Source organism: Acetobacter tropicalis (assembly GCF_001580915.1).
Lineage (GTDB): Bacteria > Pseudomonadota > Alphaproteobacteria > Acetobacterales > Acetobacteraceae > Acetobacter > Acetobacter tropicalis.
The window spans coordinates 1-56,561 of record NZ_LHZQ01000207.1 but is presented as its reverse complement, the minus strand read 5'-3'; the positions used below and the strand labels follow the sequence as shown (position 1 = coordinate 56,561).

Annotated in this window: 49 protein-coding genes, 1 tRNA gene and 1 other RNA gene; 14 read left to right on the top strand and 37 right to left on the bottom strand. The window is 56.4% G+C overall.

All coding sequences use genetic code 11. The features are described 5' to 3' along the window. Positions 1-3: 3 nt before the first annotated feature. The 7 genes from AD944_RS17580 to ffs form a co-directional block, all read right to left on the bottom strand. Entirely contained in the window at positions 4-357 is a 354-nt protein-coding gene (locus AD944_RS17580; protein WP_045541831.1) for an IS630 transposase-related protein, read from the bottom strand. Positions 358-611: 254 nt separating this feature from the next. Further along, a complete protein-coding gene (gene folB, locus AD944_RS09245; protein ID WP_045541830.1) occupies positions 612-1,016 on the bottom strand; it encodes a dihydroneopterin aldolase in 405 nt (134 codons plus the stop codon). Between the two features lie 7 nt (positions 1,017-1,023). Beyond that, positions 1,024-1,824, bottom strand: a complete 801-nt coding sequence (locus AD944_RS09240) for an SDR family oxidoreductase (RefSeq protein ID WP_045541829.1) — start codon at positions 1,822-1,824, stop codon at positions 1,024-1,026. Positions 1,825-1,860: 36 nt separating this feature from the next. After that, positions 1,861-2,457 carry a recombination mediator RecR gene (recR, locus tag AD944_RS09235; protein WP_006557591.1) on the bottom strand — a complete coding sequence of 199 codons (597 nt, stop codon included), beginning with the start codon at positions 2,455-2,457 and terminating at the stop codon, positions 1,861-1,863. A gap of 76 nt (positions 2,458-2,533) precedes the next feature. Next, positions 2,534-2,857, bottom strand: coding sequence for a YbaB/EbfC family nucleoid-associated protein (locus tag AD944_RS09230; RefSeq protein WP_006557590.1), 324 nt, complete (start codon positions 2,855-2,857; stop codon positions 2,534-2,536). A 95-nt stretch (positions 2,858-2,952) separates the two neighbouring features. Continuing rightward, positions 2,953-5,118 carry a DNA polymerase III subunit gamma/tau gene (locus tag AD944_RS09225; protein ID WP_045541828.1) on the bottom strand — a complete coding sequence of 722 codons (2,166 nt, stop codon included), beginning with the start codon at positions 5,116-5,118 and terminating at the stop codon, positions 2,953-2,955. Between the two features lie 55 nt (positions 5,119-5,173). Then, positions 5,174-5,271: signal recognition particle sRNA small type (gene ffs, locus AD944_RS09220), an RNA gene on the bottom strand. A gap of 112 nt (positions 5,272-5,383) precedes the next feature. Between ffs and AD944_RS09215 the strand changes: the two genes are divergently transcribed. The 5 genes from AD944_RS09215 (at position 5,384) to AD944_RS09195 (ending at position 11,046) form a co-directional block, all read left to right on the top strand. Then, positions 5,384-5,869 (top strand): hypothetical protein, encoded by a 486-nt coding sequence (locus AD944_RS09215; RefSeq protein ID WP_035378889.1) that lies wholly within the window; start codon positions 5,384-5,386, stop codon positions 5,867-5,869. A 399-nt stretch (positions 5,870-6,268) separates the two neighbouring features. Further along, positions 6,269-7,309 (top strand): N-acetylglucosamine kinase, encoded by a 1,041-nt coding sequence (locus AD944_RS09210; RefSeq protein WP_045541827.1) that lies wholly within the window; start codon positions 6,269-6,271, stop codon positions 7,307-7,309. Continuing rightward, positions 7,309-8,613, top strand: a complete 1,305-nt coding sequence (gene gluP / locus AD944_RS09205; protein ID WP_052427120.1) for a glucose/galactose MFS transporter — start codon at positions 7,309-7,311, stop codon at positions 8,611-8,613. The genes AD944_RS09210 and gluP overlap by 1 nt, the downstream gene beginning before the upstream one ends. 37 nt (positions 8,614-8,650) lie before the next feature. Then, positions 8,651-9,754 (top strand): N-acetylglucosamine-6-phosphate deacetylase, encoded by a 1,104-nt coding sequence (gene nagA, locus AD944_RS09200; protein WP_045541826.1) that lies wholly within the window; start codon positions 8,651-8,653, stop codon positions 9,752-9,754. Positions 9,755-10,092: 338 nt separating this feature from the next. Continuing rightward, entirely contained in the window at positions 10,093-11,046 is a 954-nt protein-coding gene (locus AD944_RS09195; protein ID WP_045541856.1) for an aldo/keto reductase, read from the top strand. 88 nt (positions 11,047-11,134) lie between these two features. On the opposite strand, the gene ypfJ is transcribed toward AD944_RS09195, so the two are convergent. From ypfJ to AD944_RS09175, 4 genes are all read right to left on the bottom strand, one after another. Beyond that, on the bottom strand, positions 11,135-12,004 hold the full coding sequence (gene ypfJ, locus AD944_RS09190; RefSeq protein ID WP_045541825.1) for a KPN_02809 family neutral zinc metallopeptidase: 870 nt from the start codon (positions 12,002-12,004) through the stop codon (positions 11,135-11,137). Positions 12,005-12,224: 220 nt separating this feature from the next. Next, positions 12,225-14,390, bottom strand: a complete 2,166-nt coding sequence (gene mdoH, locus AD944_RS09185) for a glucans biosynthesis glucosyltransferase MdoH (protein WP_045541824.1) — start codon at positions 14,388-14,390, stop codon at positions 12,225-12,227. Next, positions 14,366-15,910, bottom strand: a complete 1,545-nt coding sequence (locus AD944_RS09180) for a glucan biosynthesis protein (protein WP_035378981.1) — start codon at positions 15,908-15,910, stop codon at positions 14,366-14,368. The genes mdoH and AD944_RS09180 overlap by 25 nt, the downstream gene beginning before the upstream one ends. Positions 15,911-15,988: 78 nt before the next feature. After that, positions 15,989-16,348: a winged helix-turn-helix domain-containing protein gene (locus AD944_RS09175; protein ID WP_035378897.1), complete on the bottom strand. Its 360-nt coding sequence runs from the start codon at positions 16,346-16,348 to the stop codon at positions 15,989-15,991. Positions 16,349-16,440: 92 nt separating this feature from the next. Between AD944_RS09175 and AD944_RS09170 the strand changes: the two genes are divergently transcribed. Next, positions 16,441-16,959: a GNAT family N-acetyltransferase gene (locus AD944_RS09170; RefSeq protein WP_045541823.1), complete on the top strand. Its 519-nt coding sequence runs from the start codon at positions 16,441-16,443 to the stop codon at positions 16,957-16,959. A 64-nt stretch (positions 16,960-17,023) separates the two neighbouring features. On the opposite strand, the gene recA is transcribed toward AD944_RS09170, so the two are convergent. Both recA and AD944_RS09160 read right to left on the bottom strand, forming a co-directional pair. Continuing rightward, positions 17,024-18,046: a recombinase RecA gene (recA, locus tag AD944_RS09165; protein WP_035378901.1), complete on the bottom strand. Its 1,023-nt coding sequence runs from the start codon at positions 18,044-18,046 to the stop codon at positions 17,024-17,026. Positions 18,047-18,315: 269 nt separating this feature from the next. Then, entirely contained in the window at positions 18,316-19,695 is a 1,380-nt protein-coding gene (locus AD944_RS09160; RefSeq protein ID WP_373317137.1) for a gamma-glutamyltransferase, read from the bottom strand. A 234-nt stretch (positions 19,696-19,929) separates the two neighbouring features. On the opposite strand from AD944_RS09160, the gene AD944_RS09155 reads away from it, so the two are divergent. Continuing rightward, positions 19,930-20,706 carry a DsbA family protein gene (locus AD944_RS09155; RefSeq protein ID WP_045541822.1) on the top strand — a complete coding sequence of 259 codons (777 nt, stop codon included), beginning with the start codon at positions 19,930-19,932 and terminating at the stop codon, positions 20,704-20,706. A 135-nt stretch (positions 20,707-20,841) separates the two neighbouring features. On the opposite strand, the gene hemA is transcribed toward AD944_RS09155, so the two are convergent. Beyond that, the gene (gene hemA, locus AD944_RS09150; protein ID WP_045541821.1) at positions 20,842-22,119 is read right to left on the bottom strand and encodes a 5-aminolevulinate synthase; all 1,278 of its coding nucleotides are present in this window, start codon (positions 22,117-22,119) and stop codon (positions 20,842-20,844) included. Between the two features lie 108 nt (positions 22,120-22,227). Continuing rightward, on the bottom strand, positions 22,228-22,704 hold the full coding sequence (locus AD944_RS09145; RefSeq protein WP_045541853.1) for a hypothetical protein: 477 nt from the start codon (positions 22,702-22,704) through the stop codon (positions 22,228-22,230). 272 nt (positions 22,705-22,976) lie between these two features. On the opposite strand from AD944_RS09145, the gene AD944_RS09140 reads away from it, so the two are divergent. From AD944_RS09140 to AD944_RS09130, 3 genes are read left to right on the top strand one after another with little or no spacing between them, the layout of a single operon-like run. Next, positions 22,977-24,947, top strand: a complete 1,971-nt coding sequence (locus AD944_RS09140) for a transketolase-like TK C-terminal-containing protein (RefSeq protein WP_045541820.1) — start codon at positions 22,977-22,979, stop codon at positions 24,945-24,947. Between the two features lie 24 nt (positions 24,948-24,971). Next, positions 24,972-25,994 (top strand): type I glyceraldehyde-3-phosphate dehydrogenase, encoded by a 1,023-nt coding sequence (gene gap, locus AD944_RS09135; protein WP_045541819.1) that lies wholly within the window; start codon positions 24,972-24,974, stop codon positions 25,992-25,994. After that, positions 25,994-27,217 (top strand): phosphoglycerate kinase, encoded by a 1,224-nt coding sequence (locus AD944_RS09130; RefSeq protein ID WP_006557567.1) that lies wholly within the window; start codon positions 25,994-25,996, stop codon positions 27,215-27,217. Before gap ends, AD944_RS09130 begins: the two co-directional genes overlap by 1 nt. A 117-nt stretch (positions 27,218-27,334) precedes the next feature. Here AD944_RS09130 and AD944_RS09125 read toward each other — a convergent pair whose 3' ends face one another. The 9 genes from AD944_RS09125 to AD944_RS09085 form a co-directional block, all read right to left on the bottom strand. Further along, on the bottom strand, positions 27,335-28,249 hold the full coding sequence (locus AD944_RS09125; protein WP_179946470.1) for a DMT family transporter: 915 nt from the start codon (positions 28,247-28,249) through the stop codon (positions 27,335-27,337). A gap of 30 nt (positions 28,250-28,279) precedes the next feature. After that, complete coding sequence (locus AD944_RS09120; RefSeq protein ID WP_045541818.1) at positions 28,280-28,942, bottom strand: tyrosine-protein phosphatase; 663 nt, start codon at positions 28,940-28,942, stop codon at positions 28,280-28,282. Positions 28,943-29,031: 89 nt separating this feature from the next. Next, complete coding sequence (locus AD944_RS09115) at positions 29,032-29,541, bottom strand: GNAT family N-acetyltransferase (RefSeq protein WP_045541817.1); 510 nt, start codon at positions 29,539-29,541, stop codon at positions 29,032-29,034. A 93-nt stretch (positions 29,542-29,634) separates the two neighbouring features. Then, positions 29,635-31,158 carry a hypothetical protein gene (locus AD944_RS09110; protein ID WP_052427119.1) on the bottom strand — a complete coding sequence of 508 codons (1,524 nt, stop codon included), beginning with the start codon at positions 31,156-31,158 and terminating at the stop codon, positions 29,635-29,637. A gap of 236 nt (positions 31,159-31,394) precedes the next feature. Beyond that, entirely contained in the window at positions 31,395-32,177 is a 783-nt protein-coding gene (locus tag AD944_RS09105) for a succinate dehydrogenase iron-sulfur subunit (protein ID WP_006557561.1), read from the bottom strand. Between the two features lie 36 nt (positions 32,178-32,213). Continuing rightward, a complete protein-coding gene (gene sdhA, locus AD944_RS09100) occupies positions 32,214-34,025 on the bottom strand; it encodes a succinate dehydrogenase flavoprotein subunit (protein WP_045541816.1) in 1,812 nt (603 codons plus the stop codon). A gap of 96 nt (positions 34,026-34,121) precedes the next feature. Then, a complete protein-coding gene (gene sdhD, locus AD944_RS09095; protein WP_006557559.1) occupies positions 34,122-34,538 on the bottom strand; it encodes a succinate dehydrogenase, hydrophobic membrane anchor protein in 417 nt (138 codons plus the stop codon). 1 nt (position 34,539) lies between these two features. Further along, positions 34,540-35,013 carry a succinate dehydrogenase, cytochrome b556 subunit gene (gene sdhC / locus AD944_RS09090; RefSeq protein WP_045541815.1) on the bottom strand — a complete coding sequence of 158 codons (474 nt, stop codon included), beginning with the start codon at positions 35,011-35,013 and terminating at the stop codon, positions 34,540-34,542. A gap of 138 nt (positions 35,014-35,151) precedes the next feature. Next, the gene (locus AD944_RS09085) at positions 35,152-36,174 is read right to left on the bottom strand and encodes an aspartate-semialdehyde dehydrogenase (RefSeq protein WP_006557557.1); all 1,023 of its coding nucleotides are present in this window, start codon (positions 36,172-36,174) and stop codon (positions 35,152-35,154) included. 162 nt (positions 36,175-36,336) lie between these two features. Between AD944_RS09085 and zwf the strand changes: the two genes are divergently transcribed. Continuing rightward, entirely contained in the window at positions 36,337-37,884 is a 1,548-nt protein-coding gene (gene zwf / locus AD944_RS09080; protein WP_045541814.1) for a glucose-6-phosphate dehydrogenase, read from the top strand. A gap of 15 nt (positions 37,885-37,899) precedes the next feature. Here the strand turns inward: zwf and AD944_RS09075 are convergent, their stop codons facing one another. Continuing rightward, positions 37,900-39,372, bottom strand: a complete 1,473-nt coding sequence (locus tag AD944_RS09075) for a mannitol dehydrogenase family protein (protein ID WP_045541813.1) — start codon at positions 39,370-39,372, stop codon at positions 37,900-37,902. 607 nt (positions 39,373-39,979) lie between these two features. On the opposite strand from AD944_RS09075, the gene adhP reads away from it, so the two are divergent. Together adhP and AD944_RS09060 are read left to right on the top strand one after the other, a co-directional pair. Further along, on the top strand, positions 39,980-41,008 hold the full coding sequence (gene adhP / locus AD944_RS09065) for an alcohol dehydrogenase AdhP (RefSeq protein WP_006557552.1): 1,029 nt from the start codon (positions 39,980-39,982) through the stop codon (positions 41,006-41,008). Between the two features lie 32 nt (positions 41,009-41,040). Further along, the gene (locus AD944_RS09060) at positions 41,041-42,432 is read left to right on the top strand and encodes an NAD-dependent succinate-semialdehyde dehydrogenase (RefSeq protein WP_045541811.1); all 1,392 of its coding nucleotides are present in this window, start codon (positions 41,041-41,043) and stop codon (positions 42,430-42,432) included. Between the two features lie 96 nt (positions 42,433-42,528). Here AD944_RS09060 and AD944_RS09055 read toward each other — a convergent pair whose 3' ends face one another. The 6 genes from AD944_RS09055 to xseA form a co-directional block, all read right to left on the bottom strand. Next, positions 42,529-43,335, bottom strand: a complete 807-nt coding sequence (locus AD944_RS09055; RefSeq protein ID WP_045541810.1) for a creatininase family protein — start codon at positions 43,333-43,335, stop codon at positions 42,529-42,531. Positions 43,336-43,454: 119 nt separating this feature from the next. After that, positions 43,455-45,335 (bottom strand): CocE/NonD family hydrolase, encoded by a 1,881-nt coding sequence (locus AD944_RS09050; RefSeq protein WP_236709164.1) that lies wholly within the window; start codon positions 45,333-45,335, stop codon positions 43,455-43,457. 367 nt (positions 45,336-45,702) lie between these two features. Next, the gene (locus AD944_RS09045; RefSeq protein WP_045541809.1) at positions 45,703-46,878 is read right to left on the bottom strand and encodes a phosphoserine transaminase; all 1,176 of its coding nucleotides are present in this window, start codon (positions 46,876-46,878) and stop codon (positions 45,703-45,705) included. A gap of 34 nt (positions 46,879-46,912) precedes the next feature. Continuing rightward, a tRNA-Leu gene (locus AD944_RS09040) sits at positions 46,913-46,996 on the bottom strand. A gap of 94 nt (positions 46,997-47,090) precedes the next feature. Beyond that, positions 47,091-47,438 (bottom strand): hypothetical protein, encoded by a 348-nt coding sequence (locus AD944_RS09035; RefSeq protein WP_035378931.1) that lies wholly within the window; start codon positions 47,436-47,438, stop codon positions 47,091-47,093. A 99-nt stretch (positions 47,439-47,537) separates the two neighbouring features. Continuing rightward, complete coding sequence (xseA, locus tag AD944_RS09030) at positions 47,538-48,995, bottom strand: exodeoxyribonuclease VII large subunit (protein WP_035378933.1); 1,458 nt, start codon at positions 48,993-48,995, stop codon at positions 47,538-47,540. Positions 48,996-49,043: 48 nt separating this feature from the next. On the opposite strand from xseA, the gene purD reads away from it, so the two are divergent. Next, on the top strand, positions 49,044-50,327 hold the full coding sequence (gene purD / locus AD944_RS09025; protein WP_179946469.1) for a phosphoribosylamine--glycine ligase: 1,284 nt from the start codon (positions 49,044-49,046) through the stop codon (positions 50,325-50,327). A gap of 372 nt (positions 50,328-50,699) precedes the next feature. Here purD and AD944_RS09020 read toward each other — a convergent pair whose 3' ends face one another. From AD944_RS09020 to AD944_RS08995, 6 genes are all read right to left on the bottom strand, one after another. Then, on the bottom strand, positions 50,700-51,182 hold the full coding sequence (locus AD944_RS09020; protein WP_045541808.1) for a GNAT family N-acetyltransferase: 483 nt from the start codon (positions 51,180-51,182) through the stop codon (positions 50,700-50,702). Then, positions 51,182-51,877 carry a tRNA (adenosine(37)-N6)-threonylcarbamoyltransferase complex dimerization subunit type 1 TsaB gene (gene tsaB / locus AD944_RS09015; RefSeq protein ID WP_045541807.1) on the bottom strand — a complete coding sequence of 232 codons (696 nt, stop codon included), beginning with the start codon at positions 51,875-51,877 and terminating at the stop codon, positions 51,182-51,184. The genes AD944_RS09020 and tsaB overlap by 1 nt, the downstream gene beginning before the upstream one ends. A 2-nt stretch (positions 51,878-51,879) precedes the next feature. Continuing rightward, positions 51,880-52,461: a malonic semialdehyde reductase gene (locus tag AD944_RS09010; RefSeq protein ID WP_006557835.1), complete on the bottom strand. Its 582-nt coding sequence runs from the start codon at positions 52,459-52,461 to the stop codon at positions 51,880-51,882. 95 nt (positions 52,462-52,556) lie between these two features. After that, positions 52,557-53,120 (bottom strand): NifU family protein, encoded by a 564-nt coding sequence (locus AD944_RS09005; protein ID WP_006557834.1) that lies wholly within the window; start codon positions 53,118-53,120, stop codon positions 52,557-52,559. A gap of 199 nt (positions 53,121-53,319) precedes the next feature. Next, positions 53,320-54,588 (bottom strand): DUF2075 domain-containing protein, encoded by a 1,269-nt coding sequence (locus tag AD944_RS09000; RefSeq protein ID WP_045541848.1) that lies wholly within the window; start codon positions 54,586-54,588, stop codon positions 53,320-53,322. A gap of 64 nt (positions 54,589-54,652) precedes the next feature. Further along, on the bottom strand, positions 54,653-56,539 hold the full coding sequence (locus tag AD944_RS08995) for a M61 family metallopeptidase (protein WP_082784191.1): 1,887 nt from the start codon (positions 56,537-56,539) through the stop codon (positions 54,653-54,655). Positions 56,540-56,561 lie beyond the last annotated feature (22 nt).

The following is a 56,561-nucleotide window of genomic DNA, read 5'->3' as shown; positions in this document are numbered from 1 at the left end:
AGGTTATAACCACACCGCACAAAATTCAGGATAGTCCCAAAAGCGTGAGAGCATGCCCGTGTCGGCCTGAACGCCACGCTCCTCGCGCAGTCGGATCGACAGCGCTGCGAGGGTGATATCAGGCTCGGCATCAATGATGGCCAGCAGCCAAACCCGTTCTGGTCTGGTTTTCGAGGGACGATGCCCGCCCGTGCCGGGGCAGCACCGATCCCCGACGCGTCTTGCGCGTTGCACCCATTTGATCGCTGAAGCATCACTCACGCCGAAGCGCCGCGCCGCTGCCCGGCAACTCATACCGTCTTTCTCCACCGCATCAATTACACGGTCTCGTAAATCCTGCGAGTAGGCTTTCGGCACGAAGGCTGGCCTCCTTCACCAGTCTTCATCTTGAAGCACATCAGACGCCCTTTGGAAATCCTATGATTCAAGCTAGTCGCAGTGCGCTCTAAGACTTAAAAAGCGCCACTTCTCACGGAAGATACACTGTCATTTCAATATGAATTTTGGGCAGAAATAGAACATGTGCATCTATTTTATTGAAAACCATCTTTATTTTCAACAAGAAAAGAATAAAAAATAGAATTTGTAGACAGAAAAATTCGGATTCCCCCTCAGCCCCGGGTGGTGGCTCTACGTTCTATTTCTACGCCTACGGATTCAATTTCTTCAAAAACATCCAGTTTTTCAATTTTTATGCGCACAACGCGCACGCGGGCATCTGCCAGAACACCGGCGGCAATGCGTTCCGCCAATGTTTCCACCAGCCTTACATGCCCTTCACTTACAATACGGCGCACCAGAAGCACCACATGCTCGTAAGAGACCGTGCGGCTCAGATCATCTGCGCCCACTTCCAGATCATCCCGATCCAGCACACCAAACGCCACGGAAACGCGGATACGCTGGGTGACACCCTGCTCATGCGGGAAAACGCCAATATGCGCATCCAGCACCATGTTGTTGAGGAACAGGCAGCGCAAAGGCGGTTCATCCGCCCACGGAGCAAAAACTGTCATACGAGGGTTATTCTTCCAAAACAGAACCGGCTGCCGCAGCCGGAGACCACTGCAAATGTTGCCCGCCATCCAGCGCCAGCATCTGCCCCGTAACTGAGGGTAACGCCAGAAGAGCCAGGGCAGCCCGCGCCACTTCTTCTGGCGATGTGCCATGACCCAGGGGTACGGAAGCGCATTGCCGGGCAAATTGTTCCTCACTCTGCCGCACACTGGCCAGAGCAGGGCCGGGGCCTATGGCGTTCACCCGAATGCCATGAGGTGCAAACGCAAGCGCCATGGTCTGTGTCAGGGTCCACAAAGCACTTTTGGACACCGTGTAACTGATAAAATGAGGGGTAAGGGACCACACGCGCTGATCCAGCATGTTCAGCACCATCCCCTCCGCATCCTTGGGGAGCGCCTTGGCAAAAGCCTGCATCAGAACAAATGGCGCACGCAGGTTGGGCTTCATATGCCCGACCCAACTTTCCTTTGTCGCGTCATCCCATTCATCACGCTCAAAGGTTGAGGCATTGTTGACCAGCACCCCAAGCGGACCGCCCAACGCTGCACTTGCCTGTTCCACCAATGGCGAAACAAATTCTTCCCGTGCAAGATCCGCCTTGAGCAGACACGCCTTACGGCCCAGCGCCACAACTTCTTTCCGCGTTTCTTCCGCTGCTTCCGTGTCTCCACGGTAATGAATGGCCACATCAAACCCGGCTTCAGCCAACGCCAGAACAATAGCCTTGCCCAGCCGCGCCTTGCCCCCCGTTACCAATGCCCGACGCGGGATGCGTGAAGAAATTGGAAAAGCATTTATCGCCACGTTATTCTCCGTCTCCGGGTTAGTATACGCTGCTCTTCAGGCAGGCCGTCGGGCGCCCAGAGCCGCCGCCAGTGTACCATCATCCAGCACATCCAGTGCGCCGCCCACAGGCACGCCCTGCGCAACCCGGCTGACGGCTACGCCCTCATAAATCGCCAACCTGTCCATCAGCCAGTGCATGGTGGTGGCCCCTTCAACAGTGGCCCCCAGTGCCAGAATGACTTCACGCACACTGCCACATTCCAGTCTGTCCAGCAGGGGGGCTATATTCAGGTCTTCCGGCCCTATCCCCGCCAGCGGAGAAAGCGTTCCGCCCAGCACCAGATAGACCCCTCTATGCACGCCAGCACGCTCCAGCGCCCACAGATCACCCACCGTTTCCACCACACACACCACGCTGCGGTCCCTTACCGGGTCCGTGCAGATGTGGCAGGGGTCAACCGTGTCCAGATTGCCGCAGGTGGAACAGGTTTTGACAGCATTACCGGCATGTTCCAGCGCGCGGGCCAGCGGCACCAGGCGCGCCTGAGGATCACGCAGCAGAAACAGGGCAATGCGCCGGGCCGAACGCGGGCCAAAGCCCGGCAACCGCCCCAGAAGCTTGATAAGCTGCTCTATTTCCTGCCCGCGCATCCTGCACTCCGCCTGTCTTCTCCATCCGCTCTGCATCGCGCCCGCCATGTCATGCGGGCACGCATTGCGCGATGGATCAGAACGGCAGCTTCATACCTGCGGGCAGGTTCAGCCCACCGGTGACTTTCTGCATTTCTTCCGCTGCCTTGGCATCCAGCTTGGTGCGGGCATCAGCACAGGCCGCCACGATCAGGTCCTGCAACATTTCCATTTCTGCAGGGTCTGCCAGTTTGGGGTCGATGGTGATGGAGCGCATATCACCCTTGCCGCTCAGCACGACCTTGACCATGCCAGCACCAGCAGCGCCTTCAATGTTCATCGCTTCCAGCGTGGCCTGCATGGCTTCCATCTTTGCCTGCATCTGGGTCGCCTGCTTCATCAGTCCGGCAAGATTTTTCATGGTTTACTCTCCCTGTCTGACCGCAGTGCAGCGGTCTGGTCTGGGGTGGTTTTCCACCCTGTCGTTAAAGCCGGAGGTTCCGGCCGATATCCGGCTCAATCCATGGATGAACCGGGATCGAATGGTCGTTCATCCTCGTCCAGCAGTTCGGCGTCAAGCGGTGCAAATACAAGGTCTGGCACCTCCTCAGGGGGCAGGCCGTAATCATCCAGCCCGTGGTCACGCACTTCACCTAGTTCCGCATCCGGGAAAGTGGCCAGAATGGCTTTAACCAGCGGATGTGCCTTGGCAGTGCGGCGTTGGAACTGGATGATTTCCGCACCCTGTTCGTCCAAAGTGGGCTCCCCGGCCTCATCCGAGGTCTTGACCCGCCATTGCTGATGAGTGGCGTGCTCAAGCACACGCTGAAGCTGCCGCCCCAGATCAGACGGAACGCCAACCTCCGGCCGCACCACAATGTCACCCGGCGCGAAGGAAACCAGATGCACTGCATTCCGCAAATGCCCATGCAGCAGGGCTTCCCTCCGGTCCTTGACCAAGGCCACGGCCTCACGCCACGTGCGGGGCATGGGAGCAATGCTTGGTTGTGCAGGTTCGGAAGGTTCTACCGCTGGCTCAGCCGCAACCTGAGGCGCCTGCTCTTCACCCTGAGCAGGCTCTCGGGCAATATCGGGCTGCACAGCCATGACAGAGGTGCCTCCGACCATTCTCAAAGCAGGCGGAGGTTCTTCCGGTTGATGAGCGGATGTGTCCGGCCGCGCTGAAGACGCTGATGAGGCGGAAGGACTGCCATCGCCATCCAACCCGGTTCCTGTCTGTGGCGCAGGACGCTGGGCAGACGCTTCCTCCCATGGGGGATGAACGTCTGACGTCTCGGTGTGCGCAGAAGGAAGTGACCCATTCTGCCCACTCATCCCAGAAGAAGAAGTCTGTGCACCGCCCGCCAAAGGTGGGGCTGGAGTGTTTTCTTGCCCGGACAGACGTTTGATCAGATCAGCCGGGGAGGGAAGGTCCGCCACGTAACAAAGGCGGATCAGCACCATATCGGCGGCGGCGCGTCTGTCCGGTGCGGACTCAACTTCCTGCACGCCTTTCACCAGCATCTGCCAGGCACGCATCAGCACCGGCACGGGCAGTTTTTCTGCCATTTCCGTGCCGCGTACCCGCTCAGCCTCTGGCAGATCGGCCGAATCCCGCAGGGAAGGAACAGCCCGCAGGCGGGAAATGGTATGCACCAGTTCCAGCATGTCCCCCAGCATCAGGCCGGGGTCTGCACCCCGCGCATGGGCTGCATCAGCCAGCGCCAGCGCCTTGTCCGGTTTGCCGGTAAACGTGGCTTCCAGCAGATCAAAAACCACCTGCCGATCCGCCAGCCCCAACATGTCACTGACAAGAGCAGCACCAATTTCCTCTGATGCTCCATCCGGCCCCGTGCCCTGGGCAATGGCCTGATCAAGCAGGGAAAGACCATCACGCACCGAGCCATCCGCCGCGCGGGCAATCAGTGACAGAGCCTCGGAGGAGAGACGCACCTGTTCCTTTTCCGCAATGCGGGCAAACAGGGCGGCCAGATCTGCCTGCGGCACACGGCGCAGGTCAAACCGCTGGCAGCGGGACAGCACCGTTACCGGCACCTTGCGCAGTTCCGTCGTGGCAAAAATGAACGTGACCTGTGCAGGCGGCTCTTCCAGCGTTTTCAGCAACGCATTGAACGCGTTGCGGGAGAGCATGTGCACTTCGTCAATAATGAAGACCTTCATCCGCCCCTGCATGGGCCGGAAGCGCGTGGCTTCTATAATCTCACGCACATCATCCACCCCCGTGCGGGAGGCAGCATCCATTTCCAGCACATCGGGGTGGCGGTCATTCAGAATGGCGACGCAATTGGCGCACACACCACACGGATCTGGCGTGGGGCCACCCTTGCCATCCGGCCCGATACAGTTGAGCGCACGGGCGATAATGCGGGCCGTGGTGGTTTTCCCCACCCCGCGCACACCTGTCAGCATAAAGGCGTGGGCCACGCGCCCCAGCGCAAACGCATTGCGCAGCGTGCGCACCATGGCTTCCTGACCAATCAGGTCATCAAACGTGGTGGGGCGATATTTCCGGGCAAGAACACGATAGGGGGAGCCAGATGGCGCACTCACCACAGGCGCAGAAGCCGGAGAAGGGTCTTCTCCAAACAGACCGGGGCCTTCCATAACAGGATCGGGAAGCCCCTCATCCTGAGAAAGCTGCGCATCGGTCTTATCGGTCATGACAGTTCCGAAGAGTAAGAGTCACGCCCGCAAGAACTGGCCAAGGGCGGAAAACGGTGGAAAGCCGGACAATGACCCGGGCGAAACTTACTGTGGCTGCTTCCTTCCGGATCTGACCTGGTCAACAAGGTGCCCGTCCACCGCCGACTTTCCACCTCGGTAGATAGCACCAAACGCTGGCACATGCCAACCCTGCACATCTCGGAACCACTTTGGGGCGTTTCCCTCTTGGCCTTGAGGCAATGAGCACGCTAGGACAGAAATCATGGGAGCATCCAGCCCCGTTTCCTCAAGTGCAGAGAGTGTGAGCGTGCCCAGATTCAGCCAGCCCTTTCTTGTTGCAGCCCTGCTTTTTGCTGCGTTTTCAGCCCCGCTGACGGGCCACGCTGAAGAAAGCGAGCCAAACGGGGAGAACAGCGAAGTCCGCAGCAAAGTGCCCAACATGCAGTTGCAGAAGGAATTGGCCGTGCTTCAGTTCAAGCCGGAAGCTGCCAGTGAAGCCTGCATCGGCTCCCTGAAAGAGCTGCACAAAACCCAGGCTCAGCTTGAAGAAGAACAGACGCGCACGCATGATCAGGATCTGGCCATTGCGCAGGACGTGCTGGAATCAGATTTTGAGAACTCCATAGAACTCTGCTCTCCGGATGTGCGCAAGCTCTGTGAAACACAGAATCCAGATGTACGGCTGGCGCGGGCCTGTGAGCAGTTGGGAAGCCTGCCAGATGGAGACAGCGCCGGGCAGGAAGACTGAGCCAAGAGCCGCTCTTTAAGTTTCTGCAACAGCGCTCCTCAATGGCTGCTTCCACCCGCAGAAAGAGAAATACGACCATGTGAGCCCGCTGAAACAGCGAAACCGAGTTTCAAGAGCATGCACAATGTCTTGAAAAATGCGTTCCAGAACGGCTTTTAGAACATATCAGAAAACGGGAAAACGGCGCTTAAAGTCCGCCACCAGAACGTGACACCCCAAACCTCTGTTTTCCGCGTTATGAAGACTATCCTCAGGCTTCCTGGCGCAGCCTCTTACCCTTGGGTTAAGGGCTCTTATTCATACGGCAACTGGTGGCTGGCCGGAAAAGGTTATAGGCTTTCCGAAACGAAGCTGCGCCATCCGGCAGTAGTTTTTCCAAGGCAACCGAAGTTCCGGCCCATGCATGATCCTGCGTTTCCTGCTCCGTCTTCCTCTGTTCCGGCCATTCTGGCCGTTGATGGTGGTGGTACCAAAACCGCTGCCGTGCGTATCGGGCAGGATGCGAGCGTGCAGGCCTACCAGACCACCGGGGGCAGCAACCCTTTTGACCAATCCGGATGGCAAGAGGTGCTGACGGATCTGGTAACGCCCATGAGCGAAGGCGTACTGGCGTTTGCATTCGGACTGGCAGGGTATGGAGAAAACCGTGCTTTTGGTGAAACCATCCGCACCCATCTCCACAGCTTGTGCCCCAATGGTGTCTTTACCCTGAGCAATGATGTGGACATGGCCTGCAATGGCGCTTTCGCGGAGGGAGCCGGTGTCCTGCTGCTTTCCGGCACAGGGGCCATTGCATGGGCACGCAATGCTCTTGGCCAGACCACCCGCGTTGGCGGCTGGGGCAGCACCTTTGGGGACGAAGGAAGCGCCTACTGGATTGGCCGCAAAGCCCTGCAATTACTCTGTCAGGCGTTTGATGGACGTGCGCCTGACGCCGTGCCTTTTGCGCGCCGCCTGTGTGCCCACATGGGTTGGGCGGACACGAACCCCGCCGCCATGGATGCCCTGCTAGGGTGGCACGCCGCACAGGCTCGCCCCCGTTCAGCCGTGGCACAATGCGCACGCCTTGTGGACACGCTGGCAGAAGAAGGCTGCCCACAGGCACTTGCCCTCCTGAAGGCTGCGGCAGTCGAACTGGCACGCTGCGTACAAACGGCACGTGCCCATTTTGAGCCCGACACCGTTGGCATGGCTCCTCTGCCGTGGAGTTATGCTGGTAGTGTTTTCAACAGCAGGCTGATCCGCACGGAGCTTGCCACGTTGTGCGGCACGCCCCAGCCCCCACGCCTGCCGCCACTAGGTGGAGGCATTCTGCGTGCGGCACGGCAGGCTGGGTGGCGCATTGATTCAGACTGGATTTCTACTCTGGCAGAAAATCTCCAGACCCTTCCTGCCACCCATCCTCTTCCGGCACGTCAAGCAGAAAAGGCCGGTTCCTGATGCCCATGGCCAACTCTCCTCCGGCCCACCCCTCCCCGGAAAACAGATTATGCCCCGCGGGTGCGTATGGCTGGACACCTTTGTGTCTGACAGCAATGCTGTTTTTCCTGATCGGGTTTGTCACGTGGCTGAACGGACCGTTGATCTCTTTTGTAAGAGTATCTTTCTCTCTTGATGATATCAGCGCTTTTCTTATTCCTCTTGTTTTTTATTTTTCGTATTTCTTTTTTGCCATTCCGGCCTCATGGATTATTGCTCGCACCGGCCTGAAACGTGGCCTGTCCCTTGCGCTGACAATCATGGCCCTGGGCATGGCCTGTACGGGCCAGTTTATTGCGGCGGGAATATATGAAGCTGCTTTGGCAGGACTGCTGATTCTGGGAGGAGGTCTTGCACTATTGCAGGTAGCTGTAAATCCTTATGTCAGTTTTCTTGGACCTACCCCAAAAGCGGCCCAGCGCATTGCCATTATGGGAATATGCAACAAATTTGCCGGTATTCTGGCTCCTATTGTGCTGGCAACGTTGGTTATGGGCGATATTGAAGGTGTGTCTCAACGCGCTGCTGGCATGACAGATCCCGCAGCGCGCGCCGCTCTTCTCAGCCAGTTTGTACAGGCCATTTACTGGCCATATCTCGGCATGGCACTACTGATGCTGCTTGCCGCAGGCGGGGTTGCGCTTTCAAGCCTGCCAGATCTTCAGCCTCCTGAAAAAACCCTTCCCTTGAGCACTGTTTCCCATTTTTCAGAAACAAGCCGCATTCTGCTTTCTTCTCATGTTCTGTGCGGTATTGCCGCCATGTTTCTCTATGTGGGTGTAGAGGTCATGGCCGGAGACGCCATTGGAACATATGCGCAGGGGTTTGGTCTTCCCCTTAACCAGACACGGTTTTTTACCGCACTTACTCTAACGGGCATGTTAGTGGGGTATTGTCTGGGCATGGTTTGCACACCCCGTTTCTGTTCGCAGGAACGTTATACCCTGTATTCCTGCATAGCGGGCAGCATACTCAGCCTGCTGGCGTTTCTGGGGCATGGGTATGGCTCCGTTCTCTGTATCGCGCTTCTGGGTGTGGCAAATGCCATGATTTTTCCAGGACTATTCCCAACTGTTCTTAAAAATACGGGAAAGGCTGCTCCTCTTGTTTCGGCTTTTCTGGTGATGGCCTATTGTGGGGGCGGTATTCTGCCGCAGCTTTTTGTGTGGCTAAAAACCCTGTTTGGCTTTCAGGGTGTTTTTACCAGCCTGACGGTAGGCGGCTATGCGCTGATTGCACTTTATATGCGCCGTTCCGCCACCTGATTTTTCACATTTATCTTGCCAGCCAAAGAGTTCTGCCATGCACACCCTTAGCGGACACCTTGTTCTTCCCGATCAGATCCTGCCTGGAACCATCACATTTTCAGAAAACATACAGGATATTTCAGCCAATACGTCCGTACCAGACCGCTATATTCTGCCGGGGTTTATTGATGGCCACGTTCATGGCGGGAATGGCGCAGATACCATGGACGGCGTGGAGGCCATTCATACTCTTGCACGTTTTCATGCCGCCCATGGCACCACCACTATTCTGCCCACCACCATCACCCGGCCATGGGGAGATGTGATGGATACCCTGCGGGCTGTAGCAGATGTTGTACGCACTCAATGCCCCGGTGGCCCCATGGTGTATGGCGCGCATCTGGAAGGGCCATTTGTCAGCCCCCACAAACTGGGCGCGCAACCGCCTTACGCCATTCCTCCAACACCAGACCGGGTACAGGAAGCCCTTGCCACCGGCTGCGTAAAAGTGGTGACACTGGCACCAGAGCTTCCCCATGCGGAAGAGGCCATGCTGCAATTTGTGGCGGCAGGTGTGCGCGTTAGCATGGGCCATACGGTGGCCTCCTATGAACAAACCGAAAAAGCGATCTGCCATGTCTGTTCCGCCGGAGGAGTTGTGGGAGCCACGCATCTGTTCAACGCCATGGCTCCCATTACCAGCCGCAAACCCGGCCCCGTAACGGCCCTGATGTGTAGTGACGCTTATGCAGAAATGATTTTTGACACGCATCATGTTCATCCCGCCACGTTCCAACTGGCACATAAGGTGATGGAAGACAGGCTGCTTTTTGTAACAGATGCCATGCGGGCAACAGGTTTGCCGGAAGGCCCCAGCCAGTTGGGTGGGCAGGATGTGATTGTCAAAGACGGCGCGGTGCGTCTGCCTGATGGAAGTCTGGCGGGGAGTGTGCTGACACTGGATGTTGCCTTGCGCAATGCCTTGCAGACAGGCACGCCACTGGTTAAAGCCGCAGCCCTCCTCAGCAGTAATCCGGCATGCTATCTTGGCCTTACGGACCGAGGCACGCTGGAGGCAGGCAAACGCGCAGACTATGTGGTGACAGATAGCAGTTTCATGGTGCAGGAAGTGTGGGTTGGTGGCCAGCGTATCCACTGAGCTAAATGAAAAACATCCCTCAGGCGTGTCGCACCCCAACATCACCCCGTTCTGACACGTAAAAACCGAGTGGACAGATTTTTCAAATAGCTCCCCTTTTTGTCATGTCTGCGTGTTAACTGGCATAATATGCAGACCTGATTTCTCAAGGGAACAAGCCAGAACGCCGTGCGTTTTGGTGCCATGTTTGTGGCTGGTTTCTTCAGCGAGAACCTCTCTCCTGAACACTGAGCGTTAAGGAGAGGCTCCGCCATGCGCAGACGGATGCCAAAGGCATTTTATTCCGTCCTGTCATGCCTTAACGGATGGAAAAACCGGCTAGAAAAAAGGAATATATCATGGAATTTCGCCCTCTTGGCAAAACGGATCTGAACATTGCGCCCATCGTGTTTGGGGGAAATGTATTTGACTGGACCATTGATGAGAGAACCAGTTTTTCCATTCTGGATGCCTTTGTGGATTATGGCTTCAACGCCATTGATACGGCAGATGTCTATTCCCGATGGAGCCCCGGCAATGAAGGTGGAGAATCTGAAACTGTTATCGGCAACTGGCTGAAGGCCAATCCCGGCAAGCGGGATCAGGTGCTGATTTTCACCAAGGTGGGGTCAGACCTTGGCAAGCCCGAAGAAAAAGGGCTTTCAGAACGGTGGATCATGCAAGCAGTTGACAGATCTCTCAAACGCTTGGGAATTGAGCGGATTGACCTCTATTTCTCTCATTGGCCAGATCCGGAAACACCTTACGAAGAAACACTTGGCGCGTATGACAAACTGCTGAAGGCCGGAAAAATCCGTGCTATAGGTGCCTCCAACCTGAACGCCGAGCAATTACAGGCCTCTCTGGATGCAGCCAGAACCCACGCACTGCCGCGCTACGATGTGCTGCAGCCGGAATACAATCTGTATGATCGATCCTCTTACGATGGCGCATTGCGTGATCTGTGCATCAAGGAAGAGCTTGGCGTGGTGACGTACTACAGCCTTGCTTCCGGCTTTCTGAGTGGTAAATACCGCAGCAAGGCTGACCTTGCCCAAAGCACACGGGGAGAAGGCATTGAGAAATATCTCACGCCGCGCGGCACCGCCATTCTACAGGCACTTGATACCGTGGCAGCCCGCCATAATGCCAAGCAGGCAGAAATTGCGCTGGCATGGCTGATTGCCCGTAAGGGGGTGACTGCCCCCATTGCCAGCGCCACCCGCCGCGAACACGTGGCCAGTTTTGCAAAAGCCGCGCAACTGGAACTCAGCGCGGACGACATCAAGGAGCTTGATACCGCCAGCGCCTGAAAACGGCTTTTCAGCCTTTGAAAGCTGTTTGAAAAGACACCGGCAGCAAAAGGGCATGGCCCGAAAGGACTTTTAAAAGGCAGCCCCGTTATAGAGAGGGGCTGCCAAAAGTATTACACTGGCGGATATCACCCGAATTAAGCCCCCGGCGGAACCACTGCACCCGCTGCGCGGACGTTCCGTGAGTAAAGCTATCCGGCACGGCGTAACCCCGCGCCATTTTCTGCAACCGGTCATCACCCACGGCGGCGGCGGCGTTCATGCCCTGTTCAACATCGCCCGTCTGCAAGATTTGTTTCGCGTCATTCGCGCGCTTGGCCCACACGCCAGCAAAGCAATCCGCCTGCAATTCTATCCTGACAGACACACCGCCTTCACCCGTTTCAGACAAACTGCTTCTCTGGGTCTGTGCCTGCTGCATGATGCCAAGTTCATTCTGAACATGATGCCCGATTTCATGAGCAACGACATAGGCTTTGGCAAAATCTCCGCCAGCCCCAAGCCGGCCCTGCAATTCCTGAAAAAAGGCGAGGTCGAGATATACTTTATGATCCGCCGGGCAATAAAACGGCCCGACTGAGGTCTGCGCATATCCACACCCTGATGGCTCTCCGCCGCTAAACAGCACCAGATGCGGTTCGTGATATGTGCGGCCCATCTGCTGAAAATAGGTGGTCCAGACATCTTCCGTGGAGGCCAGAACGCTGGAGATGAACCGCTTTTGTGCATCATTCCCGGGAGCAGGCCCCTGCTGTGCCACCATTGACCCAGTCCCCGCAGACGGCGCGCCGCCCTCCAGCAGATTAAGCACCAATCGGGGATCGACTCCAAAATAGAGCGCGCCCAGCACAAGAACCAGCCCGCCTATGCTGCCGATACGGATGGGCGCACGCCCTCCGCCGCCCGAACCGCGCCTGTCCTCGATATTGCTGCTTTGGCGTTCATCATCCAGACGCATGATTTTTCTGTCCTGTTCTGTCGCAGCCTGACCTGCGCGGTCTGCTTCTCAGTCTACTGTGTCTGCAATGTGTGTGCGGTATAAAAAATTTGCCAAGCCAATATGGCAGGCGGGATAAGCGGCTCTCGGCATTGGCTGTTATGCCAATGCTTCCGCCTTGATCCGTTCATCCCGCCTTTTCAACGTCACGTAACCTGTTTTGTTACGCTGCTCTGGCCTCTTACTCTGGCAAACGCAAAATAGCGTCCACGCCCTCACTACACCCAAGAACAGCCGCCTTTTCCTTGGGAGAGAGTGCCCGCTCTGCCGCGGCCAACGTGGGAGCCTCTTCCACCTTCACCAGTCCCACCAGCCTTTCCGCATTGATGGGATCACCCGCCTTGCGGGCTGGGGGCAACATGGCACGGTGCGCGGCCAGCAGACTCGTATCTGCACGCAGGGCACGCAGGGCATCATCCGGCAGTTGGGGCGCTTCATCGCTTTCCTGCGCATGTTCCAGTTTTTTCAGCACATCCGGCGGATATGTTTCTTCCGGCACCAGCAGCAGCCCGGCCTTGCGGAAATTCTGCCCTACGGCGCGGCTACTGGTTAGCGCCACCAAGGGAATGGAAAATACCAGTCCCAACAGAACAGGCGTCATCCAGAAAAACAGGGAGGGAGAAACCACCCACGCGCCAATACCCAAAACCAGCCCGAACAGGGTGAATTTGGCATATTGCTGCACCACCACCATCAGCGGAAAACCGCCATCATCGCGGCGCTGCGTATTCCAGCCGGAATCATGCCCGGAAAGAATGGACATCACCCCGGATGTCTGGATCAGCATGGCGATGGGTGCGATCAGACCACCAATCAGCGTTTCCACCAGAACTGACCCCGCGGCTCTGATAGCGCCGCCACACCCTTTGCAGGTCACCCGGTCAAACAGCAGGGCAACATACGCCAGCAGTTTAGGGGCCAGCAGAATGGCCATGGTGCCGATAAACACATATTTCGCCTGTACCGGGTCAACATGTGGCCAATGAGGGTAAAGGGTTTTTGTATCCCCAAAATATTCAGGCCGCTCAAAGTGTGCCTGTAGGGAGATCAGAATACCGGTCAGCAAAAACACCAGCCACAGGGGGGAGGTAACATAAGCCCCGATCCCCACAATCATGTGCATGCGGCTGATCCAGTGCAGGCCCTTGGTGGGCAGAACTTTCACATGCTGCAAGTTGCCCTGACACCAGCGGCGGTCACGAATGGCCACATCTGTCAGGGAAGGGGGGCTTTCCTCGTAAGATCCATCAAGAGCAGGCACCATATGAATGGCCCAGCCCCCACGCCGCATCAACGCAGCTTCGACAAAATCATGACTGAGAATATGCCCGCCAAAAGGCGGCCGCCCCGGCACATGCGGGAGACCGGCCTGCCCCGCAAAAGCGCGAGTACGAATAATGGCATTATGGCCCCAGTAATTCCCTTCCGAGCCATGCCACCACGCAATACCATGCGCAATAATCGGTCCATACACGCGGCCAGCAAACTGCTGCATGCGCGCAAATAAGGTGGTGCCCCCTACAATAACCGGCAAAGTCTGAATCAGGCCGACCGTAGGGTGCCGCTCCATGGCGCCAGCCATACGCACCAGCGTTTCTCCGGACATAACGGAGTCCGCATCCAGCGTGACCATTTGCTCATAGGCTCCGCCAAAGCGGCGTACCCATTCGCCCACATTCCCAGCCTTGCGTTCCACATTGTTATGGCGGCGTCGATAGAAAATGTTCTGGTGGCCACCTGTCTGCTCGCGCAGAGCCAGAAAGGCGGCTTCCTCTTCAATCCATACATCAGGATTTGTGGTGTCAGACAGGATGAAAAGATCAAACGCTCCCATCTGCCCGGTTTCCCGAAGGCTCAGATAAATGGCCTTCAGGCCCGCCATGACGCGATGAGGCGGTTCGTTATAGGTTGGCAACAACAGAGCCGTACGGCTGCGCAGTTCCGGCAACGGGCCGGAGCGCGTAATGCCAAGACCCAGACCACCGCGGGTAATGAGAGACACAAACCCTGCCAGCGCAGAGGTAAACGCCAGCGCAATCCACATGAACAGCGCCACAAACAGCACCAACATGATCAACCCAAGGGTAGAGACACCGTTGGCGTCCAGAACCTTGTGTGTACGCCATGCGCCGTATGCCGTCAGGGCAAAGGCCGACCCCAGCACCGCCAACCGCCGGAACACAACAGTGCGCGGCGATGTTACGGGTATGCGGGGCCGCCCCTCACAATCCGGTGCTGCGTGCAGATCCTGCACGGGCATGATGAGAGGGGCTTCTGGCGGCAAAGCCTGAAACGGTGTGGTTCCCTGCGTTGCCTGCATGCTCAGGGCGTCCACCGGTAGAGCCATTCTTCTGAAACCGGCCCTGTATCAGAGGCCAGAACACAACGCAGCTCCGCCAGTTTTTCATCCCCCGGCACAAACTCGAAGGTGGTGCGCCACCCGTTGATATTGGGATTGGGTTCCACCACCACATTGCGGATGGTGCCGACCGATGCCTGCGGCACCAGATGGAAGTGCGCATCCTTGGGCAGATGGTCAAACGGAGAGCCCATGAAATCAATGGCGAAGAAGCGGGCGTTCTTGTCATCGGTTACAGACCCAACCCGCGTTGCCCCAATCCGAGCCAGAGAGGTGGGGAAGGGGTTATCCCACCCCCAGTACATGCGATACGTGAAACTGTATTCCTTGCCCGCCGCCAACGGCACCTTGGGCCGCCAGAAGGAAACAATATTGTCATTCACTTCGTTGGGCGTCGGAATTTCCACCAGATCTACCCAGCCTTCTCCCCAATCTCCAATGGGTTCAATCCACAGAGACGGGCGTTTTTCGTAATTCAGAGCCAGATCTTCAAAATCATGGAAGTTCCGGCGCCGCTGCATCAGCCCAAAACCACGGGGCGAGACATCATTGAAAGCAGAGAACTGGAGGTCCAGCGGGTTGCGCAGGGGCCGGAAAAGCTGCTGGCCGCTGCCCGTCCACATTTGCAGGGCTTCACTGTCATGCGCAGCCGGCCGCCAGTCATCCACATGGTTGTGGTCATTGGCGTCAAAATAGAACATGCCGGTCAACGGCGCGATGCCGGACTGGCTGATCTTGGTGCGCGGGAACAGAGTGGACTGGACATCAAAAACCGTGGTGTCACCCGGCCGGATGGTAAAGCGGAATGCCCCTGCAACGGATGGACTATCCAACAACGCATGAATGACAATGGACTGAACATTGGGCTGCGGCTTTTCCAGCCAGAAGGCACGGAACAGCGCAAATTCCTCGCCTTTTGGGTCACCCGTGCCATCTGCAAAACCGCGGGCGGAAAGACCGTAATTCTGCCCCTTGCCGACAGCCCGAAAGTAGGACGCCCCTAGAAATACACAGAATTCTTCCATCACGCCCGGCGTATTGATGGCCGTGCGCAAGCGCAGGCCAGCAAACCCCAGATCATCCGTGACCTCCAGCGAGGGATCTCCGTAGGAGAACAGGTCTGGTGTGTAGGGAACAGCGGCGGATTGGCCGTCTTTCACTTCGTAGATTTCAATGCGGGGGCGATAGAGAAAGCCGCGAGGGAAAAACTCGGCGTCAAAAGCAAGATTCTCGCCATGCCACAGCGCCTTTTCTTCCCGATAGGCAATGCTGCGGAACTGATCAAAGTTCAGATTATCAATGGCTTTGGGCAAAGACTGATCCGGAGCCTTGTAAGGTGCACTGGCAAGCTGCTTGGCAATCTGACGTACCGTGCCATCATCAAACGCGCCGATTGCGCCGTTCAGCCCTTCCGCTCTGGCCTTGCTCACCACACCACTGGCCAGAGAAGCAAGGGTGGCCCCGGCCCCAACCTTTATTAAGTCACGTCGCTGAATGGATGATGACACACCAATCTCCCGCATTCCGTTAATGGACGGCATAATCGTTTTACTTTTTTGACAGGTTTGTTGCTTCGTTACGGCTTTTTAAGGGCATTCCGCCCTCTCCGGCGCAAGAAGCTGCGCTAATCTGTCCAGATTCTGGGCTGAGGCCTGAGACGCCTCCTGCTCTATCGCCCGATAAAACCGGATAACAGCCTCACCCTCTTCTGTCAGAAAAGCACCGCCCCCGCCTCCGGGGCGCGTAGCGACAAGAGGCGCTTTGAACAACTGATTGAGGCTATCCACCAGCAACCACGTCCGACGATAAGACATTCCCATGGCACGACCTGCCGCAGAAATGGACCCGGTTTCCGCCAGCATCTCAAGCAGGCGGATTTTACCGTGCCCCAAAGCAGCCTTGCCATCTGCATCCACACGCAGAGTTAGTCTTATCCGCTCTGGCATCAGGCTGCCTGCTTTGGCTGGAAGGCTTTTTGCATGATAATGCGAGGACTCATGTTCTCTCTTACTCAGGCCGAGGCCGTGGCAAACCTGTCATGACACTATTTTCCGCAAATACCATCTGGCGTCCCATGATGCCAGCCGATCTTGCGGCAACCACCGCGCTGGCAGCCATCGTGCACACGGATTATCCGGAAGATAACGAAATTTTCACGGAACGGCTGGCACTTGCACCTCAGGGATGTTGGGTGCTTTCCGGTTCTGAGGGAGTAATGGGCTATATGCTCAGCCATCCGTGGCGGGGCAGCATAAGCCCTCCGCTCAACACGCTGCTGGGAAGCCTGCCTGTTCCGGCAGACCGCTGGTATATTCATGATCTGGTTCTGGCAGAACGCGCCAGAGGGCAGGGAGCCGCCCAAAAGGCCATTGCGCTGGCAGAAGACGCGGCCCGTAGGCTCGGTGTACCGCTGCTAAGCCTGACATCTACTCGGCATGCCCAGACATTCTGGCGCAAACAGGGTTTTGCGCCAGAAGCAATTTCAGAAGCAGAACGGGCAGTACTGGCCTCTTATGATGCAGAAGCAAGCCTTCTCAGCCGCCCGGTTTCCCCCTGAGAGGCTGGCTTACCAGCCTCCAAAAAACCTCTCACACGTTTCGGGTTGAGGTTTCAGGCGGGTTTTACTCTTCTTCCTGTTCCGGCGCGGTCATCATGGCTTCTGCCACAACGCCAGCGTGCTCACGCACCTTGCGTTCAATATCCGCCGCCATTTCAGGGTGATCACGCAGGAACTGCTTGGAGTTCTCACGCCCCTGCCCAATGCGCTGGCTGTCATAAGAGAACCATGCGCCGGATTTTTCCACCACACCGGCCTTGACCCCAAGATCGATCAGTTCCCCGACCTTGCTGATGCCTTCACCGTACATGATGTCAAATTCCACCTGCCGGAACGGCGGAGCCATCTTGTTCTTGACCACTTTCACACGCGTCTGATTACCCACAACCTCGTCCTTGTCCTTGATGGACCCGACCCGGCGGATATCAAGGCGCACAGAAGCGTAGAATTTCAGCGCGTTACCGCCCGTTGTGGTTTCCGGATTACCAAACATGACCCCGATTTTCAGACGGATCTGATTGAGGAAGATCATCATGGTGTTGGAGCGGGCAACCGAGCCTGTCAGCTTGCGCAGCGCCTGGCTCATCAGGCGGGCATGCAGGCCCACGTGGCTGTCGCCCATATCGCCTTCAAGTTCCGCACGCGGGACCAGAGCCGCCACACTGTCCACGACCAGAACATCAATGGCACCGGAGCGTACCAGCGTATCGGCAATTTCCAGCGCCTGTTCACCAGCATCTGGCTGGCTGATCAGCAGGTTATCAACATCCACACCCAGCTTTTTTGCGTAACCGGGGTCCAGCGCGTGTTCGGCGTCAATAAAGGCACACGTGCCGCCGCGCTTCTGCGCTTCTGCAATGGCATGCAGCGCCAGCGTGGTTTTACCGGAACTTTCCGGCCCATAGATTTCAATCACGCGGCCACGCGGCAGGCCACCAATACCCAGAGCAATATCCAGCCCCAGAGAACCGGTAGGAATTACATCCGCCTGTTCACGCGGGCGCTGGCCCAAACGCATAACGGAGCCTTTGCCAAAAGCGCGTTCAATCTGCCCCAGTGCACCTTCAAGGGCTTTTGCCTTATCCATGCTTCACCTTTTCCCTGTTGCCTCCGGCTCCGGCCAAAGGCGCATCTCACGCTGGGGACAAGAAGCCTCAGACTGAAGCTTTTATTCCAACGCGCTTTTCTCAAGACCTGCCATAAAAACGCCGCCCCCCGCAATGACGAGCATCACGCGAGAAAGACTCCACAGTGTCAGACCTCTGGTTCTGTTCCATTTTATTTAGAACAAAATAAGAACAATTCAAGCCAAAAACAGGCGGCCGAAGCCGCCTGTTTCGCCATAGCCAGAAAATATTATTTCTGCCGGTCAGACGATATGGCCAGACCAGAACCGCGCGGGTCTGTCCAACCAAAGCATTTACCTGAATCCCCCGGCAAACCAGCAGGGCAGGATACAAAATTGGCCCGCCCAGGCCCTGATGTCACTTCCGGCCGCCCTCCGGCCAATGCGGCCTGCAAGGCAACCGCAGCGGTATCAGCGGCCACATTCTGCCCAGATGCCGTTGCTGCAGCGCGGAATTGCACCGATCCACGATGAGCAATAGCAGCCGTCAACAAAGGTTGCGGCCGCCGCTGCGGCGAGGCCCCCAGCACAATACCCGTAGAGCCTGCCACACGTCCGGTACCGAACAGGTTATTCATGCTCAGAGCACAGCTTACCGTTACACCCTGCCGATCCGTGACAACAAAAGAGGTAGAAGCGGGGAGCGGAGGCAGAGCAGACCCGCTAGGCAGACTACCGGAATTCAGCAGAGCCTGCGCATCCGCAACGCTCACACTTCCGCCCTTACCAGCCTGACGGGCGCGCCAGCCCGACACAACGGCTTCACCCCGCACGGTGGCATGGCTTTGGCCACCTACAAACGCAGCAGCCGTACCCAGTCCGCCATCCGCCGGGGGTGGCAGGAAGCTGATCTGCACGCCATCGGCGCTCAGCATGAGCGGCTGTTCAGCCGTTGCCAGACTGTCGCGCAGATCAGCCGTTGTCAGGCCTCCACCCGCAGCCTGTGCGGCCTGCACGAATGTCTGCCCCAGCGAGCCACCATACAGATCGCCCACACCAGCAATTCGTATGCGTTCAAGCGCACCGGCAAGACGCGGCTGCACCATCAGGTCACTCACCGTCAGCACACTTCCGCTACCGTTGCTGAAAATGGTGCGCGCTCTTTCATCCGCCAGCAGGGGAGACTGCACAGCGGCAAGATCAGACGCCAGCAACCCGCTGACAGGCACGCCATCAGTGGCAAGATTGCGTGCAGGCACCACAACATCAGCAAAATCGACACTGCCGTAGCGCAGTTGCATCAGATACAGGCCACGCGCCAGCATGGGCACCGCGGCCGGACGGTCTGCCTTAGCGTCATCCTGTCCGGCTTTTGGCAGGAATACAAAGGCCTGTCCCTGTTCCTGCCCCGGCTTCCAAGCCAGACAGGCCCCACCCGCACCCAGAGACGCACGGGAGGGCAGTGTCACGGACAATGCCATGCCAAGAGCCGCAGCCGCATCCGCCGCATTGCCACCCTTGGCCAGAATATCACGGGCAACAAGGGCCGCCTGCGGCTCATCCGCCGCCACTTCCCCCACAAAACCGGTAACAACCGGAGCGGATGGGTCCTTATGCCCCCCTATAAGGCCACAAGCTGAGAGGGAACAGGTCATCATAAGCGCCGCCATGCGGGCCTGACCTGAAAATAACGGCGCAAGCCGGGCTGAACGGGTCTTTTTGAAACGCTCGGGCACGCCTTGATGTCTCCACTTCATCTGGTCTGCCCGCAAAGGGGCGCACGGTTCTCTTCCGATAACCCTGTTCCGCACAGGCAGCAACACGTCCGTGTCATTTCCTGCCTTCTGTTAGCATGCCCACACTGCATTCCCATCCCAACAGTTCTGCTTTACAGGTGAAAAACCATGAAAAAGCTGATCTCCTCCTCTTTCAGGCCACTCGCTCTTGCCGGGGTCGCCTGTTTTCTTCTGCTTGGCAGCACCGCAGCCCCAGCGCGCGCGGCTGACAGTGGCTTCACTCCCACGCAACGCGCTGAAATTGTTGAGATCATGCGCAATGCGTTGAAGACGGACCCTTCCATCCTGTCAGACGCCATCACGGCGTTACAGGCCAAGGCCTCCGCGCAGAAAGCCACCTCTGCCCTTGACGCCGTGCGCAAAAACCCCGCCCAGTTTGGCGATAGCACAACGGATGTTGTGCTTGGTAATCCGCACGGCAAACTGAAAGTGGTGGAATTTTATGACCCCCGCTGCCCGTACTGCCGCAAGGTTCTGGATGATCTGGACAAGCTGGTGGCTGCCGAGCCTGACCTCCGGCTGGTGGAAAAGGTCATCCCTGTGCTGGGCCCCAACAGCGTGATGGATACGCAGGCCATTCTGGCTGCCGGTTTACAGAACGCCTATGTGCCGTTCCAGAAAGCTCTGATGGCAGACCCCGCCAGCGCCTCCACAGACCGGATTCGCCGCATTGCGCTCCATGTCGGACTAGACCCGGATCGCCTGCTTTCTGACATGAAAAACCCCAAGGTCATTGCCGCAGCCAGCCATAATCTGGAACTCGCCCGCTCCATAGATCTTGAAGGCACCCCCACCTTCATTATCGGAGACAAAGAAATCATTCCCGGCGCTGTCTCCTATGATGAACTGAGAGCAGCCCTTGGCCGCCTGCGCAAAGCCGGCTGATAGCAAAAAAGGCCTCGTCCCGTGTGGGATGAGGCCTTTTTTATGAGCTGATTGAAAAGTCCGCTCCAACTGGCCGGGGGCGTTTCCTCCACCCGGCTTTTGCCGCCAGTTTTCCGGCTTTTTCTTACGTAAAACTCAGGCTGCTTTTTCTGTCTGACGTTCCGCTGCTGAACGGCCGGGAATAACCCCTTCTTCCCGCAGCAGGACAGAAAGCGCACGCACCATCTCGTCCATCATCTCATCAGTGTGGAATGGCCCCGGCGTAAGCCGCAGACGTTCCGTGCCTTTGGCAACCGTGGGATAATTGATGGGGGTGGCATACTGACCATATTCCGTCAGCAAGCGGCGGCTGATGCGCTTGCAGGTTTCTGCATCCCCGATCGGCACCGGCACAATGTGGCTGGGCGTCATGGTGAAGGGAATACCCGCCGCACGCAGACGCTGGCGGAAGGTATTCACCCGCTCAAACATCTTCTCACGCCGCCAGCCTTCAGCACGGACCTTGCGCACGCTGGTCAGTGCAGCACCCACAACAGCCGGAGGGAGTGCTGTTGTGAAAATGAAGCCAGATGCCGTGGAGCGCAGGAAATCGACAATCTCGGCTGAAGCCGCGATGTACCCGCCATGCACGCCAAATCCCTTGGCCAGCGTGCCTTCAATAATATCAACCTGATCCGCCACGCCATCACGCTGGGAAACACCACCGCCTTCTTCGCCATACAGGCCAACGGCGTGTACTTCATCCAGATAGGTGATGGCATTGTATTTGCGCGCCAGCGCACAGATACCGGCAATATCCGCCATATCCCCATCCATTGAATACACGCTTTCAAACGCGATCAACTTGGGGGCTTCCGCTGGGGCTTCCGCCAGCTTGGCTTCCAGATCAGCCAGATCATTATGTTCAAAAATAACGGTCTGAGAACCGCGGGCCCCTTTGATACCGGCGATCATGGACGCATGGTTCATGCGGTCTGAAAAGCAGATCCAGCCCGGCATGGAGGTCAGGATGGTTTGCAGGCTGGCCTGGTTGGACACATAACCGGAAACAAACAGCAGGCCCGCTTCCTTGCCATGCAGCGATGCCAGTTCCGCCTCAAGCTGCGTGTGCAGCGGGCTGGTTCCGGCTATGTTGCGGGTGCCACCTGCGCCAGCGCCGTGCTCACGGATAGCCGCAATGGCCGCTTCCTGCACTTCCGGCACCACGCCCATGCCCAGATAGTCATTGGTTGACCACACCACCACTTCACGCCCTTCCGGCACGGCGGCAACTTCTTCCTCATACAGGGGAAAACGCTCAGCCAGTCGCGCCAGCGGTGTAAATGTGCGGTACCGTCCTTGCTGCCTGATCTCGTTCAACGCCGAATGGCAATGTTCATAAAACGGATGCCGGGCGTTCTTGATCAATCCCACGCTACTACTCTCCTCGCGTCGTCAGAAACGGTCGGGGCACGGCGCATGGCCCGTCGGCCGTCTGGCCGGTGTCTTTTTACAGTATGACTTCACATAATGGTGTAAGCTTTACTGCACATACACCCTGATGACCGGCTTCGTCACGGTCGAATCTGGCATAGCGGTTATTTCCACTTGTTCAGGAGCCGCTCCTGCCTTGACAATTTCTTTTGTCACGGCCTGCCCATCACCTTGCACCAGTTGCACCAGTGTCAGTTGATCAAGTTCGCTTTTTCCGGACGCCGGCACCAGACATTTTACCACAAACAGAATGTTTGGCTTCCGTGCCAATGCCTCATGCACCATCCGGTCAACTGGGGCTGCCCATTCTTCAGAAGGTGTGCCCCCCACCAGTTCCACCAGCGGCGGCACAGGGGGGGGACCGGGCGGCGGCGGCGGAATATAGGGTTTGGGCAGCGTGCCTGCCTGCGGATTAAAGGTTTTCTGGTCCACCAGTTTGCACCCGTTCAGGCACAGCGCAACGCCTGCCAGCAGCATGATCCGCACAACAGGCCGCCTTTCTGCAAAACAGGAAACAGAGGGCATGAGGGGCAGATCTCCGAGCAGGCTGAAAAAGTAGAGTGGTCTTTCTCTCTCTCTTTCGCGCTCCTTTGCGCCCAACGCAAGGCAACACCCTCATAAAGACAGGCCAAAATCACGCCCGTCTGCCGTTTTGTTGTCGTTTTTCTGGCCTTTGCTTGTGTACCATTCGGTTATGTGGATGAGCCCTTGCTCAAATCTCCACACCCCTTTATTGACCAAAATGCAGTGATGAGAAGACCGGTCGTCATGACAGGCCCGTCACCTGAGGCAGGCGAATGGCAACAGCCCTTTCGACAGACCATCTCCTTTCCAATGAGGAAGGAGGCCTCTCCGCTCAACAGATCAGCGTTGTGCGGATGAGCCACGCTGCGCGCCAGTTACTCCGCACGGAAACCCTGCCAGCCCATATCCGCGCAGTGCTGGAACTGATGTGCCTGCCCGTAACAGCCCTGTGGTGCCGGGTGCTCCGGTTTGACCCCGCAGCACCAGACTGGCCGGACCGCGACCGTTTTGTGGTGCCCTCCACCACCATGCAGCCCTTGCTCCGCGCCATGTTGCGCCTGACAGGCGAGAAAAAACACGCTGCTGTTCCTCTTGAATATGGTCGTCATCCTGCGGTGGAAGTGGCCCCCGGCCCGGCAGGGCAGGGGGTGGCCGCTGCTGCCGGTATGGCTCTGGCTGAACAGGCTCTTTGCCGCCGGTTTGGCCGCTCTCTGGTCAATCACCGAACTTGGGTTCTGGCGCAGGATACGGACCTTGCCACAGGTGTTGCGATGGAAGCCGCCCAACTGGCGGGCCGCTTCGGGCTGGACCGTCTGGCCGTGCTGGTCGCACCCCCTTCAGAACCCGATACTGCTGATTTTGTCGATTCGCTCACACGGTTCAGTGCCTCTGGCTGGACGGTGCGCAAGGTGGAGGCCGATAATCTTCCCGCCATCACCTCCGCTCTGGCCGCAACATTACGGGCACGCAAACCAACGCTGATTGCCTGCCTGCCCTCCGCCGCTCCACTCTCTCCCCTTGGCCCAGACCTTCCGCCAGAAGAAGAACTGACCGGCCCGTGGAGCCCCACGGCAAGGCGTGGCGCTTCCACCCGCCGCTCCTGGTTGCGCCGCTTTGCCCGGCACCGCCAGCGCACCGCCTTTGAACGCGAACAGACAGCCCGCCCGCCCACGCTGTTCCATGAAGACTGGCAGCGCGCATGGGAATGGCGGATGCGCACCGCCTTGGAAACCTCCACTCAGGAATCCGGGCTGGCTGGGCTGGATGCTCTATCGGATATCCTGCCGGAACTGACCTGCCTTACCGCAGCCTCCGCCAAGAACGCGCCCCCCTCTGACCAGAATACTGCCGGAGGGCAAAGGCCCATGGCACTGGCCAAAGGGCGGGAATGCGGTATTCAGGAACATGGCATGGCTGGTATGCTCAACGGTCTTGCCTTGCATGGTGGTGTGCTGGCCTGCGCCGCCGCCAGCATGATGACTGTGGACCGCATGCGTTCCGCGCTGCGCATGGCGGCCTTCATGCGCCAGAAAGTGCTGTATCTTCTTACCGGAGACGGTCTGGCCCTTGGGGATGGCGGCGGCGCGTGGCAACCAGTTGAACAGTTGGCCAGCCTGCGCGCCACCCCTAATCTGGCCGTTTTCCGCCCCGGCAGTGCAGAGGAAACCTTCAAATGCTGGGAGGCCGCTCTCCACTGGCAGGGTGGCCCGGCTGTTCTGGTACTGTGTCCCCACCAGAACACGCCCCTCCGTTTTCCGGCCGCAGTATTGGGGGGCGCAACCCGTGGCGGTTACGTTATCCGCAGTCCGGAAAAACGGCAGGTCACGCTGATTGCCTCCGGCCCAGAGGTTGCCATTGCACTTGAAGCATCGCACCATCTGGCGCAGCGGAACATCCGCGCTGCGGTGGTATCCATCCCATGTTGGGAACTGTTTGCCGCCCAGCCCGGCACGTACCGCCGTGCAGTTCTGGGAGGAGCGGGATTACGGATAGGGATTGAGGCCGCATCCGGCTTTGGCTGGGAACGCTGGCTTGGCCCGGATGGAATTTTTGTTGGCATGGATGATTTCGGCACGTCTGCCCCGGCCAACGCATTGTATGAGCGTTTCGGCATTACTGCTGAAGCGATCTGTGAAAAGGTGGAGCATCACCTTTTTGCCTCAGGCGCTGCACGGGGAGCTTCCTCGTTCGCGCCGGACCAGCCTCGGGCACGCGCTCGGGGACCGTTACTGACAAGACCATAAAAGATAAAAACGGAGAACAGACAAATGGCAGTCAAAATCGCTATCAACGGCTTCGGTCGCATTGGCCGACTCGTCCTGCGCGGGCTGATTGAAAGCGGACGGACCGATGTTGTCCCTGTAGCGATTAACGATCTTGGGAGTGTGGAAGACAACGCGCATCTGCTCAGCTATGACAGTGTGCATGGACGCCTGCCTGCGGATGTGCGCGTTGACGGCAACAAGCTGATCATCACGACACAGGGCCGCACCTGGGACCCGATCACGGTTTCCGCAGAGCGTGACCCGTCCAAGGTACCGTTTGAAGGTGTGGATGTGGCCATGGAATGCACAGGCCTGTTCACCTCCAAGGAAAAAGCACAGCCGCTGCTGAAGGCTGGCGCCCGCAAGGTGCTGATCTCCGCCCCCGCAACAGATGTGGACGCCACAATCGTGTTTGGCGTGAACCAGGACGTGCTGACACCGGATATGACGGTGATCTCCAACGCCTCCTGCACCACCAACTGTCTGGCCCCCGTTGCCAAGGTTCTGGAAGACACGTTCGGCATTGAACGCGGTTACATGGTGACCATTCATTCCTACACGGGTGACCAGCGCACTGTGGATACCCTGCACAAGGATCTGCGCCGCGCCCGCGCAGCTGGCCTGAACATGATCCCCACCTCCACCGGCGCGGCCCGTGCTGTGGGGCTGGTTCTGCCACACCTGAAGGGCAAGCTGGATGGCACCGCCATTCGCGTGCCAACGGCCAATGTGTCTCTGGTCTCCCTTGATTTCGTGCCGAAAAAAATTCCGGGCTCTGTTGAAGACGTCAACAACGCCATCAAGGCGGCGGCCTCATCTGGTCCGCTGAAGGGCATTCTGGCGTATTCCGATGCGCCGCTGGTCAGCTCCGACTTCAACCATGCTCTGGCATCCTCCACGTTTGATGCAACCCAGACTTCTCTGGTGGATGGCGGCAAGCTGGTTCGTATCTGCTCCTGGTATGATAACGAATGGGGCTTCTCCAACCGCATGGCTGATACAGCCGCTCTGTTTGGAACTCTCTAATGGCCATGATCCCTTTCAACACGCTGGATAAGCTTGACCCTCGCGGCAAGCGTATCCTGCTGCGTGTCGATCTGAATGTTCCCATGAAAGATGGGGTTATTTCTGATTTCACCCGTATCGAGCGCATTGTTCCCACCATTCGGGAACTGGCCGACAAGGGGGGCCGGGTGATTGTGCTCAGCCACTTTGACCGCCCCAAAGGCAAAGTGGTGCCGGACATGTCGCTCCAGCCCATCGCCACGGCGCTTGCCACGGCTCTGGGCAAGCCTGTCAGCTTTGCGCATGACTGCATCGGCCCGGATGCGGAAGCTGCTGCTGCATCCCTGAAAGATGGCGAAGTTCTTCTGCTTGAAAACACCCGGTTCCAGCCGGGTGAAGAAACCAACGCCCCAGATCTTTCCGCAGCCCTCGCCAACCTGGGCGATGTGTATGTGAACGATGCGTTTTCTGCCGCGCACCGGGCCCATGCCTCCACCGCTGGCGTGGCCGAGCATCTGCCCGCCTATGCAGGCCGCCTGATGGAAGCGGAAATTGCAGCGCTGGATGCAGCGCTGGAAAATCCGGAACGTCCGGTTGGTGCGATTGTTGGGGGGGCCAAGGTCTCCACCAAACTGGCACTTTTGGAAAACATGCTGGAAAAAGTGGATGTTCTGGCTGTTGGCGGTGCCATGGCCAACACGTTCCTCGCGGCAAAAGGCTACAAGGTTGGCAAGTCTTTGAAGGAAGAAGACATGCTGGACACAGCCCGCCAGATCATGGCGCAGGCTGAAGCCAAGAAGTGCGAGCTGATTCTGCCTGTTGATGTTGTGCTTTCAGAAGACTTCATGGCGGGAGCCCCCACTGCTGTTGCCCCGGTTACGGATATTCCCGATGGCTGGATGGCGCTGGACGTAGGGCCTGAAACCGTCAAACTGCTGAAAGAAAAACTGGCGGGCCTGAAAACGCTAGTCTGGAATGGTCCGCTGGGCGTGTTTGAAATGCCTCCGTTTGATGAGGGCACAAACGCTGTTGCGCAGGAAGCGGCACGCCTGACCAAAGCCGGTGCCCTGAAAACCATTGCCGGTGGGGGAGATACCGTTTCCGCCCTGCGCCATGCTGGGGTTCTGGAAGACATGACCTATGTTTCCACCGCTGGCGGTGCGTTTCTGGAATGGCTGGAAGGCAAGGTTCTACCGGGTCTGACCGCCATCAGCACCACGCTGGAACGCACCATTCCCATCTAAAAAACCTTAAGAAAAGCGCTTCCTGTTTTTCATTCTGATCAAAAACAGGAACGGTTCTTCAGAAAACGCCGGAGCATGTCTGCTTCCGGCGTTTTTTCTTTCGTGCCTCTCTTTTGCCTATCCCGCGCTTTTTGGTTTTCGGCCTTTAGCATTCATTAAAGCCACCCCGCTCAAGATGATGGCGCCGCCAAGCAGAATTCTGAATGTGGGCACTTCTCCGGCCAAAAGAAACGCCAACACCAACGTGGTGGGAGAAAGCAGATAAAGCAGCCCCGAAGACCGCGCCACGCCCAGATGCCCCACCACATAGGCCCACGCCCCATAACCCAACACTGCGGGAAACAGACCTAACTGGAGCACCAGCCCCCATGTGCCTGGTCCCGCAATACTCAGGCTGTGCCACGCCTCGGCCCACCAGGGTGCCAGCAATACAGCACCCACTATCAGGATATACGCCGTGGTTGCCAAAGCACCATAAGATGCCACCAGTTTTTTCTGGAGCGTGTTGTAGAGGGCCGCAGAAAACGCTGCCCCCACAATATCCGCAGCGCCGGAACCAAACGCAAGGCCACCCGGTTGGCTGCGTGCAATCAACACCACACCGGCAAAGCTGACCAGAGACCCCACCCAGCCCCATAAAGAAAGACGTTCCCCCAGGAACACAACCGCAATAAAGGCTGATATGAGGGGTGAAAAACTGATCAGCAGGCTTGCTGCACCAGAAGAGACCGTCTGCTCACCTACATTGAACAGAATGTTATAAAGCGTAATGCCGACTGCGCCACACAGCGCAAAACGCGGCAGATCCTGTACTCGTGGCAACAGCGGCCGTTTCCAGGCCACCCAGACCAACGCCACAATGGCTGCAACCGCATAGCGTGCCGCAGCCAGAGGAATGGGCGCCATACTATGCAGCGCCATGCGCACAACGGGATAAGCGCTTCCCCAGGACACCAGCGCCAACGCTGCGGCCAGCATGGTTCCATGCCGGAAGACATGCGTCTTTCGGGCTCCCGCAGGCTTATGCTCCATACATCCTGCCCCTGTTTTGCTCGCCAGTGCCTATTCCCGACGCAGCACCTGATCCGTCATGAAAGAGGCAAGTTTGCCGGCGACAAAATCCCGCTTGAGCGCCACTTCATCATATTCATCCTGCACCCAGTCCAGAAACGGCAGGCGTCCTTCCGCTTCGGCCTGATAGCGCATGAAAAAGGCGTCCAGAATGCCGGTGCGCGACCCACGAAAATGCCCATACCGCCAGGAAAGTTCCTTGAGCGCACGCGCTGCACTTCCGCCCTCAAACAACACCACCAGTCCTGACGCGAGGCCTGCCCGGTCCGCCCCGGATTTGCAATGCATCAGCATGGGGAAAGCAATGTTCTGATAAAGCGCCGCGAACCGCAAAATACGGTCTCGATGTGGTGCGCCACGGCTTTCAAAAGCCATGTCCACATGGGCAAGACCAAGCTTATGCGCCGTTGAACGGGACAAAGCATCCGAGCCACATTTCCGGTGCCCCCTCAAATTGACAAGCGTACGTAGATGATAGCGCTTCATGGCCTGTTTCAGGCGGGCAGGGGTCGGATGATTACACCGATACACCTTGCCCGGCACAACGGTATGAAAGTTGGTCCACACCAGCCGGAACACGGCATGGTCTACAAACAGGCTATCAGTCCAGGCCCGTGTACGGCCCGCCAGAGAAGTCAGTTGGCCGTCAAACACGACTGCACGAAGCTCCTGATCATAAAAGAGGTGATGATGTGTCCCACCCTCAAGGGCATGCCGTCAATCTATTCCGCACGACACGCCTTTCAGGGACAGGCACGGTCATCCAGCCGCAAGCACAGAAACGCAAGGTCAAGCCAGCGACCAAACTTGGCCCCCACCTGCGTCATCACGCCGGTTTCTTCAAACCCCAAAGCCTTGTGCAACGCTATGGAACCAGTATTGCCAGCCTCTATCCCGGCAACCATCACATGCAGCCCATCTGTTCTAGCACGCGAGATCAGGGCTTCCAGAAGCAGACGACCAATTCCTCTGCGCTGATGGTTCGGGTGAACATACACGGAATGCTCAACCGTGTGCCGGTATCCATCAAATGGCCGCCATGGGCCGAAACTGGCATACCCCACCACCTCCTGCGCCTCACCTTGCGCAACCAGCACTGGATAGCCTGCGGCCTGCCGGTCTCTGATCCATTTCACGCGGTCAGAAACATCCACCACTCTCTCGTTCCAGATCGCCGTACTGAACTGAACATTGTGATTATAGATGTGCGCTATGGCTACTGCGTCCCGTTCCGTTGCATTCCTGACCAACATAATCTGCCTTTTCAACTTTCCAGAAAACGAAAAGGACTGTTTGCAATATCTTCTGACTGCATCATGAACACCCCTGCTACCTTTCTAAGAAAATCAGTCCTGTTTCAGTAATGGTGCGCCCCCCTTCAAGTAACCGCTCCTCTCAGATAACACCAGCTTATAGAGATCAAGCGAAAAACGCTGGGCTTTTTCAGTGTGAACCCGCCGTGTGTTCAGAGAATATATCCGTTTGTAATGTGTTGTCAGCCACCTGCACACAACTGGTTCAACCTGATTGCGGGCACACCCATCATACGGCGTGAGCACATACGCTGGCCCGCGAACAAGATCCTGCATGTAGCGTTTCCACGCATTTTCTTTTCCGAACACAATATCGATGTGTGTTGGAAACAGATACACATCAAACGGTCGCAAATCCGCCGAATAGAATGCGGTGTGGTCTGCCCGGATATTCAGAACTTTTTGCGTTCCTATTTCTTTTGAGAGAAACGCGTAGTCCACCCGAGTGTAATACAGTCTTTCATTCAGGATTTTCCGGGTTTCCTGAACCATATAGCCTATGGAAAACAATGCGAAGGGTAATAAGCTATACTTTGGGAAGGCGTAGCTTTTCTCGAACAGAATCGCCGCCATGATGGCAGCCGGCGCAAAGCACAGAATAAAATAGTGCTCAAACGGATGCCCCGACAGGATAACCGCAGGCAGAGAAGACAAAAACCACAACGGCAGCAGAAGTGTTTTTCTCGCTGTCCCATGTAGACTAAGCGGAAAACGTTTGAACCAGCCTTGAAGCACCGGAAAGAGCAACGCCGTATAAATGCCGCACCACAGCACACTCCGCATACGGGCTTTTAAAGACGCGCCATAGTGATGCAGAAATGCGCTTTGCATGGAAAAATACGTTTGTAATGCCCCATGTCCTTCCACCAGATAAGGAGAAAACAGAACGAGCAGCCCCACTACCAGCCCCATGGCTGCCAGCATGATATGCTTGAGACGAAACCATCCAGGTGCCAGAAAGAGCAATAAGGACGGCAGGAAAAGACAGACGGCAGAAAGGTAATTGACGTTCACAACACCGGAAAAAACCAGGCCTGCTACAAAGAAAAGGAAGGGGTCTCCCTGAGTATTGCCTTTATAAAGCAGCCTGAGAAATAGGGCTTCCCCTACCACCAGAACCGTTTCGGTATTCCCATCCAGAACACCAAAAACAGAACCACCCACTGTTAATATCAGCCAGGCCAACCAGTTGTTGAACGACCCAAAAATGCGGCAGAGCAGCACAAAGGCCGCCATGAGCACACAGGCTAACAGTTCGAATTTTCCGTAAGGAAGGGGAACAATATAGTCCCACACCGCATAAACCAGATAGACGCCCAAAGGTTTATGATCAAAAGCATAGGTGTAAGGTAGAAGATGGTCGCGCAGCATACCGCGCCCTACCACCACATAATATGCGATATCTCCATTTGAAAAAGGCAGAATGCTGTCGCTGACAAAATAGCAGACCGTCAGGATCATGAGGACCCAGAACAGGAACGAAGGCATTCGTGCCAGCTCTGGCACACAGGCCAAAGTCTCCAGTCCTTTCTGCTTCATTTTGGCAAAAGAAGCCATTCTGCTTGAATACTCCCTCATGATGATAAGTGCCGCTCAGCGACCTGACTGCGCCTGCCATATCACGCGAGAGCCTGTGTCCCACCCATCCTTATGCATTTCAGAAGACGCAAAAAAACAAACCCCCACGCTGTACCTAAACAGCGTGGGGGCGTTACGTTTCAAAATAGAGGCCTTCTCTCCCTAAAGCAGACCCTCATTCTGACAGACTGGAACGGAAACCATTCTGACTGACGTCAGAGCTTCCGCTCAATCTGAAGTTCTTTGATACGCCCAATTGCCTTGGCCGGATTCAGGCCTTTGGGGCAGGTCTGGGTGCAGTTCATGATGGTACGGCAGGCATACAGCTTGAACGTATCTTCCAGAGAATCCAAGCGGTCGCCCGTATGTTCATCACGGCTGTCCGCAATCCAGCGATACGCTGCCAGAAGCACGGCCGGGCCAAGATAACGGTCACCGTTCCACCAGTAGGACGGGCAGGAGGTTGTGCAGCAGAAGCACAGAATGCACTCCCACATCCCATCCAGCTTTTCCCGTTCTTCAATGCTCTGGCGGCGTTCTGAATCCGGCGGCGGCGCGCTGTCAGACTTCATCCACGGTTCAATGGAACGCAACTGAGCGTAAGCACCATCAAGGTTGGACACCAGATCCTTGACAATCGGCATATGCGGCAACGGATAGATGCGCACATCGCCCTTGATGTCCTTGATAGGCTTCAGACACGCCAGCGTGTTTTCACCATCAATGTTCATGGCGCAGGACCCGCAGATTCCTTCACGGCAGGAGCGCCGGAATGTCAGCGTGGGGTCCACTTCGTTCTTGATATGGATAATGGCGTCAAGCACCATCGGCCCAATTGTATCAAGATCCAGTTCGTAGGAATCAACAACCGGATTTTTGTCATCATCCGGTGTCCAACGGTACACCTTGAATGTTCTAACGTTTTTGGCCCCGGCTGGCGCGGGAAAGGTTTTGCCTTTCCCGATCTCGCTGTTGCGCGGCAGTCTGAGTTCGACCATCTTTACCTCCCTTATTCGCCCGTTCGTGCCGACAGATCAGTAAACGCGCTTTTTGGGTGGGAAGACCTCAACATCATTGGTGAGTGTCTTCATATGAACCGGACGGTAAGTCAGCGACACGCTGCCTTTGTCATCCAGCCAGGAAACGGAATGCTTCAGCCATTCCTTGTCATCACGGTCGGGGAAGTCATCCCGCGCGTGGGCGCCACGGCTTTCATGCCGGGCCAGACCGCTTTCAAGGGTTACTGTCGCGTTAGCAAGAAGGTTTTCAAACTCCAGAGCTTCCATCAGATCACTGTTCCAGATCAGTGATGAGTCAGAAACGGAGATATCACCCAAACCGCTCCAGATTTCGTGAATCTTGTCCACGCCTTCCTGCAGGCTTTCCTGCGTACGGAACACGGCGGCATGGGTCTGCATGTCACGCTGGAGACGATCACGCATGGCGGAGACTTTGGTTCCACCCTTGGCATAACGCAGCTTGTCCAGACGATCGAGTGCGGCTTCGCCTGCACCTGCTGGCAGAGGTTTTACAAAGTCCGTGGGCTTCACAACTTCTGCTGCACGCTTGGACGCCGCACGCCCGAACACGATCAGATCGAGCAGGGAGTTCGTGCCCAGACGGTTAGCCCCATGCACGGACACACAGGCGGCTTCACCCACCGCCATCAGGCCCGGCACAACGGCATCAGGATTATCAGCCGTTGGACGGACAACTTCACCATGAATATTGGTAGGAATACCGCCCATGTTGTAATGCACGGTCGGCAGAACCGGCACAGGTTCCTTGGTCACGTCCACACCAGCAAAGATACGGGCGGTTTCAATAATGCCCGGCAGACGCTGGTGCAGCAGATCAGACCCCAGATGCTCCAGATGCATCATGATGTGGTCTTTCTTCGGACCAACACCACGGCCTTCCTTGATCTCGATGGTCATGGCGCGGGAAACAACGTCACGCGATGCCAGATCCTTGGCCGTTGGCGCATAACGCTCCATGAAGCGCTCGCCTTCCGAGTTTGTCAGATACCCACCTTCACCACGGCAACCTTCCGTCAGCAGACAGCCGGCGGGGTAGATACCAGTCGGGTGGAACTGCACAAATTCCATATCCTGCGTAGGCAGGCCAGCACGCATGGCCATACCGCCGCCATCACCCGTGCAGGTGTGGGCTGAGGTGCAGGACTGATAGGCGCGACCATATCCACCGGTTGCCAGAACAACCATCTTGGCATTGAAACGATGGATCGTGCCATCATCCTGACACCACGCCACAACACCACGGCAGGCGCCTTCATCATCCATAATAAGATCAATGGCAAAGTATTCGACAAAGAACTCAACGTTATGTTTCAGGCACTGCTGGTACAGCGTATGCAGAATGGCGTGGCCGGTACGGTCGGCAGCAGCGCAGGCACGTGGCACAGGGGCCTTGCCGTAATCGCTCATATGGCCGCCAAACGGACGCTGGTAAATCTTGCCTTCTTCCGTGCGGGAGAACGGCACACCGAAATGTTCCAGTTCCTGCACGGCGGGCACGGCCTCACGGCACATGAATTCAATGGCGTCCTGATCACCCAGCCAGTCAGACCCCTTTACGGTGTCATACATGTGCCAGCGCCAGTTATCTTCCGCCATATTTCCCAAAGAAGCCCCGATCCCCCCCTGGGCGGCAACGGTATGGCTCCGTGTGGGAAAAACTTTGGTCACGCAGGCAGTTTTGAGGCCAGCAGCCCCCATGCCCAGCGTAGCACGCAGGCCGGATCCACCTGCACCCACAACCACAACATCATAAGCGTGGTCAATAATCCGGTAGGCTCCCCGTGACGGAGAGGTATTGGCATTCATCGTGACGGCGCTCCCATGTGCGTTCGGCCTGTCATGTCTTCAGGTTCGTGCCGCGCAGATCCTGTCAGGCAGGCGGCACAAGGCTCAGAGTTTTTTTCAGGATTTCTGGCTGTTGCCCGCCGCCACCAGCTTGATGACCGCAAACACGCCCAGAAGTCCGATCAGAGACGTTCCGATTTTCACCAGAATTCGCGTGGGCAGGTGCGCCTTGCCATGCACGTAATCATCCACAATCACCTGCAGGCCCATCTGGGCATGGTAGAATGTGGTGATGATCAGTGCGGTAAGCATTGTGGCGTTCACCGGCTTGCCGCCCCATTTCACCACTTCCGCGTGATCAGCCCCGCCAAGACGGAACATCTGAACAACAAACCACGTTGAAAGAGGAAGAAGAGCCGCTGCGGAAACACGCTCCGCCCACCAGTGCCCTACGCCTGATCCACCTGCGCCCAGCCCACGTGCACGGCCAAGCTGGGAGCGCATGACCTCGATATGAGAAACAGAAGCGTTCATGTCAGCCTGCCTTCCTTGCCTTGGCGCGGGAACGTGCCCGGCCACCCGCCACACCCAGAAGGGCACCGGCCAGAACCGTGCTCACCCCAGCGGTAACACCAACAGCAACCGGCCCATCCTTGTTGATTTCCGTCTTGTCATAGCGGTAACCGCTATCCCAGATCAGATGGCGGATGCCGCCCACCGTGTGGTACACAACAGAAGCCAGCCATCCTACCAGCAGAAGCTGGCCAACCGGATTACCTGTAACCTTGCGTGCCGTTTCAAAAGATTTCGGCCCCTTGGCGGCGGCGGCAAGCCAGAACACGCCCAAGGCCGCTCCCGCTGTTGCTGCAACACCGGTCAATCGGTTCGAAATGGAAAGAACCATGGAGAGCCGATAGCGGTAAATTTGCAGATGCGGCGACATAGGCCGCTGAATGAGTCTGCCGTCACTTCGGCTCCCTACGTAGAGGGCCTTCCGGATATCCTGCATTGTCAGCCTCGTATCCCGTCCGTCTATCCCTACACTGGCTTAGTGCCAGCGTTTCTGCATTGATTTCGTCCTACGCCCCACCCGCAGAGTGGTCAATTCAACCAGGCAACACGACACCGAGAGGCGGGGCCGCCTCACTCAGCCGTGTTTGGGAAGGAGGTCCAGAGCGATCATGGTTTCGGCAATCTGAACCGCGTTCAAAGCCGCACCTTTCCGCAGATTATCGGACACACACCAGAATGCGAGACCGTTGGGAACAGTGGGATCGACACGAAGGCGTGAAACGTAGGTTGCGTCTTCCCCAACGCATTCAATTGGAGTCACATACCCGCCGTCTTCACGCTCATCGCGCAGAATCACGCCATCTGCCTCACGCAGCACTTCACGCGCACGCTTGATGTCCACAGGTTCCTCAAATTCGGCCACCACCGCTTCAGAATGACCGATAAACACCGGAACCCGCACGCAGGTTGCAATCACGGAAATATCGGGATCAAGAATCTTCTTGGTTTCCACGGCCATTTTCCACTCTTCCTTGGTGGCGCCGTCATCCATGAAGCGGTCAATCTGCGGAATGCAGTTAAAGGCGATCTGTTTCTGGAACTGTTCGATCTTGGGCGGATCGTTCACAAAACTGCCCCGAGTCTGGGCAAACAGTTCATCCATACCGTCCTTGCCCGCGCCCGCAACGGCCTGATACGTGGCCACAACCACACGCTTGAGCGTAAACAGATCATGCAGGGGCTTGAGCGCCACCACCATCTGAATGGTTGAACAGTTCGGGTTGGCAATAATGTTGCGCTTCATGCGCTTCAGGGCATCCGGGTTCACTTCCGGCACCACCAACGGCACGTCCGGCTCCATACGGAAGTGGGAGGTGTTATCAATCACCACGCACCCTGCCTTGGCAGCAACCGGCGCATATTTGGCGGAAACAGCCCCACCTGGGGAGAACAGGGCAACGTCCCACCCCGTAAAGTCAAAGGTTTCAAGGTTCTGTACTTTCAGAACCTTATCGCCAAAGGAAACCTCACGCCCGGTAGAACGAGGAGATGCCAGGGCCACAATCTTGTCAACCGGGAACTCCCGCTCCGCCAGTGTCTTTAAGATTTCACGCCCAACCGCACCTGTGGCTCCGACAACTGCAACCCGATACCCCATAACGTTCCCTATCTTCTGTTCTTGTTGAATGCCTGACCGGGCGGCGAACCTAGACCAAACTGGACATAAATGGAATTGTTCCTCTCCCGGCAGGACCATAAAAAGCCCTGTTTTTCAAAAGGCGCCCCTTGTGGAGTCGCCCACGCATAAAGGAGAGCGGTCTTGGTTCAGCTTTCACCCACATGCATCCCGGCGGGGGCTCCTGTTGCCCCGGCCGCCACGCAACCGGCACCGGCTGGCACGCTGGTCATTCTCGGCGCGGGGGGGGATCTGACCCACAGGCTGCTGGTTCCGGCCCTGTATGACCTCACCTGTAACAAATTCCTGCCTGATGACTTCCGGATTATTGGCGTCAGTGCGGAAGACCTGACGTCCGCCTCATGGAAAGCCTCCCTACGCGCCAAGATGGAGACGTTCACTCAGGACAGCCATGCCGAATTCTATACACCCAAAATAGATGAAACCGCCTGGTCCTGGCTTACCGAGCGCATGACCTATCAGACACTGGATTTTACGTCAGTTGACGCTGTTAGCACCCTTGCTCGGGATATTGGCGATCGGAATGCTGTTTTCTATCTGGCCACGCCACCGCGTTTTTTTGAGCCTGCGGCAGAAACGCTCGCCAAGGCCGGTCTTTTAAAGGAAACAGACAATCGGTTCCGCAGACTGGTTATCGAAAAACCGTTTGGAACGGATCTCCAGTCCGCTCAGGCGCTGAACGCGCACCTGCTCTCCTTCCTTCAGGAATCACAGATCTACCGGGTTGATCATTTTCTGGGGAAAGAAACCGTTCAGAATCTGCTTGCACTCCGCTTCAGCAACCTTCTGTTCGATCCGCTCTGGCGGTGCGAGTATATTGATCATATCCAGATTACCGCCGCAGAAATACTGGGGGTAGAAGGCCGCGGCGTGTTCTATGACGCCACAGGGGCCCTGCGGGATATGGTGCCCAACCATCTGTTCCAGATTCTGGCGCTGGTGGCCATGGAACCCCCAACATCGCTTGAACCTGAAGCCATTCGAAACGCCAAGCAGCAGGTTTTTGAGGCTATCCGGCCCATTTCTCCCGAAAATGCCGTGAGAGGCCAATATGAAGCTGGCTTGATAAAGGGGCGCATCCTTCCCGCGTATCGGGACAGCAAGGGCGTTTCCCCCGACAGCCGCACCGAGACCTATACTGCGCTGAAGATCGAAATTGACAGTAAGCGATGGAAAGGGGTGCCGTTTTACCTGCGCACGGGCAAAGCGCTGGACTCCAGCGTGACGGAAATTGTGGTGCAGTTCAAACAGACAGCTCATCCGCTTTTTCATACGGCGGAGGGCGCAGCCCAGACTCCTAACCGCTTTGTCTATAATATTCGTCCGGAAAAAGGAGCGGATCTGCACTTCAATACCAAGCAGCCAGGCCCGGAAACCATAGTGAAGGAAGTTGTTTCCCAGTTCCGGTATGAACAAGCCTTCGGCAGCATACCCAATGTCGGGTATGAAACCTTGCTGTATGACTGTCTGCAAGGCAACGCCACCCTGTTTCAGCGTGCCGATAATATAGAAGCAGCCTGGCGGGCAGTGGACCCGGTTCTGAAGGCGTGGGCCAAAGACCCTACACCGCCCGAACCTTACAAGGCGGGCACGGACGGCCCAGCCTCAGCATCCGCCCTGCTGGCACGGGATGGCCGCTGCTGGGCGCCGTTCTCTCAATTAAAAGAATAGGGCCAAAAGAAACCCTCAGGCCAGAACGCCGGTTTCGAGGGTTTTCCGAACACCCTGTGCTTTAAGGGCCTGCCGCATTTCTACAAACTGCGTGACAAACGCATCTGATTTTTCCAGATCCCAGCCAGAGAAAACACTCATCTCCAATGCCTTGGCTGGATCAGCATCAAATGCCAGCTTTTTATCCTCCTCTGTCAGGTGCGGTTCCAGCACATCATACGCAGCACCCTTTTCATCCCGCCCTGCCAGATAGGCGCAAAAGCAGGCCAGCAAAAAGGCTATCCGGCGCGCGTCACGCCCCTGCGCAACAACACCTGACGCGGTAGGCCTTATAAAAACCGGAAGCTTGGAGGCGCTATCAGACGCAATGCGCACAAGCTGGTCACTTATGGCCTTGTTGCGGAAACGGGAGAGCAGCAGCGCCCCGTATTCCTGTAACGCCATACCGGGAGGAGCCTGCAAAAGAGGCTCCGCATCAAACCCCAGAAACTGTTGCAGCAGAGCGTAAAGACTGACGTCCTGCATGGCATCACTCACAACCCGGTATCCCATCAACACACCGGGCAACGCCATCATGGAATGGGTGGCGTTGAGCATACGCAGTTTCACCTGCTCATAGGGCGCAACATCCTGTGTAAACAGAACGCCCACTTTCTCCCAGTCAGGGCGGCCTGAGGGAAACGTATCTTCCACCACCCACTGAATAAAATCTTCACAATAAACCGGAGCGCGATCTTCTATGCCGCTTGCGGCATCCAGACGCTGAATATCAGCTTCCCGCACAGCGGGCGTGATACGATCAACCATGCAGGAAGGAAACGCCACGTTCTGGCTGATCCAGCCAGCCAGATCTTTATCCCGCTGTTCGGCCCAGCCCACCAGAGCCTTGCGCGCCACATGCCCGTTATGAGGCACATTATCGCACGACAATACGGTAAACGGCACAATGCCAGCTTCGCGCCGTAACCGCAGGGCTTCCGCCATGACACCAAAAGCAGAGTGGGGAACCTGCCGTGCCAGATCCTCCACCATATCGGGATGGCTGGGCATGAACTGTCTAGCTTCATCCATATAATAGCCGCCTTCCGTAATGGTCATGGTGACCACCCGGATAGCCGGATCAGCCAGACGACGGATGGCCGCAGCCCGATCCGCCGGGGCGTGAACATACTCCACCAGGGACTTGATCACCCGCACCACATCCGGTTTATCCGCCGGGCATTCCGTAAGAGTGTAAAGACCGTCCTGCGCCTGCAATGCCGCAGCCTTCGCTGCTTCTGCGGGTGTATCCAGCAGACCGACACCAACAATTCCCCAGCCGCCCTGTTCGGGCAGAGCGAGAACACGATCAACATACACAGCCTGATGAGCGCGATGAAAATTGCCGACGCTCAAATGCACAATGCCCGGCCGCACCGCGCTGCGGTCATAATCTGACATCACGACCGTTGCGGGCAGATTACCCAGGGTCTTTACACTCAGTTCCATCAAGCTGTCCTCTGCTCTTCCTGCCGGTTCATGGCAACCATGAAATCTTTGTTTCAGGGGCAGGAAATCTCTTTTCAAAACAAGGCTTTCTATAAGTCATGTCTGCCCTAGAAAGGAAACGTGGCTTTTTTTGACACAGGTCAATTCAGCTTTTTGCATGGACCGGCGTAATTCAGAAAGAGATAGAGTTGAATAGGAGCCATGGTCTCCAAAACAGCGTGAAAAACACCAGAAGCCGCAGAAGCATCTGTATCGCTCAGAGTGAATGACTGCGCAGAAACGCCGCCGGGATAAGAGGTGTGTGGTGGTTTTTTCTGAGGCTGAAAAACCAGTTGGAAGCCTGACGTTAAAGCATCCACCCGACCACAGAGAACCTTCACGCGCCAGAAGCCCGGAACCGACCACGCCAACTGACTTTCCACACCGTTCCTGGCAGTTGGCGGGCCAACACGATCTTTCAACCACAAGGGCTGTAGAATTCATGCTTTTCAATCTCTTAGCCCGAAAGCCCCCTCTTGTTCTTCCAGCCAAAAACCGGCAGGGAGGGCCTCTGCCTGCCCCGCAGGTGGCCTGTAAGAATAAGATAAAGAATGAAAGTTAAGGAACCATGTCAGGAAAAATGAAAGCCGCTGTTGTTCATGAATTCGGCAAACCGCTGACTATTGAAGAACTGGACATTCCCGACATCCGGCCAGACCAGATTCTGGTAAAAATGACGGCCTGCGGTGTTTGCCATACAGACCTGCATGCCGCGAGCGGCGACTGGCCCAAAAAACCTACCGTTCCCTTTATTCCGGGCCATGAAGGTGTAGGCGTCGTTACCAAGGTTGGCAGCAACGTAACCTGGGTGAAGGAGGGGGATGAAGTTGGCGTGCCGTGGCTTTACTCCGCCTGCGGCCATTGCGAACATTGTCTGGGCGGATGGGAAACCCTGTGCGCCAAACAGCAGGAAACCGGCTATTCCGTAAACGGCTGCTTTGCCGAATATGTGGTGGCAGACCCCAACTATGTTGCCCGCCTACCCAAGGGGATAGACCCCGTGAAAGTCGCGCCGGTGCTGTGCGCTGGGCTGACGGTGTATAAAGGTCTGAAAATGACAGACACCAAAGCTGGCAACTGGGTTGCCATTTCTGGTGTGGGCGGCCTGGGCCAGATGGCCGTGCAATATGGCGTGGCCATGGGCCTGAATGTGATTGCGGTTGATATTGATGATCAAAAACTGGCTACCGCCCGGAAACTTGGTGCAGCTCTGACCGTTAATGCCAGGACGACAGATCCCGCCGCCTTCATCCAGAAAGAGGTTGGGGGTGTGCATGGCGGCCTGATTACCGCTGTTTCCACAAAAGCCTTTTCACAGGCAATGGGTTATGTGCGGGCAGGGGGCACGCTGGTTCTGAACGGACTGCCGCCGGGAGATTTCCCAATTTCGATCTTCGATATGGTGATGAAAGGCACCACCATTCGCGGATCCATTGTGGGGACCCGGCTTGATATGATTGAAGCTCTCTCCTTCTTTGCAGAGGGCAAAGTGACTTCCGTGACCCAGACCGACAGGCTGGAGAACATAAACAATATTTTCACACGCCTTGAGGAGGGAAAGGTCGAAGGCCGTATCGTGATCGACTTTCGCGCCTGATCTCCGTCAAGGGGAACCGAAAGGCTCTGGAAATGGCTTACAAGACTGTTAATCCATACACCAATGAGACGATCGCTACCTTTCCTGATCTGAAAGACGGAGAACTTCAAACCCTTCTGGATCAGGCGGAGACCACTTACAAAATCTGGGCTCAGACCTCCTTTGCAGACCGGGCCAAAATTATTGCCCGGGCTGCGTCCCTGCTGCGTGAGCAGAAGGAGGATTATGCAAAACTCCTCACGCTTGAAATGGGAAAACTCAAGCGTGAGGCCGAAGCAGAAGTGGACCTTTCTGCCGATATTCTTGATTACTACGCCCAGAATTCAGAAAAATTCCTAGCTCCGCAAAAAGTGCCCGGCGGTGCAGAACGCGGTGATGACGCCATGGTGGTCAGCCAGCCCTTAGGCATTATTCTGGCCATTGAACCGTGGAACTTTCCTTACTATCAGCTTGCCCGCGTAGCGGGGCCGCATCTGATGGCCGGGAATGTTGTGGTGGTCAAACACGCCTCCATTGTTCCTCAGGCAGCGGCCGCATTTGAAAAACTGTTCCATGATGCTGGTGCTCCGGCAGGGCTTTACACTAACCTGTTTGCCACACGCGAGCAGCTTGAAACCCTGATTGATGACCCACGCGTGCAGGGCATTGCCCTGACGGGTAGTGAAGGTGCGGGGGCCAAAGTTGCGGCGCAGGCCGGCAAGAACCTGAAAAAAACCACCATGGAGCTTGGCGGCAGCGATGCCTTTATTGTGCTGGAAGATGCTGACCTTGAAAAATCGGTCAAGTGGGCGGTGTGGGGCCGTATGAATAATGGCGGCCAATGCTGTGTGGCTGCAAAACGCATTATTGTAGTTGATAAGATTGCCGATACGTTCTTCAAACGCTTTAGCGAAGAACTGGCCAAGCTTTCTCCTGGTGATCCGTCTGATGATGCCACAGGCGTGCCTCCCATGTCCTCCCAGAGTGCGGCGGACCAGTTGAACGAGCAGGTGGAAGACGCTGTTAAACACGGTGCGACTGCCCACAGGGTTGGCCCTGCTCCGCCAAACAAGGGCGCGTTTGTTCAGACCACCATCCTGACAGACATCACAAAAGATAATCCTGCATTTTATCAGGAATTTTTTGGTCCCGTTGCCCTGTTCTTCCGGGTGAAGGATGAAGACGAAGCCATTGCCCTAGCAAATGACAACCCATACGGATTGGGTGGTTCTGTCTTCACGCAAAATACGGAACGCGGGGTGGATGTTGCTAAACGCATCAGCACTGGCATGGTATATGTCAATCACCCCACATGGACCCGACCGGACCTGCCGTTTGGGGGTATAAAACGCTCAGGCTATGGGCGGGAACTGGCCATGATGGGCATTGAAGAATTTGTAAACAAAAAGCTGATCAACGTCGTGCCAATTGATGCACCCGCCTGATTGGCTGTAACAGGTTATCAACACAAAGGCGGCAGGTTATCTGCCGCCTTTTGACATTCTTCAAATATTGAAAATATCTTTCTTGAAATCTTTTTTTCAGGAGGCTCTCTTAATGACATGCTCCACAAGCTGTACACCGTATTCTACCAATTTTGCGGTCAACCTTTCACCATCTTCAGCCGAGCACAAATGAGGATTCCCTTTCCCGACACCCTGCGTTGCTGTGCTATCCCCTTCCAGGGGAATGGAAACCGGAACCCCGTTTAGATCAACCATTCCAAAATCAACAACTTTTAAACCCCACGCTGTTTTTCCTGAATCCGGCGTAATCAGGCGTTCCAGTTTGATGCACTCTGGCAGCAGATGCATACCGATACTGGTCAAAGGGTTCGCGCCATGGCTACCAGACAAGGCCGCTTTTTCCTTACCCATGATATGCGGCATTATTGTTGCAGCCACACGCCAGAGGTAAAAGCTGGGAATAATCACGCCACTTTTCCTCATAATGCTATGCGTCACATCATGGATCATGGTGCAATTTCCGCCATGCCCGTTCAGAATAACAAGACGCGTCAAGCCATGGCGCAGCAGACTTTCAAGCATATCTGACAGGACAGCCTGAAGTGTGGTTTGAGAAAGAGCAATACCACCAGGCATATATCCAAAAAAATCTGCACCACCAAAGGGGAGAACCGGAGCAACATAAGTTTCATGCCCTGCCTGTGTCGCTTCCAGGGCAATACGTTCGGCTACCGCGTCCGCCAGAAGATAGTCGCCCATGGGCATATGCGGGCCCTGATCTTCAAAACTGCCAAGCGGCAAAAGAATAACAGGGTTACGGACAACGGCCTCCCGCATTTCTGCCGCTGTCATCCGGTCCATATGAGCTGTCGCTTTGGTCATTTTCTCGTCTCCGTGCAAAACCGTCTCTCAGATACAACACAAGGCGCACCAGAGCCTGATGCGCCTTGTTCCCGAAAAACTGGTTCTTGAAAATCACATGATTTTATTTAGAACTCTTTTTACGGGTTCTGATCAACCTTCACAACGGGCAGCAGAATGGCCGTTGAGGCATTTCCTCCATGATGGATACTCTGAGTAGCAACCGTATAATCCTCGGCTTTGGCGTCAAAAATGTTTGGCACAAACTTCTGAGGGTTACGGTCATACAACGGGAACCAGGAAGACTGGATCTGCACCATAATACGGTGGCCCTTGGCAAACACATGGTTCACTGCTGGCAACGTAAAATGATAATGCTGCGTGGTATTGGGCTGTATGGCTTCCGGTTTTTCAAAACTGGCACGATACCGGCCACGGAAAATGTCCATCGAAACAGGCAGTTCATACCCACCCATTTTAGGATTATCCGGCGTAGCGGCTGGTTGAACATCTATCAACTTGACCACCCAATCTGAATCCGTGCCCGTTGTTGCCGCAAAAAGATCCGCTACCGGCACACCACTGACACGCACAGGCGCATCAAGTTCTTCTGTTTCATAAGTCAGCACATCAGGGCGGGATTCCGCTTCCCGCTGATCCTGCACCAGCCAGCTTTTCCAGCGCGGCCCCATGGAAAATGCAAATGGCCGAGCCAGAAAGGGAACAGGGTGTGCGGGGTCAGAGACATAGCTGTCTGCGTCATCCTTGTCCGGATGCGTAAAGCTCAGGCTATGCCCACTGGCCAGAAAAAGAGGGGTCAGTTTATTTGTGCATTCAGTTTCACAAACTGACGGCCAGGAACGATAATAATCCCATTTCTGGTCACCCGTATTGTAAATGATGGCATCGGGCAAATGCACGGATGCGCTGCCCGGCTTAAGATATTCATCAAAGAACGGACGGAACACATCTTTCCGATACTGGTGCGCGGTATCCCCCTCAAAAGACAGTGGGCCGAGTTCTGAACCATTGTAATTGACGCCACTATGCCGCCACGGCCCCATGACCAGCGTATTGGGGGCTTTGACATCTGCATCCTTCAAGGCCTGCCATGTGTGAATGGCCCCCCACATATCTTCCTGATCCCACAGCCCTTGCTCCCACAACATGGGCACAGTGGGTTTTTTCTGGGCTAGAAGTTTATCCAGCGCCTGCCCCTGCCAGAAGGCATCATAAGCCGGGTGGGCATGCATCCGTTGCCAGAACGGATACTGGTCCAGCCCCGCCTGTGTCGCAAAGTTTCCGGCAGAGCCTGCTTTCAGAAAATTGGTATAATCGTCAGCATCTTTACGCGGAATGGAATCCCCGCTTCCTCTGACGGTCATCTGCGAGGTGAAATAATCAAACGTGCCTTGCCGGAAAGCACCGTAATGGAACCAGTCATCCCCCATCCAGCCGTCCACCATCGGGCTTTCAGGTGCCGCGACTTTCAGCGCGGGATGCGGGTCCAGCAACGCCATAACAACCGTAAACCCTTCGTAGGATGATCCGGTCATCCCCACACGGCCATTACTTTCCGAAACGTTATGCACCAGCCAGTCTATGGTGTCCCACGCATCCGTGGTTTCATCCGTTTTTGTGGGGTTCAGCGGGCCACGGGGCGGGCGGGTCATTACATAATCGCCCTCCGAGCCATATTTCCCGCGAATATCCTGAAACACGCGGATGTAGCCGCCTTCTACAAAGACATCATCCCCTTGCGGCAGCAGTTCCCGCATGGTCAGTGCATCTGGCGTACGGTTTGCCCGCTCTTTGGCGTTATAAGGCGTACGGGTCAGCAGAATGGGGGCATTTCGCACATTCTTGGGAATAACAATAACCGTATAAAGCTTCACGCCATCTCGCATTGGCACCATGGCAACACGCTTGATGTAATCGCGCTGCTGTTCGGCAACAGGGAAGGCAACCTTTGCTGGAATATCCGTGCCTGTCTGCACCGTAAGCGGATCAGATGGCGGCATGGAAGCTGGCGCCGGTGCTGCAAACGCTGTGCCGGAGAGAAGCCCGGCCAGAAGGCCCGATGCCACAAGACGTCCGCACCACGATGTGCGCTGTTCAGTTTTTCCAGATTTCAGGGGCAAGGAACACGATACCATGAGTCTGCACTTTGTTTTTGGGTCTATGCTTTTTCAAGCTGGTTCCCGAACGATGCGTCGATTTTCTTCGCACGTCCACCCTGTTTCAGGGGCAAAACCAAAAACGCATATGTGTTCCGGCTTACAGAGCCTCTAGGATGCCATCCATTATCAGAGTTCTGCGGTATGCCATAAAAAAACCGGCCACAATGACCGGTTTTTCAAGAGTGTATGTCTTTCTCTCAGGCGTTTTTCAGGCCGGAGACACCTCTGCAAATGCCCAGTCAAGCCAGGGCAGGAGAGCGCGCACATCACTGGCTTCCACCGTTGCGCCACCCCAGATCCGTAAGCCGGGCGGTGCATCGCGATAGCTGGCAATGTCAAACGCCACGCCTTCTTTTTCCAGCACTGCGGTCATTTTCTTGACCACCTTCATCTGCTCGGCCCGTTCCAGCGCCAGAAACCACGGGGCCACAATGCGCAGACAGATGGAGGTTGAAGAACGCTCGGCCGGATTTTCTGCCAGAAAGGAAACCCAGTCCGTTCTGGCTTCCCATGCTGCCACTTCCGCCAGATTGGCCCGGCTGCGCGCTTTCAGTCCTTCAAGCCCGCCAACAGAAGCTGCCCATTTCAGGCTATCCAGCGCATCTTCCACACACAGCATGGACGGTGTGTTGATGGTATCTCCCTTGAAGATCCCTTCAATCAGCGCGCCCTTGGCCATAAGGCGGAAAATCTTGGGCAGAGGCCGTGATGTCTGAAACTGCTCCAGCCGTTCCACAGCACGGGGTGAGAGGGCGAGCATCCCATGGGCTGCCTCACCGCCAAGCGCTTTTTGCCAGGACCACGTCACCACATCCAGCCTGTCCCACGGCAAATCCATGGCGAAGGCGGCAGATGTGGCATCACAGATCACAAGCCCGTCATGTTCCGCCGGAATCACATCAGGAGACGGCAGGCAGACACCTGACGTTGTGCCGTTCCAGGCCAGAACAACATCATGCGCCCAATTGACGTCAGACAGCGCAGGCAGCGCGCCATAATCCGCCTTGATTACACGCGCATTCTCCAGCTTCAACTGGGAGACAATATCCTGCGCCCAAAGGGAAGAGAAACTCTCAAATGCCAGGACATCAACCGGACGCGGCCCCAGCAGAGACCACAGCGCCATTTCTACAGCGCCCGTATCAGAAGCAGGAACAATACCGATCCGCCAGCCTTCTGGTACGCCCAGTATGGTGCGGGAGCGTTCTATCACATCCCCCAGCCGCGCACGGCCTTCTGCCGAGCGATGAGAACGGCCTGTCAGCGCGCCAGAAAGAGCAGATACGCTCCACCCCGGCCGCTTTGCACATGGCCCGGAGGAAAAGCACGGATTAGCGGGGCGCGTAGCCGGACGAGAGGAAACTACGGAATCTAAAACGGTCATCGCCCTGTCCGGTCTTGGGAAGTGAGACAAGCTCTGGTGCGAGAGAGGGGACTCGAACCCCTATGCCTTGCGGCGGTCGATTTTGAGCCGACTACGTCTACCGTTCCGTCACTCTCGCGGCTGGGTCTTTCCTATCAGCAAAACGCTGCGTCGAAAAGTCTGCTTCACGCAATTAAAGCGCTCACAGCGCAGCCCGAACTCCTACGGCTGCATCAGCGGCAGACGCGGGGTGTGCCATCTGCGGCAATATAAGTGCCGGTTTGTGGATTGAAGCACGCATTCTGCACGCAACTGTTTCCGGACCCGAGCGGCTGCGGGTAATTCTGCGTTGCCGCGGCAATGGCCTCCCGCGCAGCCACGCCACACAAGGGCGTATTGGCCGGGGCGGAGGGATCATTCGTCAGTTTGCTTTCATCCGGGTGGGGGGCATCTGACACCATACCCGGCGCAAAACTCTGTGACGGTATGCGGGAAGCAGTATGCTGCGGCTGGGCCGCACACCCTGCCAGCAAAGCCAGAACCAGACAGCCCGTGGCACGGGTCATAAAACGGATGGACATGCGCTCTTCCCTTACACTCAGGTCGGGCCTTGCAGCCCCGTTTCTCTTTGTGCCGTGATACTCTTAAACCGCCTCAAACTCCAAGGCCCGCACGTGGCCTTACAGGTCAAGAAGCCCCTGTGCGCGTTCACCGCCTTTCCTGCGGCCAATCACGGCATCCTGGCTTCCATCCCCAAAAGTAAGCGTCACCTGCTCGCCTGTTTTCAGGGCCCGAGCCGATGTAACGGGCTGCCCCTCCGCCGTAACCAGCGCATAGCCTCGCGCAAGAACCGCCTTGGGAGAGACTGCTTCCAACTGCCCGCCTGAGCCTGCCAGCGCCACCCGCCGCTCCCGCACCAGTGCGGCAAGCGGAGCAGGAGAAAGCCGCACCCGGCCCAGCCGCGCTTCCTTACCCTGCAGACCGTGCCGCAACCCATTGAGAAGACCATTTCCCAACAGGGCCAATTGGGTCCGCCGGGCAGACAGCAATGTCTCTACCGAAGGCATATGTCGCTCAATCGCTACAAGCGCGGCCCGCTGTTTCTGCACAAACCCCGGCAACGCGACATCCAGCCTGCGCCCCCGATCATCAAGCTGCATGCGGGCTGTTTGCAGCAGGGCTGGGAGATCGGGCAGCGCTGCCGCCGCACGGTCCAACCGCAACCGCGCCGTCTGCATTTGCCGAGAAAGAGCCCCCAACGCACGCGCGCCACGGTGTTCAAGGTCTGCCAGTAGTTCGGTACGAACGGGCACAGCCATTTCGGCAGCGGCGGTGGGGGTTGGGGCCCGCCGGTCCGCCGCAAAATCAATCAGGGTGGTGTCCGTCTCATGCCCCACGGCGGAGATAAGTGGAATGGTGCAGGCCGCTGCCGCGCGCACCACGCCTTCATCATTGAAGGCCATCAGGTCTTCCAGCGAGCCACCACCACGCGCCACAATCAACACATCCGGGCGCGGCACCGGACCTGTACCATCCAACTGAGAAAAACCGTTTATGGCGGCTGTCACCTGCGCAGCGGCACCTTCACCCTGCACAGCCACCGGCCACACCAGCAACTGGCGCGGAAAACGGCGCGCCAATGTGGTCCGGATATCATGCAGCACCGCGCCCTGCGCGGAGGTCACAACTCCGATCACCTGCGGCAGAAGCGGAAAACGGCGTTTGCGCTCAGCATCAAACAGCCCTTCTTCCGCCAGTTTCAGGCGCAGGCGTTCAATACGGGCCAGCAACGCGCCTTCACCCGCATATTCCATGCGTTCCACAACAAGCTGGTAGCTTGAGCGTTCGCCATAGGCGGAAATCTTGCCGGTTGCGATAATTTCCAGCCCGTTTTCCGGCACCAGCCCAAGGCGGGAGACAGACCCTCGCCAGACCACACCCGCAATCTTGCCGCGTTCATCCTTGAGAGAGAAATAGACATGGCCGGAAGGATAACGTTTGAACTCCGTTATCTCCCCACGCACCCGCACGCGGCCGAATGTGCCCTCAAGCGTGCGCCTGATGGCCCCCGAAATTTCTGAAACGGTATATTCCGGCACATTCCCTGCGGGTGCGCCTGCTGCAAAGCCTTCGTCCATAAGCGCAATCTATGCTACAGACGCTCGCCCTGAAAGAGCAGACCTTACATGCGGGAGAAAACAATGCGGGTATTACTGGTTGGATCAGGCGGACGGGAACATGCACTGGCCGCAACACTTGCCCGCTCACCGCACCTGACAGCCCTGTTCATTGCGCCCGGCAACCCCGGCACAGCCAAACATGGCGTGAATGTTGCCATTGGGGCAGAAAACGTGCCGGCACTGATCACCTTTGCCAAGGAGCAGGCCATTGACCTGATTGTGCCCGGCCCGGAAGCACCGCTTGTGGCGGGTCTGGCAGATGCCTGCGCCAAGGCCGAAATCGCCTGCGCCGGTCCCAACCGCGCCGCCGCCCGGCTGGAAGGCAGCAAAAGCTTCACCAAGGAAATCTGCTACGCTGCGGGTATTCCCACCGCGCAGGGCGAACGCTTTACCAGCGTGGATGCCGCACTGACCTACATACAGGAACGCGGTGCGCCCATCGTTGTCAAAGCGGATGGTCTGGCAGCAGGCAAGGGTGTTGTTGTGGCCCAGACACTTGCCGAAGCGGAAGACGCCGTGCGCGACATGATGACACAGGGCAGCATGGGCGATGCCGGACGCAGCGTGGTGATTGAAGACTGCCTGGTGGGAGAAGAAGTCTCGCTGTTCGCGTTCTGCTCGGGAGAAACAGCAACACTGATTGGCGCGGCGCAGGACCATAAGCGTATTGGCGATGGAGATACCGGCCCCAATACGGGCGGCATGGGGGCCGTTTCCCCTCCGCGTGGGTTTGACCGGGCGGCGCAGGAACAGGCGCTGGATATCATGGTTCGCCCCATGCTGAAGGAAATGGCACGCCGTGGCACCCCCTTCCGGGGTGTGATTTTTGCCGGGCTGATGCTAACAGATGCAGGCCCGCAACTGATTGAATATAACGTGCGTTTTGGAGACCCCGAAGCTCAGGCCCTGTTGCTCCGCCTGACCTCCGATCTTCTGCCTGCCCTGAAAGCTCTGGCCGATGGCCAGCTTGATGCCACGCCCATCACTTTTTCCGATCAGGCGTCCATCAGCGTTGTAATGGCAGCGCAAGGCTATCCCGGCAAAGCCCTTACCGGGGCCGTTATCTCCGGCATCGCGGATGCCAATGCCCTGAAAGATGTAACGGTTTTTCAGGCTGGCACAGCAAAAAATGCAGCAGGAGAACTGGTTGTTGCCGGTGGACGCGTTTTGTCAATCTGTGCTGTCGGCAACACGGTACAGGAAGCACGAGACAAAGCCTATGCAGGAGTCAAAGCCATTTCATGGGACGGCGCACAATGGCGCACAGATATTGGCGCTCGCGCACTCTGACCCCTTTTGACCGGCGCACAAAAGTTGCGCCGGGTTTTACAAAACTGACCCAGTTGCTCCCAGACCGGGACAACTGGTGTCTGCATGAGGCTGAATCCGTCTTCTGATTAGAGGTCATACTTGAGCCGATTTACCGCCAAGCGGGCATGAACAACGGTTCAGAAGAGACAACAGACCAATAACGATGACAGAATGCGCCTTCCTCTTTGTTGAAAAGAGAAGAGGCCGCACACACAAAAGAAGTCCTGATCATCATGACACCGACCACGATGCCGTCGTAACCATACGATCTAAAGAGTCCCCCCCGGCGCAGGCTTCATTGCATTCGCATCAAAACACGATTTCGATCTGCCCGGAATCTACCCCGGTGCTTCAGTCATCTAGGCGTTTAGACAGCACCAGCGCATCCGATCCGTCAGGATAATAAGACCGGCGCAGCCCTGCTTTTGCAAAACCCGCACTTTCATACAATGTTTTTGCGCCTGCATTCAGAACCGAGACTTCCAGAAACATCTGCTCAACCTGATCTGTCTGCGCTGTCAGCAAAGCCCACGCCAGCAAGGCCTGTGCAACGCCCTGCCGCCGGAAGAAAGGCACCACGCACAGGGTCAGAATTTCAGCTTCTCCCGCAACAGACCGGATCATGATGAAGCCAGCAGGTGTGCCATCCTTCACCCCGACTGCCGCAGCCACGCCGGACGAAGACAGCAGGCTCTGCATGGCATCTTCATCCCACTGATCAGCCGGAGGAAAACTGGCAGCATGCAGGGCCGCCAAAAGCCCGCCATGGGGTGCTGAAACCAGCAGGATCTCCAAAGAGGTTCCGTTGGCCGCGCTCGCGCCGACGCCGGGCATCAGACCGGAGCCGAGCGTAAACCCGCAGCAGGCAATTTAGCCTCCGGAGGGTCCACATAGAGGGGTAACGCCTCCCGAGGGCCGAGTTCCCCTTTCTGACGAGCCAACGCGGCAGCGGCAATCTGCTCTGCTGTGGGAGTTGTACTCTCGGACAGCACCGTGCCTGCTGGCATAGGGAGGGACGTCGCTGCATCACCAGCCACCAGCCAGCGGCCTTCAGGCGGTTGCCAGTCCACCAACGCCACGGCCTGCACGCCTGCCACAGTTTCCACAAACACGCGGCCTTTACGCGCAGCCGTTACCAGCAGCCAGCCTTGCAGGCCTTCAGCCTTCTTTACTTCCGTATCAAGAACAGACCGGAGGGCTTCGCCCCGCGTAACGCCGACAACGGGCACACCAAGCCCCAACGCATATCCCGCCGCTGTGGCACAGGAAGCCCGCAACCCTGTAAAGGACCCAGGACCAACCACGACCGCTACCAGTTGTGGCTGCAAGGGTGCTCCTGCCTGCCAGCCTGCCTGTGCAAGAGCCTGCCCAGCCAGCAGCCCGATACCTTCCGCCGCCTGTTTGCCTGCCGCTTTCTGGTGGGCAATCAGCGCATACGCGCCCTCACTCCCTACCGAGACACACGTTGCCAGACCGCATGCAGCATCGCCTGCCGCACTGCCATCCAGAACCAGAATACGTGAAATCATGCTCACAGCAGACGACAGGCTTCTTCAAACGCCAGACGCGGCGCGCGGGGTGGCAGATTTTCCGTGTCCCCATACCCAAGACACAACAGGAAGTTAGCGCGCCATCCGGTATCCGCCAGAAAGGCGTCCTCGACCAAAGAGGCATCAAAACCGGAAACCGGCAGTACATCCAGCCCCAGTGCACGAGCCGCCATAATCATGTAGCCACCTTGCAAGGTGCCATTCCGGAAGGCTGTTTCTTCCGCCAGACCCACATCCGCAGCAAACCAGGAGCGCAGTTCCTCACTGGGGCAAAGGCGGGGAAGTTGATCAAAAAACAGGGGATCGTGCGCCACAATGGTAATAACGGGCGCACCCATGACGCGATTGACATTCCCTGAGGAAAGCGCGGGCCGCAGCTTTTCCCGTCCGTCAGACCCGGTAATGAACACAAAGCGGGCCGGGCTACAGTTGCCGGATGTTGGCCCCAGACTCACCAGATCATAAAGGCGGCGCAGAACATCCGTCTCGACCGGCCGGGCCATCCACCGCCGAGGCGTACGCGCCTTTTGGAAAAGAATATCCAGCCCGCTTTCATCCAGCATCTCTGTTCCGTCTCCACATCCCTACCGATGCAGGGGTTTCAGTTTCTGCTCTCTTTTAGGTCAGAGGCGTGCAGACGGAAAGATGGAAGCGCTTTTCAGCCCTCCACCTGCTCTACGCCGACAACTTCCGGCACATAATGGCGCAGCATGTTTTCCACGCCGTGCTTCAATGTTGCACGGGAAGACGGACACCCGGAACAGGCCCCCTGCATGGTCAGACGCACCACGCCATCCCGGTATCCACGGAAGACAATATCACCACCATCTCCCGCCACAGCCGGGCGCACGCGCGTATCAAGCAGTTCCTTGATCTGTTCGACAATTTCCTTGTCTTCCGGGGCAATGGGTTCTTCCGTAATGCCCACGCCTTCCGCCACAACAGGGAAACCAGCTACAAAATGGTCCACCAGTGCTGCCAGCACCTTGGCACGCACATCAGACCAGTCCTCACTATCGGCCTTGGTGATGGACACAAAATCATTGCCCAGAAACACACGGGAGACGCCGGGGATAGCGAACAATGCATCCGCCAGAGGAGAGCGCCCGGCCACAGAGTCGGCATCAATGAAATCAATGGTGCCTGCATCGCCCATCACGGGGCGACCTGGAAGAAATTTGAGCGTAGCGGGATTAGGAGTGTCTTCAGTTTCAATAAACATGGGAAGGGGTCCTGATTTCTCTGCTGAGTCCGTTTCTTCTCATCAGTTGGCACCAGAATGGGGACAGGACAAGTCCTGTATAAAAGAAAAAACCGTGTTCTGGCGTACCGTGTCACACTGCGGGGCCCTCACATGCCCCAAAAGCACCAGAAGAGGCTTCGCTAAAGAGTGGACGCAGCCATGCATCCTCTCCAAAGCCTCACCCCTCAGGCACCGGACTTTTTGTAGCACGGGAGGAAGCGTAGTCCCGTTCGGCCTGAATTTCCATCAGTTTGCGCCGCAGTGCGGGGTCATGCGCATAAATATATAGCCCATGCACGGCACGCGTCATAAGCACATTCATGGCATTAAGCATGATCCGTTCCTTCACGCTCTCCGGATCAGCCAGACCGTCCCGCCCCGCAAAAGCGGCCCCATCTTCATACTTGCTGGTGTCAATACGGATGCCATCTGTGGCGGCATCATACAGAACGGACGGACCCAGAATGAGACCGACATAATTCAGATCAAACCCCTGAACCGTATAAACCGACCCCACTTCATCTATCGTGTCGGGCCGTTCAGCCCAGGGAAGTTTTTCATCCGGTTTGGAACGATCCCATCGAAGATAAAACCGACCTTCCTGAATAAAGTGATCCTGCCCATCCAGCCGGTAGGGGTAATCATATGTTGCGAGCATACGAGAAAGCCCATACTCCACGTTCCTGCTGCACAGAAAATCGTACAGACTCTGGGCATCATCAAAAAACCTGAAATCGAAAGTCTGTTTCGCAGGCATAGGCTGAATGATTTTATGGCAGAAGGCGCTTATCCAGTCCTGAACGTCCGCATGTGCCTGCACCCGGAACTGCTGCGTCAGGTGGTAAGTCTGCACAGGGTAAGAACCAACCAGTTTTTGCAGTAGCTCACGGTTCCAACAACTTTTAAATTTCAGAACCTGTTTTTCATCAAAAACAATAACCGTAATACGGGAAAGCTGGATAAGTTCTTCCAGATGGTTATCCTGCTCAAAATGATTGTATTTATCACTCCGGGTCAACAGCAGATGAGCTTCATCAATAAACAGGATATCCGCGGTCTTTCCTGCCTTCCGCATTCTATTGATAAAGGTTGTTGGCCGCTCAAAATCTTTTTTCTTCAAATATGAAAACTGTTCAGATATATTCTTATAAAGTTTCATCATTTCAGGATGATTGACAACAAGATAATTCTGCATTCCGTAAAAGGGGCTATTTTTTTCCTTCTGCCGCGACAGGCATTGTATTTCATTAAAAATAGAATTCAGAACAATGCTTTTTCCTGTTCCGGCATCTCCCTCTATTAAAAACACAACATGCTCATCTTGCCGATGCGCGAGGCAGAAGGCTCGAATGGCCTGTTTCAGGTCATTCTGCTGGGGAGAGAGCACCTTGGTAGGGGAGAGCTTATCGATCGCCTCATTTTTCACGCTGTGAAATCCCTGTTCCATGGTGTGCTCTCCTTCAATGTCTGAAGGGATACTGATATAACACATACCACTATCCCTTATTTTTTTATTCCTTATGGTCTGTTACGGATATTTTTCCACTCAAAGGGGAAAGAATAGCCCCAAGACCATCCATTTTTCCCTCCAGATGCGGATAGCGCAACCCACCATGATAGGTGATGGAAACGGTATGGAAGCTATCCCCATCCCGCAACAGCAGAGTAATGGGTGCGGCACTCTTGGCCTTGGCGGCTGTGATCGCGTCCTTCAGATCATCCGCATCATAGGCCTCACCATTCACGGCAACAAGTTCCTGATCCCGGGTTATCCCGGCTTGCCAGGCAGGACTGCCCCACAGAACCTCTGAGATGACTCCTTTCTTACCGACAGCAAAGCCCAGAGAGAATAGAAAATCCGTTACATGACGTAGTGTGGAATAAGATTCGATATAGTCCGACGGCTTTTCCGTAAATGTCAGACGTGCGCCCGTGCGGGAAAAACCATTGAGCGGCGCATGATCACGAATATCCTGCACGCGCTGGTGCAGGAATGTTGCCCAGTCATACGGTTGAACGGCATTGAGGGCTTTCACCACATCATCAAACTGATAGGTGCTGGTGACGAAACTTCCGTTATTAGTTGCAAAAAAAGTATCCGCAAAATCATTCAAAGATTTTTTATTGTCAGACAACTTGCGAATGAGCGTATCTGCATCCAACCAGATCAACTGCCCTTCAGAATAATAATCTTCACTGCGTGACCAGCTTCTCCAGGATTGCGGGGCACGCTGGGCAATAACCGGATCATTGGTGGTATCAATCAGCGGGCGCCACATGCGGCCCTGTCTGCCATCATACACGGCGGCAACCTCGGCCAGAGCATCCTCCACTTGTGGGGCCGTCATCAATCCGGCGCGCGCTGCCAGCACATATCCCCAATACTGGGTTTGCCCTTCATAAACCCAAAGTCCGCTTCCCCGCTGAGGGGTATTGAAATTGGCGGCCCATAAATCTGCCGGGCGGCGATATTTGCCGTTCCAGGAATGAGTAAATTCATGAGCCAGCAGATCACGCGCGGCAAATGTTTTATCCCACTTGGTAAAATACCCTCTGGGGCCACTATTTTCACTGGATTGATGATGCTCCAACCCAATACCACCCAACTTGTCTGTCAGCGCCAGAAGGAAATCATAATGGTCATAATGATGCGAGCCAAACAGCAGATTGGCCTGATGCACCAATTCCCTGTGCGCCTTGATCTGATCATCCGTTGCTGCCAGATCCTCCGGACGATCTGCCATGACATTTAATGTCACCGGCACTTTATCATCCTGTGTCAGATCAAATTTCTTGAAATATTTACCTGAAAAAATAGGAGAATCGACAAGAGTATTAAAGGAAACTGATTTGAACGTAACAGTATGTCCGCTTTGGGCACCATCCGATCGTAGCGCCGTGCCATAAGACCAGCCAGCCGGAAACACCACTTGCGGTTTGAACTGGATCTGGCGCGTGAAGTAACCTGCCGGGTATAGAGAGACCGCAGACCATTGCACATTCACCATAGCGTCCGTCATCACCACGCGGCCCTCCTTGGGAGAAACCGGCGTCAACAACTGATAGGAGACATCAAGCTGGTGCGTGCCCTTGGGAACCTGAACATGAAATGCGCTAACGGTTACCGTATCGCGCACCCACGGAATCTGCCTCCCTCCAGCACTTATTTTCAACCCTGCAAGCTGGTCTAGCGTACCTGTGGGAGAATGGTCTCCGGGCAACCACATCGGATAAAGCAATATAAAATCACCACCTTTTTCCGACACATCAGGAGGGAGAGGTATGGTTTCCTGCATGGTCAGAATATGACGTTGCAGGTCCGTTGCATTCACATTCAGGGTAATTGTGCCACCATAAGACACATCCCGTGCTGTCGGCAGGGCTGGAGGGAGGCAGATTCCGTGGGTGCGCGATACGGTA

Coding starts and splice junctions, on each gene's coding strand:
- AD944_RS09020 (WP_045541808.1), bottom strand. CDS start 51,182: ATGCCCGGCGTCGGCGCGAGCGCGGCCAACGGAACCTCTTTGGAGATC.
- AD944_RS09105 (WP_006557561.1), bottom strand. CDS start 32,177: ATGGTCGAACTCAGACTGCCGCGCAACAGCGAGATCGGGAAAGGCAAA.
- purD (WP_179946469.1), top strand. CDS start 49,044: ATGCGGGAGAAAACAATGCGGGTATTACTGGTTGGATCAGGCGGACGG.
- AD944_RS09125 (WP_179946470.1), bottom strand. CDS start 28,249: ATGGAGCATAAGCCTGCGGGAGCCCGAAAGACGCATGTCTTCCGGCAT.
- xseA (WP_035378933.1), bottom strand. CDS start 48,995: ATGGACGAAGGCTTTGCAGCAGGCGCACCCGCAGGGAATGTGCCGGAA.
- AD944_RS09195 (WP_045541856.1), top strand. CDS start 10,093: ATGGAATTTCGCCCTCTTGGCAAAACGGATCTGAACATTGCGCCCATC.
- sdhD (WP_006557559.1), bottom strand. CDS start 34,538: ATGAACGCTTCTGTTTCTCATATCGAGGTCATGCGCTCCCAGCTTGGC.
- mdoH (WP_045541824.1), bottom strand. CDS start 14,390: ATGGCTCTACCGGTGGACGCCCTGAGCATGCAGGCAACGCAGGGAACC.
- nagA (WP_045541826.1), top strand. CDS start 8,651: ATGCACACCCTTAGCGGACACCTTGTTCTTCCCGATCAGATCCTGCCT.
- AD944_RS09145 (WP_045541853.1), bottom strand. CDS start 22,704: ATGCCCTCTGTTTCCTGTTTTGCAGAAAGGCGGCCTGTTGTGCGGATC.
- AD944_RS09160 (WP_373317137.1), bottom strand. CDS start 19,695: ATGGCGGCGCTTATGATGACCTGTTCCCTCTCAGCTTGTGGCCTTATA.
- AD944_RS09175 (WP_035378897.1), bottom strand. CDS start 16,348: ATGCCAGAGCGGATAAGACTAACTCTGCGTGTGGATGCAGATGGCAAG.
- AD944_RS09225 (WP_045541828.1), bottom strand. CDS start 5,118: ATGACCGATAAGACCGATGCGCAGCTTTCTCAGGATGAGGGGCTTCCC.
- AD944_RS09035 (WP_035378931.1), bottom strand. CDS start 47,438: ATGTCCATCCGTTTTATGACCCGTGCCACGGGCTGTCTGGTTCTGGCT.
- AD944_RS09130 (WP_006557567.1), top strand. CDS start 25,994: ATGGCCATGATCCCTTTCAACACGCTGGATAAGCTTGACCCTCGCGGC.
- AD944_RS09230 (WP_006557590.1), bottom strand. CDS start 2,857: ATGAAAAATCTTGCCGGACTGATGAAGCAGGCGACCCAGATGCAGGCA.
- AD944_RS09115 (WP_045541817.1), bottom strand. CDS start 29,541: ATGTTGGTCAGGAATGCAACGGAACGGGACGCAGTAGCCATAGCGCAC.
- ypfJ (WP_045541825.1), bottom strand. CDS start 12,004: ATGCGTCTGGATGATGAACGCCAAAGCAGCAATATCGAGGACAGGCGC.
- AD944_RS09050 (WP_236709164.1), bottom strand. CDS start 45,335: ATGCCGCCATCTGATCCGCTTACGGTGCAGACAGGCACGGATATTCCA.
- gap (WP_045541819.1), top strand. CDS start 24,972: ATGGCAGTCAAAATCGCTATCAACGGCTTCGGTCGCATTGGCCGACTC.
- sdhC (WP_045541815.1), bottom strand. CDS start 35,013: ATGCAGGATATCCGGAAGGCCCTCTACGTAGGGAGCCGAAGTGACGGC.
- AD944_RS09055 (WP_045541810.1), bottom strand. CDS start 43,335: ATGACCAAAGCGACAGCTCATATGGACCGGATGACAGCGGCAGAAATG.
- AD944_RS09140 (WP_045541820.1), top strand. CDS start 22,977: ATGGCAACAGCCCTTTCGACAGACCATCTCCTTTCCAATGAGGAAGGA.
- adhP (WP_006557552.1), top strand. CDS start 39,980: ATGTCAGGAAAAATGAAAGCCGCTGTTGTTCATGAATTCGGCAAACCG.
- AD944_RS09000 (WP_045541848.1), bottom strand. CDS start 54,588: ATGGAACAGGGATTTCACAGCGTGAAAAATGAGGCGATCGATAAGCTC.
- AD944_RS09210 (WP_045541827.1), top strand. CDS start 6,269: ATGCATGATCCTGCGTTTCCTGCTCCGTCTTCCTCTGTTCCGGCCATT.
- AD944_RS09005 (WP_006557834.1), bottom strand. CDS start 53,120: ATGTTTATTGAAACTGAAGACACTCCTAATCCCGCTACGCTCAAATTT.
- gluP (WP_052427120.1), top strand. CDS start 7,309: ATGCCCATGGCCAACTCTCCTCCGGCCCACCCCTCCCCGGAAAACAGA.
- AD944_RS09215 (WP_035378889.1), top strand. CDS start 5,384: ATGGGAGCATCCAGCCCCGTTTCCTCAAGTGCAGAGAGTGTGAGCGTG.
- AD944_RS09085 (WP_006557557.1), bottom strand. CDS start 36,174: ATGGGGTATCGGGTTGCAGTTGTCGGAGCCACAGGTGCGGTTGGGCGT.
- recA (WP_035378901.1), bottom strand. CDS start 18,046: ATGGATAAGGCAAAAGCCCTTGAAGGTGCACTGGGGCAGATTGAACGC.
- AD944_RS09075 (WP_045541813.1), bottom strand. CDS start 39,372: ATGGAACTGAGTGTAAAGACCCTGGGTAATCTGCCCGCAACGGTCGTG.
- AD944_RS09010 (WP_006557835.1), bottom strand. CDS start 52,461: ATGCTGGATGAAAGCGGGCTGGATATTCTTTTCCAAAAGGCGCGTACG.
- folB (WP_045541830.1), bottom strand. CDS start 1,016: ATGACAGTTTTTGCTCCGTGGGCGGATGAACCGCCTTTGCGCTGCCTG.
- AD944_RS09170 (WP_045541823.1), top strand. CDS start 16,441: ATGACACTATTTTCCGCAAATACCATCTGGCGTCCCATGATGCCAGCC.
- sdhA (WP_045541816.1), bottom strand. CDS start 34,025: ATGAATGCCAATACCTCTCCGTCACGGGGAGCCTACCGGATTATTGAC.
- AD944_RS09155 (WP_045541822.1), top strand. CDS start 19,930: ATGAAAAAGCTGATCTCCTCCTCTTTCAGGCCACTCGCTCTTGCCGGG.
- AD944_RS09045 (WP_045541809.1), bottom strand. CDS start 46,878: ATGACCGTTTTAGATTCCGTAGTTTCCTCTCGTCCGGCTACGCGCCCC.
- recR (WP_006557591.1), bottom strand. CDS start 2,457: ATGCGCGGGCAGGAAATAGAGCAGCTTATCAAGCTTCTGGGGCGGTTG.
- tsaB (WP_045541807.1), bottom strand. CDS start 51,877: ATGATTTCACGTATTCTGGTTCTGGATGGCAGTGCGGCAGGCGATGCT.
- AD944_RS09110 (WP_052427119.1), bottom strand. CDS start 31,158: ATGGCTTCTTTTGCCAAAATGAAGCAGAAAGGACTGGAGACTTTGGCC.
- AD944_RS09060 (WP_045541811.1), top strand. CDS start 41,041: ATGGCTTACAAGACTGTTAATCCATACACCAATGAGACGATCGCTACC.